This window comes from Microvirga sp. Mcv34, from assembly GCF_024519725.1.
In the GTDB taxonomy this organism is placed as follows: domain Bacteria; phylum Pseudomonadota; class Alphaproteobacteria; order Rhizobiales; family Beijerinckiaceae; genus Microvirga.
In genome coordinates this window covers 158,709-209,313 of the sequence record NZ_JALJRK010000002.1, presented here as the reverse complement: position 1 = coordinate 209,313, position 50,605 = coordinate 158,709, and the positions used below count along the sequence as shown (strand labels likewise).

At 63.7% G+C, this 50,605-nt stretch carries 49 protein-coding genes (1 of these 49 running past the window's edge); 31 read left to right on the top strand and 18 right to left on the bottom strand.

The window, feature by feature from the left end; translation table 11 throughout:
* The 5 genes from ehuD to ald form a co-directional block, all read left to right on the top strand.
* On the top strand, positions 1–579 hold a 579-nt coding region (gene ehuD, locus OC446_RS02375; protein ID WP_262027431.1), incomplete at its 5' end, for an ectoine/hydroxyectoine ABC transporter permease subunit EhuD.
* Entirely contained in the window at positions 576–1,379 is an 804-nt protein-coding gene (gene ehuA / locus OC446_RS02370) for an ectoine/hydroxyectoine ABC transporter ATP-binding protein EhuA (RefSeq protein ID WP_262027430.1), read from the top strand. The genes ehuD and ehuA, both read left to right, overlap by 4 nt.
* A 95-nt stretch (positions 1,380–1,474) precedes the next feature.
* A complete protein-coding gene (locus OC446_RS02365; protein WP_410054993.1) occupies positions 1,475–2,992 on the top strand; it encodes an NAD-dependent succinate-semialdehyde dehydrogenase in 1,518 nt (505 codons plus the stop codon).
* A 13-nt stretch (positions 2,993–3,005) separates the two neighbouring features.
* The gene (locus OC446_RS02360; RefSeq protein WP_262027429.1) at positions 3,006–4,397 is read left to right on the top strand and encodes an aspartate aminotransferase family protein; all 1,392 of its coding nucleotides are present in this window, start codon (positions 3,006–3,008) and stop codon (positions 4,395–4,397) included.
* Between the two features lie 95 nt (positions 4,398–4,492).
* Entirely contained in the window at positions 4,493–5,620 is a 1,128-nt protein-coding gene (gene ald / locus OC446_RS02355; protein WP_262027428.1) for an alanine dehydrogenase, read from the top strand.
* Between the two features lie 80 nt (positions 5,621–5,700).
* On the opposite strand, the gene OC446_RS02350 is transcribed toward ald, so the two are convergent.
* The gene (locus tag OC446_RS02350) at positions 5,701–6,447 is read right to left on the bottom strand and encodes a GntR family transcriptional regulator (RefSeq protein ID WP_262027427.1); all 747 of its coding nucleotides are present in this window, start codon (positions 6,445–6,447) and stop codon (positions 5,701–5,703) included.
* A 156-nt stretch (positions 6,448–6,603) separates the two neighbouring features.
* On the opposite strand from OC446_RS02350, the gene OC446_RS02345 reads away from it, so the two are divergent.
* From OC446_RS02345 to OC446_RS02300, 10 genes are all read left to right on the top strand, one after another.
* A complete protein-coding gene (locus tag OC446_RS02345; protein WP_262027426.1) occupies positions 6,604–7,263 on the top strand; it encodes an aspartate/glutamate racemase family protein in 660 nt (219 codons plus the stop codon).
* Positions 7,260–8,636 (top strand): dihydroorotase, encoded by a 1,377-nt coding sequence (locus OC446_RS02340; protein ID WP_262027425.1) that lies wholly within the window; start codon positions 7,260–7,262, stop codon positions 8,634–8,636. Before OC446_RS02345 ends, OC446_RS02340 begins: the two co-directional genes overlap by 4 nt.
* Positions 8,636–9,034 carry a VOC family protein gene (locus tag OC446_RS02335; RefSeq protein ID WP_262027424.1) on the top strand — a complete coding sequence of 133 codons (399 nt, stop codon included), beginning with the start codon at positions 8,636–8,638 and terminating at the stop codon, positions 9,032–9,034. Before OC446_RS02340 ends, OC446_RS02335 begins: the two co-directional genes overlap by 1 nt.
* A 47-nt stretch (positions 9,035–9,081) precedes the next feature.
* On the top strand, positions 9,082–10,650 hold the full coding sequence (locus OC446_RS02330; protein ID WP_262027423.1) for an ABC transporter substrate-binding protein: 1,569 nt from the start codon (positions 9,082–9,084) through the stop codon (positions 10,648–10,650).
* A gap of 84 nt (positions 10,651–10,734) precedes the next feature.
* Positions 10,735–11,700, top strand: a complete 966-nt coding sequence (locus OC446_RS02325; protein ID WP_262027422.1) for an ABC transporter permease — start codon at positions 10,735–10,737, stop codon at positions 11,698–11,700.
* A 7-nt stretch (positions 11,701–11,707) separates the two neighbouring features.
* Positions 11,708–12,580, top strand: coding sequence for an ABC transporter permease (locus OC446_RS02320; protein WP_262027421.1), 873 nt, complete (start codon positions 11,708–11,710; stop codon positions 12,578–12,580).
* A 20-nt stretch (positions 12,581–12,600) separates the two neighbouring features.
* Complete coding sequence (locus OC446_RS02315; protein WP_262027420.1) at positions 12,601–13,581, top strand: ABC transporter ATP-binding protein; 981 nt, start codon at positions 12,601–12,603, stop codon at positions 13,579–13,581.
* Entirely contained in the window at positions 13,578–14,591 is a 1,014-nt protein-coding gene (locus OC446_RS02310) for an ABC transporter ATP-binding protein (RefSeq protein ID WP_262027419.1), read from the top strand. The genes OC446_RS02315 and OC446_RS02310 overlap by 4 nt, the downstream gene beginning before the upstream one ends.
* Before the next feature lie 11 nt (positions 14,592–14,602).
* Positions 14,603–16,075: an ABC transporter substrate-binding protein gene (locus tag OC446_RS02305; protein ID WP_262027418.1), complete on the top strand. Its 1,473-nt coding sequence runs from the start codon at positions 14,603–14,605 to the stop codon at positions 16,073–16,075.
* A 61-nt stretch (positions 16,076–16,136) separates the two neighbouring features.
* Positions 16,137–17,066 (top strand): dihydrodipicolinate synthase family protein, encoded by a 930-nt coding sequence (locus tag OC446_RS02300; RefSeq protein WP_262027417.1) that lies wholly within the window; start codon positions 16,137–16,139, stop codon positions 17,064–17,066.
* Positions 17,067–17,117: 51 nt separating this feature from the next.
* Here OC446_RS02300 and hydA read toward each other — a convergent pair whose 3' ends face one another.
* The 6 genes from hydA to OC446_RS02270 form a co-directional block, all read right to left on the bottom strand.
* Entirely contained in the window at positions 17,118–18,542 is a 1,425-nt protein-coding gene (gene hydA / locus OC446_RS02295) for a dihydropyrimidinase (RefSeq protein WP_262027416.1), read from the bottom strand.
* Between the two features lie 14 nt (positions 18,543–18,556).
* Positions 18,557–19,771, bottom strand: coding sequence for a cysteine desulfurase-like protein (locus OC446_RS02290; RefSeq protein ID WP_262027415.1), 1,215 nt, complete (start codon positions 19,769–19,771; stop codon positions 18,557–18,559).
* 8 nt (positions 19,772–19,779) lie between these two features.
* Entirely contained in the window at positions 19,780–20,298 is a 519-nt protein-coding gene (locus tag OC446_RS02285) for an ureidoglycolate lyase (protein ID WP_262027414.1), read from the bottom strand.
* Positions 20,299–20,310: 12 nt separating this feature from the next.
* The gene (locus OC446_RS02280) at positions 20,311–21,045 is read right to left on the bottom strand and encodes an amino acid ABC transporter ATP-binding protein (RefSeq protein ID WP_315986474.1); all 735 of its coding nucleotides are present in this window, start codon (positions 21,043–21,045) and stop codon (positions 20,311–20,313) included.
* A complete protein-coding gene (locus OC446_RS02275) occupies positions 21,042–21,713 on the bottom strand; it encodes an amino acid ABC transporter permease (RefSeq protein ID WP_262027413.1) in 672 nt (223 codons plus the stop codon). Before OC446_RS02275 ends, OC446_RS02280 begins: the two co-directional genes overlap by 4 nt.
* A 77-nt stretch (positions 21,714–21,790) precedes the next feature.
* Positions 21,791–22,594, bottom strand: a complete 804-nt coding sequence (locus OC446_RS02270) for a transporter substrate-binding domain-containing protein (RefSeq protein WP_262027412.1) — start codon at positions 22,592–22,594, stop codon at positions 21,791–21,793.
* Positions 22,595–22,844: 250 nt separating this feature from the next.
* Between OC446_RS02270 and OC446_RS02265 the strand changes: the two genes are divergently transcribed.
* Complete coding sequence (locus OC446_RS02265; RefSeq protein WP_262027411.1) at positions 22,845–23,552, top strand: FadR/GntR family transcriptional regulator; 708 nt, start codon at positions 22,845–22,847, stop codon at positions 23,550–23,552.
* Positions 23,553–23,647: 95 nt separating this feature from the next.
* On the opposite strand, the gene OC446_RS02260 is transcribed toward OC446_RS02265, so the two are convergent.
* The gene (locus OC446_RS02260) at positions 23,648–24,454 is read right to left on the bottom strand and encodes a DeoR/GlpR family DNA-binding transcription regulator (protein ID WP_262027410.1); all 807 of its coding nucleotides are present in this window, start codon (positions 24,452–24,454) and stop codon (positions 23,648–23,650) included.
* A gap of 429 nt (positions 24,455–24,883) precedes the next feature.
* On the opposite strand from OC446_RS02260, the gene OC446_RS02255 reads away from it, so the two are divergent.
* The 4 genes from OC446_RS02255 (at position 24,884) to OC446_RS02240 (ending at position 29,028) form a co-directional block, all read left to right on the top strand.
* On the top strand, positions 24,884–25,885 hold the full coding sequence (locus OC446_RS02255; protein WP_262027409.1) for an ABC transporter ATP-binding protein: 1,002 nt from the start codon (positions 24,884–24,886) through the stop codon (positions 25,883–25,885).
* Positions 25,886–25,960: 75 nt separating this feature from the next.
* Positions 25,961–27,241 carry an ABC transporter substrate-binding protein gene (locus OC446_RS02250; RefSeq protein WP_262027408.1) on the top strand — a complete coding sequence of 427 codons (1,281 nt, stop codon included), beginning with the start codon at positions 25,961–25,963 and terminating at the stop codon, positions 27,239–27,241.
* A 63-nt stretch (positions 27,242–27,304) separates the two neighbouring features.
* A complete protein-coding gene (locus OC446_RS02245; RefSeq protein WP_410054992.1) occupies positions 27,305–28,222 on the top strand; it encodes a carbohydrate ABC transporter permease in 918 nt (305 codons plus the stop codon).
* Positions 28,219–29,028 (top strand): carbohydrate ABC transporter permease, encoded by an 810-nt coding sequence (locus OC446_RS02240; RefSeq protein ID WP_262027407.1) that lies wholly within the window; start codon positions 28,219–28,221, stop codon positions 29,026–29,028. Before OC446_RS02245 ends, OC446_RS02240 begins: the two co-directional genes overlap by 4 nt.
* Before the next feature lie 468 nt (positions 29,029–29,496).
* Here the strand turns inward: OC446_RS02240 and OC446_RS02235 are convergent, their stop codons facing one another.
* Positions 29,497–30,489 (bottom strand): ABC transporter substrate-binding protein, encoded by a 993-nt coding sequence (locus tag OC446_RS02235; RefSeq protein ID WP_262027406.1) that lies wholly within the window; start codon positions 30,487–30,489, stop codon positions 29,497–29,499.
* Positions 30,490–30,612: 123 nt separating this feature from the next.
* Here OC446_RS02235 and OC446_RS02230 point away from each other — a divergent pair, with 123 nt between their 5' ends.
* The 6 genes from OC446_RS02230 to OC446_RS02205 all read left to right on the top strand — a co-directional run bounded on the left by OC446_RS02230 (position 30,613) and on the right by OC446_RS02205 (position 35,951).
* A complete protein-coding gene (locus OC446_RS02230; protein ID WP_262027405.1) occupies positions 30,613–31,281 on the top strand; it encodes a TetR/AcrR family transcriptional regulator in 669 nt (222 codons plus the stop codon).
* An 88-nt stretch (positions 31,282–31,369) separates the two neighbouring features.
* Positions 31,370–32,185 (top strand): ABC transporter permease, encoded by an 816-nt coding sequence (locus tag OC446_RS02225; protein ID WP_262027404.1) that lies wholly within the window; start codon positions 31,370–31,372, stop codon positions 32,183–32,185.
* A complete protein-coding gene (locus OC446_RS02220) occupies positions 32,182–33,225 on the top strand; it encodes an NAD-dependent epimerase/dehydratase family protein (protein WP_262027403.1) in 1,044 nt (347 codons plus the stop codon). The genes OC446_RS02225 and OC446_RS02220 overlap by 4 nt, the downstream gene beginning before the upstream one ends.
* Positions 33,226–33,271: 46 nt before the next feature.
* Complete coding sequence (locus tag OC446_RS02215; protein ID WP_262027402.1) at positions 33,272–34,057, top strand: GNAT family N-acetyltransferase; 786 nt, start codon at positions 33,272–33,274, stop codon at positions 34,055–34,057.
* 35 nt (positions 34,058–34,092) lie between these two features.
* The gene (locus OC446_RS02210; RefSeq protein ID WP_315986477.1) at positions 34,093–35,148 is read left to right on the top strand and encodes a dihydrodipicolinate synthase family protein; all 1,056 of its coding nucleotides are present in this window, start codon (positions 34,093–34,095) and stop codon (positions 35,146–35,148) included.
* The gene (locus tag OC446_RS02205) at positions 35,145–35,951 is read left to right on the top strand and encodes an ABC transporter ATP-binding protein (protein WP_262027400.1); all 807 of its coding nucleotides are present in this window, start codon (positions 35,145–35,147) and stop codon (positions 35,949–35,951) included. Before OC446_RS02210 ends, OC446_RS02205 begins: the two co-directional genes overlap by 4 nt.
* Before the next feature lie 234 nt (positions 35,952–36,185).
* Here the strand turns inward: OC446_RS02205 and OC446_RS02200 are convergent, their stop codons facing one another.
* The 5 genes from OC446_RS02200 to OC446_RS02180 all read right to left on the bottom strand — a co-directional run bounded on the left by OC446_RS02200 (position 36,186) and on the right by OC446_RS02180 (position 40,051).
* On the bottom strand, positions 36,186–36,650 hold the full coding sequence (locus OC446_RS02200; protein WP_262027399.1) for a response regulator: 465 nt from the start codon (positions 36,648–36,650) through the stop codon (positions 36,186–36,188).
* Positions 36,651–36,718: 68 nt separating this feature from the next.
* A complete protein-coding gene (locus OC446_RS02195; protein WP_262027398.1) occupies positions 36,719–36,880 on the bottom strand; it encodes a hypothetical protein in 162 nt (53 codons plus the stop codon).
* Between the two features lie 44 nt (positions 36,881–36,924).
* Complete coding sequence (locus OC446_RS02190; RefSeq protein ID WP_262027397.1) at positions 36,925–37,335, bottom strand: hypothetical protein; 411 nt, start codon at positions 37,333–37,335, stop codon at positions 36,925–36,927.
* A 218-nt stretch (positions 37,336–37,553) separates the two neighbouring features.
* Positions 37,554–38,192, bottom strand: a complete 639-nt coding sequence (locus OC446_RS02185) for a response regulator (RefSeq protein ID WP_262027396.1) — start codon at positions 38,190–38,192, stop codon at positions 37,554–37,556.
* A gap of 74 nt (positions 38,193–38,266) precedes the next feature.
* Positions 38,267–40,051, bottom strand: a complete 1,785-nt coding sequence (locus tag OC446_RS02180) for a hybrid sensor histidine kinase/response regulator (RefSeq protein ID WP_262027395.1) — start codon at positions 40,049–40,051, stop codon at positions 38,267–38,269.
* A gap of 342 nt (positions 40,052–40,393) precedes the next feature.
* On the opposite strand from OC446_RS02180, the gene OC446_RS02175 reads away from it, so the two are divergent.
* Complete coding sequence (locus OC446_RS02175; RefSeq protein WP_262027394.1) at positions 40,394–42,754, top strand: putative bifunctional diguanylate cyclase/phosphodiesterase; 2,361 nt, start codon at positions 40,394–40,396, stop codon at positions 42,752–42,754.
* A 261-nt stretch (positions 42,755–43,015) separates the two neighbouring features.
* Positions 43,016–44,473 (top strand): amidohydrolase, encoded by a 1,458-nt coding sequence (locus OC446_RS02170; RefSeq protein ID WP_262027393.1) that lies wholly within the window; start codon positions 43,016–43,018, stop codon positions 44,471–44,473.
* 23 nt (positions 44,474–44,496) lie between these two features.
* Here the strand turns inward: OC446_RS02170 and OC446_RS02165 are convergent, their stop codons facing one another.
* The 3 genes from OC446_RS02165 to OC446_RS02155 all read right to left on the bottom strand — a co-directional run bounded on the left by OC446_RS02165 (position 44,497) and on the right by OC446_RS02155 (position 47,763).
* Positions 44,497–45,366, bottom strand: coding sequence for a nucleotidyltransferase domain-containing protein (locus OC446_RS02165; RefSeq protein ID WP_262027392.1), 870 nt, complete (start codon positions 45,364–45,366; stop codon positions 44,497–44,499).
* A 60-nt stretch (positions 45,367–45,426) separates the two neighbouring features.
* A complete protein-coding gene (locus OC446_RS02160) occupies positions 45,427–46,092 on the bottom strand; it encodes an FABP family protein (protein WP_262027391.1) in 666 nt (221 codons plus the stop codon).
* A 351-nt stretch (positions 46,093–46,443) separates the two neighbouring features.
* Positions 46,444–47,763, bottom strand: a complete 1,320-nt coding sequence (locus OC446_RS02155; protein WP_262027390.1) for a tetratricopeptide repeat protein — start codon at positions 47,761–47,763, stop codon at positions 46,444–46,446.
* A gap of 126 nt (positions 47,764–47,889) precedes the next feature.
* Between OC446_RS02155 and OC446_RS02150 the strand changes: the two genes are divergently transcribed.
* Positions 47,890–48,735 (top strand): AraC family transcriptional regulator, encoded by an 846-nt coding sequence (locus OC446_RS02150; RefSeq protein WP_262027389.1) that lies wholly within the window; start codon positions 47,890–47,892, stop codon positions 48,733–48,735.
* On the opposite strand, the gene OC446_RS02145 is transcribed toward OC446_RS02150, so the two are convergent.
* Positions 48,732–49,616 carry an MBL fold metallo-hydrolase gene (locus OC446_RS02145; protein ID WP_262027388.1) on the bottom strand — a complete coding sequence of 295 codons (885 nt, stop codon included), beginning with the start codon at positions 49,614–49,616 and terminating at the stop codon, positions 48,732–48,734. The genes OC446_RS02150 and OC446_RS02145 overlap by 4 nt on opposite strands.
* Before the next feature lie 100 nt (positions 49,617–49,716).
* On the opposite strand from OC446_RS02145, the gene OC446_RS02140 reads away from it, so the two are divergent.
* Together OC446_RS02140 and OC446_RS02135 are read left to right on the top strand one after the other, a co-directional pair.
* Entirely contained in the window at positions 49,717–50,499 is a 783-nt protein-coding gene (locus OC446_RS02140; RefSeq protein WP_262027387.1) for a sulfite exporter TauE/SafE family protein, read from the top strand.
* Between the two features lie 48 nt (positions 50,500–50,547).
* A protein-coding gene (locus OC446_RS02135; protein ID WP_262027386.1) for a TIGR01244 family sulfur transferase crosses the window boundary here: on the top strand, positions 50,548–50,605 show its start. Its footprint extends 386 nt past the window's final position; the window shows 58 of its 444 coding nt (coding positions 1–58); it begins with the start codon at positions 50,548–50,550; its stop codon lies off the right edge, out of view.

Here is a 50,605-nt window from a genome sequence, read left to right as displayed (position 1 = left end):
CCGATCTCCCTCGTGCTCGGCCTCGTGCTGGCGCTTCTGCGGCGCAGCCGGATCAAGGCGATCTCCTGGACCGTGGCGGGCTTCACCGAGTTCGTCCGGGATACGCCGCTGCTGGTCCAGCTCTTCTTTCTCTATTACGTGCTGCCCGATTTCGGCATCGTCCTTCCCGCCTTCATGACCGGCGCCCTGGCGCTCGGCCTGCAATATTCGGCCTACACGTCCGAGGTCTATCGCGCCGGCATCAATGCGGTGCCGCGCGGGCAGTGGGAGGCCGCAACAGCCCTGAACCTCACGCGTCTTCAGCTCTACCGCGACATCGTCGTGCCGCAGATGATCCCGCGGATCGTGCCCGCCCTCGGCAACTACCTGGTCTCGATGCTCAAGGAGACGCCGGTGCTCTCCGTCGTGACCGTACTCGACATGCTCGGCCTCGCCAACATGATCGGCGAGCGGACCTTCGAGTATCTCGTGCCGCTTTCCATGGTCGGCCTGATCTTCCTTCCCATGACCCTCATCTGCTCGGCTCTCATCTATGCGGTTGAAAGAGCTTTGCCCAAAACTGGGATTCCCCTGCGATGACCCCGATTATCCGCTTCCAGAACGTCACCAAGCGCTTCGGTGCGCTGACCGTGCTCGACAATTTCAACTTCGAGGTCCGCCGCGGCGAGAAGGTGACGCTGATCGGCCCGTCGGGCTCCGGCAAATCGACCGTCCTGCGCATTCTCATGACCCTCGAGCCGTTTCAGGAGGGCACGCTCGACATCGACGGGATCAGCTATCACGAGCCCAACGGCCGCGGCCCCTTCCAGGCGAGCGAGAAGCACCTCCACAGGATCCGCAGCAATGTCGGCATGGTGTTCCAGAGCTTCAACCTGTTCCCGCACATGACCGTCCTGCGCAACGTCGTCGAGGCGCCCGTGGCGGTGCTGAAGATGAAGCGGGACGAGGCGGAGAGCCGCGCCACCGAACTGCTGCGCATGGTCGGTCTCTCCGACAAGCGGGATCATTTTCCGAGCCAGCTCTCCGGCGGCCAGCAGCAGCGCGTCGCCATCGCCCGCGCCCTCGCCATGCGGCCGCGCGTGCTCCTGTTCGACGAGCCGACCTCCGCGCTCGACCCGCAGCTGGTCGGTGAGGTGCTCGGCGTCATCCGCGATCTGGCGCACGAGCACGACCTGACGATGCTCCTCGTGACGCACGAGATGCGCTTCGCCCGCGAAGTATCCGACCGGGTCTGCTTCTTCGACAAGGGGCGCATCGTGGAGGAGGGCGAGCCGGAGCGCTTCTTCACCAACCCGCAGGAGCCCCGGACCCGGGAATTCCTGAGCTCCATCCTGGGCGATCAGGAACCTCCGCGAGAAAGTCTCAGGCGCGCGCAGTAAAAACCGAGACTCTCTCTGCCCGAACGGCCAAGAACCGAGATCGTCTCGCCGCGACCTTCGGTAGTCTCTCCACCACGACGCGAGGAGAGCGACGCATGAACGCAATGACACAGACCACCGCTCCCGTTCTCGTCCCCGCTAACGGGGACACTCACCCGGCCCTCAGCCGCCTGCGCGATCCCCGCCTGCTGCGCGAGATGGCCTATATCGACGGACGCTGGACGGCGGCTCCCGGCGATGCCCGCTTCGCGGTCAACGATCCGTCCTCGGGCCTGACCATCGCCCATGTCTCGCGCCTCGGCGCCGATGCGGCGGGCCGTGCCGTCGATGCGGCCGCCCGCGCCCTGCCGGCCTGGAGATCCCTGCTGCCGCAGGAGCGCTCCGAGCGCCTGCGCGCCTGGCACGCGCTCATCCTCGAGGCGCGGGACGATCTCGCCCTCATCATGACGCTCGAACAGGGCAAGCCCCTCTCCGAGTCGCAGGGCGAGATCGCCTATGCGGCGTCGTTCGTGGAATGGTACGCGGAAGAGGCCAAGCGGCTGAACGTGGAAAGCGTGACGAGCCACCTCCCGGGCGCCGAGATGCTGGTGCGCCGCGAGGCGCTCGGCGTCGCGGCTCTCCTGACCCCGTGGAACTTCCCGTCGGCCATGCTGACGCGCAAGGCCGCCGCCGCCCTGGCGTCAGGCTGCACGATCGTCGCTCATCCGTCCTCCTATACGCCGCTGTCGGCGCTGGCGCTGGCGGAACTCGCGGAACGGGCGGGCCTTCCCCGCGGCGTCCTCAACATCGTGACGGGCGACGCCGAATCCATCGCCAACCGCTTCTGCGACGACGAGCGCGTGCGGGTCGTCAGCTTCACCGGCTCCACGGAGATCGGACGCAAGATCGCTGCCCGCTGCGCCTCCACCATGAAGCGCCTCGTGATGGAGCTGGGCGGTCACGCGCCGCTCATCGTGTTCGACGATGCCGATCTGGACAAAGCTGTCGAGATCGCCATGGCGGCGAAGTTCGCGACCTCCGGCCAGGATTGCCTGGCGGCCAACCGCATCTATGTCCAGCGCGGCATTTACCCGGCCTTCTGCGAGGCCTTCGGCCGGCGCATCGCCGCGCTGAGTGTGGGGCCGGGCCTGGACGCCGACACGGAGATCGGTCCGCTCATGCATGCCAACGCCGTGGAGAAGGCGCGGGCGCAGGTCGCCGATGCCATCGCGCAGGGCGCCCGTCGCCTGACGGCGGACGACGGCGGGCCGGGACCGCTCTTCGTGACGCCGACCCTGCTCGCCGACGTGCCGGACGACGCGCTGATCATGCGCGAGGAAACCTTCGCGCCGATCGCCGCCGTGACGCCGTTCGACACCGAGGACGACGTGGTGGCGCGGGCCAACGCCACCGAATACGGCCTCGTGGCCTATGTGGTGACCGAGAACGGCGCGCGCGCCCTGCGGCTCGGCCGGGCTCTCGAATACGGCATGGTGGCGATCAATCGCGTGAAGATCACCGGCGCCCCGATCCCGTTCGGCGGCACGAAGCAATCGGGCCTCGGGCGGGAGGGATCGCGCCACGGCCTCGAGGCCTTCACGGAGCTCAAATACCTTTGCATCGACATCCAATGATCCGGAGCCAGATATGCTGAACGAAGCGAACAATCTCGACAACGAACTCAACGCCTGGGACCGGGATCACTTTTTCCATCCTTCGACCCACATGGCCCAGCATGCACGCGGAGAAACGCCCAACCGCATCATCACCGGCGGCGAAGGCGTCTATATCGTCGACCGGCAGGGCAAGCGCAGCCTCGACGCCTTCGCGGGCCTCTATTGCGTAAACGTCGGCTACGGTCGAACCAAGATCACGGACGCCATCGCCGCCCAGGCGGCCGCCCTGCCCTATTACCACGCCTATGTGGGCCACGGCTCCGAACCGTCGATCCGTCTCGCGAAGATGATCATCGACCGGGCCCCGAAAGGCATGAGCCGCGTGTTCTTCGGCCTGTCGGGCTCGGATGCCAACGAGACCAACATCAAGCTCGTCTGGTACATGAACAACGTGCTCGGCCGGCCCGAGAAGAAGAAGATCATTTCCCGCTGGCGCGGCTATCACGGCTCGGGCCTCATGAGCGGCAGCCTCACCGGCCTCGCGGCGTTCCACAACCTGTTCGACCTGCCGCGCCCGCCGATCCTGCACACCGAAGCCCCGTATTATTTCCGCCGTCCCGACCGCAGCATGAGCGAGGAGCAGTTCTCGCAATTCTGCGCCGACAAGCTGGAGGAAATGATCCAGGCCGAGGGCCCGGAGACCATCGCGGCCTTCATCGGCGAGCCGGTGCTCGGCACCGGCGGCATCGTGCCCCCGCCCAAGGGCTATTGGGAGAAGATCCAGGCCGTGCTCAAGAAGCACGACATCCTTCTCATCGCCGACGAGGTCATCACCGGCTTCGGGCGTCTCGGCACCATGTTCGGGTCCGATCATTACGGCATGAGGCCGGACCTGATCACGATCGCCAAGGGCCTGACCTCCGCCTACGCGCCTCTCTCGGGCGTGATCGTGTCCGAGAAGATGTGGCGCGTGCTGGAGCAGGGCTCCGACACCTACGGGCCCATCGGCCATGGTTGGACCTACTCGTCCCACCCGCTCTGCGCGGCAGCCGGCGTGGCGAACCTCGAGCTCGTCGACGAACTGGACATCGTGGCCAATGCCCGCGAGGTCGGAGCCTATTTCAACACCGCGCTGCGGGAGGCCGTCGGCTCGAACCGCTTCGTGGGCGAGGTGCGCGGCGAAGGCCTCATGGCGGCCGTCGAGTTCGTGCGCGACCGGGACGACCGCGTGTTCTTCGATCCGTCCGAGAAGGTAGGCCCGCGCATCACTGCGGCCCTGTTGGAGCGGGGCGTCATCGGACGCGCCATGCCGCAGGGCGACATCCTCGGCTTTGCTCCGCCGCTCTGCCTGACGAGGGACGAGGCCGACATCATCGTGTCCGCCGCGAAGGAGGCCGTAGACAGCGTGACGGCCGCTCTCTGATGCTTTAATCCTTAACGGGCAGGTGCGAAAGCCTGCCCGTTATTCGAGCCGTCATCGACGACATGACAAGGCCGGAAACATCTGGGAGACGCTCAATGCTGGTCGGGGTGCCGTCTGAAATCAAGGACAACGAGGCCCGCGTGGGCCTGATACCTTCATCCGTTCACGAACTGGTCCTGCACGGTCACCGGGTCATGGTGCAGTCCGGGGCCGGCCTCGGCTCGGGTTTCACCGACGACGATTACGGATCGGCCGGAGCCGAGATCGTCGATGGCCCCGACGCGATCTTCGCGGATGCCGACATGGTCGTGAAGGTCAAAGAGCCTCTGGCACAGGAGCGCAAGCGCCTGCGGCCGGGACAGATCCTGTTCACCTACCTGCATCTCGCGCCGGATCCGGAGCAGACCCGGGATCTCATGGAATCGAAAGCGATCTGCATCGCATACGAGACGGTGACCTCGCCCTCGGGCGCCCTGCCCCTTCTGACGCCGATGTCCGAGGTGGCGGGACGGCTGGCCCCGCAGGTCGGCGCCCATGTGCTCGAAAAGGCCCAGGGCGGACGCGGCATTCTGCTCGGCGGCGTTCCGGGCGTTCCGGCCGCTTCCGTGGTGATCCTGGGCGGCGGCGTATCGGGCACCCATGCGACCACGATCGCCGTCGGCATGGGCGCGCAGGTCACGGTCGTGGACCGGTCGCCGGAAGCCCTGCGGCGTCTCTCGAGCCAGTTCGGCAATGCGATCTCGACGGTCTATTCCACGCGCGCGGCGATCGCCGAGCTTGCCCGGGAGGCCGATCTCATCATCGGCGCGGTGCTCATCCCTGGGGCCGCCGCCCCGAAGCTGGTGACCCGCGAGGTCCTGCGCACCATGAAGAAGGGCTCCGTCGTCGTGGACGTCGCCATCGACCAGGGCGGCTGCTTCGAGACGTCCCGTCCGACCACCCATTCCGATCCGACCTATGTGGTGGACGACGTCGTTCATTACTGCGTCGCCAACATGCCCGGCGCGGTGGCCCGGACATCCACGCTGGCTCTCAACAACGCAACCCTGCCGTTCGTGCTGGCTCTCGCCGACAAGGGCTGGCGCACGGCCATGCTGCAGGATCCGCACCTGCTTGCCGGCCTGAACGTGTTCGATGGCAAGATCACCTGCCAGCCCGTCGCGGAAGCGCAGGATCTTCCCTATACGCCGGCCCGCACCCTGGTGGAGAACCACGGCGCGTAGGACGTCCTGTCTCAAGCGCGCCGATCCCGTGTCCGTTTCATCGCGGAGAGATCAGGCGCTGGAGCGGTGTTTCCCTTGCATCATAGGGTCAGCGCCGACGTGTCGCTGGAGATCAGCGCCTTGAGAATGCCCTGCTGCGTATGTTCGCTGTGTTCCACCATCGCGGCCCGCGCCTGCTCGGGATCGCGCAGGCGCAGAACACCCACGATGCGACGGTGGTCGTCGCTGGTTTCGGGATTCACGTCGCGGCTGAGAGCGCCGAGATAGAAGAGACGGGTGCATTCGTCCAGATAGGCCGCGACCATCGCCAACAGGCGCGGATTGTTGGCGCCTTCCGCAATGGCCATATGGAAATTGCGATTGGCTTTCACGAAGGATTGCACGCTCTCGCCCTGCGACGGGTCGTAGCGTGCTTCCGCCAGCGCCTCGAGCCGGTCGAGATCGGACGATGTCAGGTTCAGCGCCGCCATCGCGGCTGCCGTTCCCTCCGTCATGGCGCGAATGGCAAAGAGGTCGTTGATGTCCTTCACGGTCACCGGCGTGACCCTGTAGCCGCGACGCGGAAAGGCCTCGATCAGGCCCTCGGCGACCAGGCGGCCGAGCGCCTCGCGCACCGGCGTCTTGCTCATCGAGAGCTGCTCGGCCAGCTCCGCCTCCGAGAACTCGGCGCTGGGCCTCAGCTCCCCTGACAGCACCCGAGCCCGCAGGGCCAGATAGGCGGTCTCGGTCAGCGACAGCTTCTTGCCGCGAGCACCTTTTCCCTCGCCGGTGGAAACGAGCGTCTGCAATATCGTCGTGCTCCCCATTTCGAGCCAGGCGGATTGCATTCCTTGCGTCCGCCGCTCCAGCCCGTTCAGCCGAACTCGCCTTTCTCCCCCTTATTCGGGCCTTGTGCAAGCAAGCAGGACTCGACATGACATATTTCGTAGTATATTACCAGGAATATTACCAAACCGGACCTTGAAGTTCGGCCGGAGGGGCCCTTGGCAGAGATACTGGTGATCAACCCCAACAGTTCGACGGCCGTGACCCGGTCGATGGAACGATGCCTCGGGCCATTCGATGGAAACGGCCATCGAATCCGTTGCGTCGAGCTCGGGGATGCGCCGCCGGGCATCGAGACCGACGAGCACGTATCCCAAGTGATCCCTCTCCTTCTCGACACCGTCGGGAGCGCCCGCGCCGATGCGATCGTGATCAGCTGCTTCTCCGACCCGGGCATCGACCGGATCCGCGCCGCAACGCCGTTGCCGGTCACGGGCATCGCCGAGGCGGCCTACCTGGCGGCGCTCGGCCTCGGAAAGCGCTTCGGGATCGTGTCCCTCGGACCGTCGTCGATCGTGCGGCACCGCCGCTATCTCGAAGCTCTGAAGCTCGAACGCAGGCTTGTCGGCGACCGCTCGCTCGACATGACGATCGTCGAGCTGGTCGCCTCGAACGTGGTCGAACGGGTAGCGCACATCGGAGCCGCGCTGCGCGACGAGGACGGGGCGGATGTCGTCATCCTGGGCTGTGCCGGGCTGGGCACCTATCGTGCAGCCCTGCAGGCGGAGCTCGGCCTGCCGGTGATCGATCCGGTCCAGGCCGGCGTGGCCTTGGCCTGCACCCATGCCGAGCTGCGCTATGTGGGGAGGGGCCGGTGAGCGTCGATCTCGTGATCAAGGGAACGGTCGTCACCCCGCAGGCCACGCTGACCAACGGATGGGTGGCCGTCGAGCGGAGCATGATCCATGCGGTCGGCACCGGAGAGGCGCCGGAGGCCAGGGAGACGCACGACGCCGGCGGCGCCTATATCCTGCCGGGCATCGTCGATGGCCAGACCCATGCCGGCAGCTATCTCGGACTTCCCGGCATCGAGCCGACGACCCGCTCGGCGATCGCCGGCGGCGTCACGACGCTCGTCGACATGCCCTACGACAATCCGGAACCATTGAGCTCCGGCGCGCATCTCGCCGCCAAGGTCGACGCGATCCATCGCTACGCGCACGCGGATGTCGCGCTTTACGGCACCGTCATGCCGGGCCAGCCGCTGGACGACGTCACGCGACTGGCGGAAGGCGGCGTCGTCGCCTTCAAGATCTCGGCCTTCGAGAGCAGTCCGACCCGGTTTCCCCGCATCGACGCCGCCATGACGCTCGACCTGCTCGAGGCGCTCGCCGCGACCGACCTGCCCCTCGGCCTTCACAACGAGGATCAGGAAATCGTCCGCGCCCGAATGGCGGCCGCCCGTGCCGCCGGACACAAGGGAATTGCCGCTCACTCGCCGAGTCGGCCGCCGGCCGCCGAACTGGCCTCGACGGCCCATTTCCTCGAACTCGCCGCAAGCGCCGGCGCCCACGCTCACATCGTGCATATCAGCCTGCCGCGGGGCTTCCAGCTCGTCGACCATTACGTCCGTGACGGATATCGGGCGACGGGCGAGCTCTGCGTCCATTATCTCTGGTTCGATCCGGAACGCGACGGCGACGAACTCGGCGCGCGCATGAAGGTCAATCCGCCGATCCGCCCCGGCCAGATCGACGCTCTCTGGCAGGAGCTGGTCGAAGGCCGCATCGCCTTCGTCAGCTCCGACCATTCGAGCTGGCCGATCGACAACAAGCTCACCGACATCATCTTCGACGCGGGCGCAGGCGTGCCCGGCATGGAGACGCTCCTGCCGGCCTTCTTCACCGCGGCCAAGGCGCGAGGCGCCGACGCCGCCCGAATGACCGCCGAACACCTGTCGGAACGGCCGGCACGGTTCTTCGGCCTCTATCCGCGCAAAGGCGCGCTGCAAGCCGGCGCCGACGCCGACATCGCCGTCTTCGAGGAGGCGGACACGGTCTGGGATTCCTCGCGCGCTGAGGACGGACTGCGCTGGAGCCCCTATGACGGGCGCCTCTTCGCGGGACGCGTGGCCCGCACCTATCTCGGCGGCGCGCTTGCCTATGACGGAACATCCGTCGTCAACACGCCCGGTTCCGGCCGCTTCGTCACCCGCGGCGCTTCCAAATGGTTTCAGGAGAACACGCCCTAATGAGCGACCCCGCCCTCACTCCACCTGATAACGGCATCGTCGAAAAGGCGATCACGTTCCTCTACTACATCGACCTGCCCAGGGCCTTCGCATTCTATACCGAAGTGATGGGCTTTCCGCTCGAGATCGACCAGGGCTGGTCGAAGATCCTGCGCATCGCGGATCATGCCTATATCGGCCTCGTCGACGAAACCCGCGGTATGCACCGCGCCCATCCCGTCAAGCCCGTCCAGGTCTGCATCCGCGTGCCGGATGTCGACGCCTGGCACCGCTATCTCGCCGCGCGCAAGGTCGCGGGCCTGACCGAACCGAAAGACAGCGCTTCACTCGGGATCCGCGCCTTCGTGCTCGAGGATCCGGAGGGCTACCAGATCGAGGTGCAGACCGCACTCCGATAAGACTGACTGCGGGCAAAAGAACGGCAGATGAAAAGAAGGGAACTCCAATGTTGAAATTACGCATGCTCAATGGCCGGAACGCTCTCGTCGCCACGGCCGTCTTTCTCGCCTCTACGGCACTGACCGGCACCGTCGACGCCAAGGCCCTCAAGATCGGCCTGACATCGGATGCCGTGAATCTCGACCCGCAGGCCGGCGAGGAGCTGTCCAGCAACATCCTCTTCTATCATATCTACGATCCGCTGGTCCGCCGGAACGCCGACCTCTCCTTCGGCCCGGGCCTCGCCGAGAGCTGGGAGCTCACCGACGCGACGACGTGGGTGTTCAAGCTTCGCAAGGGCGTAAAATTCCACAACGGAACGGACTTCAAGGCATCGGATGTTGTGTTCACGCTCGACCGGCTGAAGAAGTCCCTGATGGCGAACCTGGGCGCCAACATCTCGGCCTTCCGGGCCATCGACGACTACACGGTCGAGATCAAGACGCCGCGTCCCTATGCGGTGCTGCCGAACGATCTCGCCGCCGTGCTCATCCTCAGCGAAGCCTACGCGAAGGAGGTCGGCAACGAGAAGCTCGACCTGAAGCCGATCGGGACGGGCCCCTACAAGCTTGTCGAATGGATCAAGGAAGATCATATCAGCCTCCAGGCCAACAAGGATTATTTCGCCGGCGCGCCCAAGATCGACACGGTCACCTTCCGCCCGATCACCAACGGCGCCACCCGCACGGCCGCTCTCCTCACCGGAGAGGTCGATGTCATCCAGGATCTCAGCGTGCGCGACGTGGGCCGCGTCAGATCCGACGAGCGCTACCAGGTCCTGACCCAGCCGAGCCTTCTGAACCTGGTCATGTCGATCGACCAGCGCGACAAGAGCCCGACGATCGCGCTCGACAAGAACCCCATGAAGGACCGGCGCGTCCGCGAGGCCATGGTGCGCGCCATCGACGTCACCGCGATCAACAAGATCATCATGAACGGCCTGTCGACTCCGTCCGAGCAATACGTGCCCGCCTCGCATACCGGCTACGTCGACGGCGCGAGCTTCCGCACGATTTACCCGTTCGACGTCAAGAAGGCGGGCGAGCTGATGGCGGAAGCGGGCTACGCCGACGGCTTCACGGTCACGCTCGACACCACCAACAACCGCTACGTGAACGATCAGCAGATCGCCCAGGCGCTCGCCTCGATGCTCGGTAAGATCAAGATCGACCTCAAGCTCAACCTGATGCCGAAGTCGAACTTCTTCGGCTACATCCGCGTCCCGAGCAACCAGTCGAGCCTGATCATGAGTGGCTGGGACGTCCCGTCGGGCGATGGCGGCTCGATGTACAGCGTGATGTTCTACTCGCGCGGCAAGAAGGAGGGCTACGGCCAGGTCAACCGAGGCTCCTACTCGAACCCTGAGGTCGATGCGCTCATCGACAAGGCCGACGCGACTCCCAAGCTCGAGGAGCGCGATGCCCATCTTCAGGCCGTCACCAAGATCCTGATGCAGGACATCCCGATGATCCCGATCCATTACGAGCAGGATCTCTACGCGGCCAAGAAGAGCATCCAGATGAAGCCGCGCGCCGACAAGTTCCTCTGGGCCTACGAAATCGACATCAAGGAGTAAGGCTCGGGCTTCCAGCTGAGAGACGCCGGCCGCATCGCCGGCGTCTCCATGCCATTTCACTTGTCAAACGATGGAACCACCGCCTTGCTCGGTTACACCATAAAGCGGCTCTTACAGATGATGCTGGTGCTGTTCGCGGTATCCGTCATCGTCTTCCTGATGATGAGCTTTACCGGCGATCCCGTCTTCATGGTGATCCCGATCGATTCCACGACGGCCGAGATCGAGCAGGCCCGCCGCCTGCTCGGCCTGGACCGGTCGCTGCTGAGCCAGTACTGGATCTTCCTGACAAATCTCCTCCAGGGCGATTTCGGTCGCTCCTATGTCTTCCGGCAGCCCGCGATGGATCTCATCCTCGAGCGCCTGCCCGCCACCATCGAGATGGTGCTCGTCGCGATCACGCTGGCCACGGTGGTGGCGGTTCCGCTCGGCGTCTTCGCCGGCGCGAATCCGAACCGGCCCGTCTCCCGCGGCATCATGGCGGGATCCCTGCTCGGCATCTCCCTGCCCGGCTTCTGGGTCGGCATGATGCTGATCTTCTTCTTCTCGGTCCGATATCAGTTCCTGCCGTCATCGGGACGCGGCGAGACCATGGAGGTGATGGGCCTGCGCCTCTCCGTTCTGACTCGCGACGGGTGGTCCCACATCATCCTGCCCGCCGTGACTCTGGCCCTGGCCACGCTGGCCATCATCCTGCGCATCACACGCGCCGGCATGATGGAAGTGATGCGGCAAGACTACATCCGCTTCGCCCGCGCCAAGGGAGCGTCCCGCCGGCATATCCTGTTCGCCCACGGCCTCAAGAACGCACTCATTCCCGTCGTGACGATCTTCGGCCTGCAGCTCGGCGACCTGATCGCGTTCGCCACCATCACCGAGACCATCTTCGCCTGGCCCGGGACCGGCAAGCTTCTGATCGACTCGATCTATCGCGGCGACCGTCCTGTCATCGTGGTCTATCTGATGCTGACCGCCTTCATCTTCGTCGCCATCAATTTCATCGTCGACATCGTCTACACGCTGATCGACCCACGCATCACCGTGAAATGAGCGCGATATGACCCGGCTCCTCTCCTCGGAATTCTTCTACAATTATCGCAGGAACCTGCCAGCCATGCTCGGCAGCATGCTGCTGCTCTTCTTTGCCCTCATGGCGCTGCTCGGCCCGTCCATCGTGGCTCAGAACCCCTACGACGTGTCGAAGCTCGAATTGATGGACAGCTTCAAGCCGCCGATCTGGCTGGAAGGCGGAGACAGCCGCTACCTTCTCGGGACAGACGGTCAGGGCCGGGATGTTCTGGCCTCGATCGTCTACGGAGCCCGCATCTCGGCGTTCATCGGCCTCACCGCAATGGCCTTTTCCTGCCTGATCGGCACGACGCTGGGGCTTCTGTCGGGCTATTACGGCGGCACGGTCGACAACGTCATCATGCGTGTCGCCGACATCCAGCTCTCGTTTCCCTCGATGCTGATCGCCCTGTTCCTCATGTCGGCCTTCGGCACCGGCATCGTCATGGTCCTCATCGCCCTGACGGCGGTCGGATGGGTGGTCTATGCCCGTACGGTCCGCGGCTCGACCTTGAGCGAGATCCAGAAGGAATACATCCAGGCGGCCCGGGTCGCCGGCCTCGGAAACCTGCAGATCATCGTGCGTCACGTCCTGCCGAACGTGCTGACGCCCCTGATCGTCGTCTCCACCATCCAGGTGGGCACCTTCATCCTCATCGAAGCCTCGCTGAGCTTCCTCGGTGTCGGCGTTCCCATCACCGAGCCCTCCCTGGGCCTCCTGGTGAAGGAGGGATTCGACGTGCTGTTCTCCGGGATCTGGTGGACCTCGGCCTTTCCTGGATTGTTCATCATGTTCCTCGTCTTCGGCATCAACCTGTTCGGGGATTTCCTGCGCGACGAACTCAATCCTCGTTTGCGTTGAGCGTTGAAGAGAGAAGCACGATGAGTGAGACGTTGCTCGATATCCGTGGCTTGAAGACGCATTTTCACACGTTTGGCGGCTTGGTCAAAGCCGTCGACGGCGTCAGCTTCCAGGTCGACAAAGGCGAAGTCGTTGGCCTTGTCGGCGAGTCAGGCGGAGGCAAGTCGGTGATCGGCTTCTCGATCCTGCGCCTGATCGATCCCCCCGGCCGGATCGAAGCCGGCGAGATCATTTTTGACGGCGAGGATCTCACCAAGAAGAGCGAGGAGGAGTTGCGCACGGTGCGCGGCGGCGAGATCGCCATGGTCTTCCAGGACCCGATGACGTCACTCAATCCTGTTTACACCATCGGCCGCCAGATGGACGAGATGCTCCAGCTCCATACGGATCTCGACGCGTCCGCGCGGCGCAAACGCTGTATCCGCATGCTGGAGGATGTCGGCATCTCCGAGGCGGAGAGCCGTCTCGACGCGTATCCGCACCAGTTCTCCGGCGGCATGCGCCAAAGGGTGGTGATCGCCATCGCCCTGCTGGCCGGGTCGCGTCTGATCATTGCCGACGAGCCGACGACGGCGCTCGACGTGACCGTACAGTCCCAGATCCTCAAGCTGATGCGCCGCCAGATCGCCGAGCGCGGCGCCGCGATGATCCTGGTCACGCACGATCTCGCAATCGTGTCCGAGATGGCCGACAGGGTCGTCGTCCTCTATTGCGGCAAGGTCGTCGAGCGTGGACGCACCGAGGACGTCATCTCCCATCCGGCCCATCCTTATACACGCGGCCTTCTCGACAGCATTCCCCGCATCGCGGACCGCCAGCGCCGGCTCCAGCAGATCCCCGGCATGGTGCCCGACATCCGCAAGCTCGGCGAGGGCTGCAGCTTCCGGGACCGATGCAGCCGCGCGCAGCCGCTTTGCGCCGAGAAAACGCCGGAGCTTCTTCCGGTCCGACACTCGCTGGACGCCGCCTGCCACTACCCGCTCAACGAGGCCGAGGCATGACGACACCTGTTCTGGAGGTTCGCAACCTCGTCAAGACGTTCCACGTGGGAGGTGGCCTGTTCGAAAGGCTGCGTTTCGAGAAGGGGCGATTCTCCGCCCCGCAGAAGATCCTGCGTGCGGTCAACGGCGTCAGCCTGTCGATCGCCCCCGGAGAGGTGATGGCGCTGGTGGGCGAATCCGGCTGCGGAAAATCGACCGTCGCCAAGACCATCGCACGGATCTATGAACCGACCTCCGGCGAGATCCGCATCGACGGCGAGGATGTTTCGCATCTGGCATCCCGGCAGATGCGCCCGGTCCGGCGAAAGCTGCAGATGATCTTCCAGGATCCCTACGCATCCCTCGATCCGCGCCAGCGGGTGAAGGACATCGTGATCGAGCCCCGGCGCGCCCAGGCCGGACGGGCGATGAGCCGCAAGTCCCTGGAAGACGAGGCCGTAGCCCTGCTGGCCCGGGTCGGACTCAATGCCGAGCAGGCCAACCGCTATCCCCACCAGTTCTCCGGCGGCCAGCGCCAGCGCATCGGCATTGCCCGCGCTCTCTCCGTCCGTCCGAAGCTCATCATTGCCGATGAGCCGGTATCGGCGCTCGACGTGTCGATTCAGGCTCAGATCCTCAACCTGATGATGGATCTGCGCGACGAATTCGGCCTGTCCTACCTGTTCGTCTCCCATGACCTCTCGGTCGTCCACCACATCGCCGATCGAATCGGCGTGATGTATCTCGGCTTCATGGTCGAGACCGCCAGCCGAGACCAGCTGTTCAGCCGGCCGAAGCATCCCTATACGAAGGCGCTCCTGTCGGCCGCGCCGACCATCGACAAGGCACTGCGCAAGCCCGAGATCGAGATCGCCGGCGAGGTGCCGAGCGCCCTGCGCCTGCCCCAGGGCTGCTGCTTCCGCACGCGCTGCCCGTTCGCTTTCGACCGCTGCGCCGTCGAACGCCCTGCCTTGCGGCAACAGCCCGATGGCAGCTCCGTCGCCTGCCATCTTTCCGAGTCAACGGCCTGAGCCGGGAGCCCATGATGAATTCTGCTGTCACGATCGTCCAGCCACGCCTCCGGTTGGAGGATCCCCACGACTGTACCGACGCGAACGACATCCTCGCCGTCTTCGACGCGATTTACGACGGGCTCGTCCGCTACGGCCGCGATGGCGGATTCGTTCCCGGATTGGCGGCCGAATGGCGAGCCGATCCGGAGGCGCGGCACTGGACGTTCACGCTCCGTGACGGGCTGACCTTTCATGACGGCAGCCCCTGCGATGCCGAAGCCGTGTGTCTTTCCCTGCGCCGCATGGCCCGCCCGGATAAGGGTTATACGCTCGGCGCCCCCGGCGTGTGGAACCAGTATCTCGGCGATGCGATGATCGAAGCCGCAGACCGTCTGACGCTCGACATCCGCCTGTCTCGTCCCATCGCGGACCTGCTCGATATCCTGGTCTACGGATATGTGGTCGCCCCCTCGGCGCTTGCGCGCTATGAATCGGGCGACACGAAGATGCCCGTCGGAACCGGACCCTACCGGGTGACGGAGGTGATCGACGGCCAGGAGATTCGACTGGAGCGGTTCGAGAACTGGCATGGGGAGCGCCCAGCCAACGCGGCGATCCGTTTCAGGCTCGAACCGGATGCCCAGAAGCGGCTGACCCTGCTGCAATCGGGTGAGGCGCAGGTGGCAAACAGCCTGGACTTTCGCGCCTCGAAGGAATTGGAGGCGCGGGGCGATTGCACGCGGGTCGTGTTCCTTGCCCCGGTGTCCATCATCTATCTCTTCAACGCGGCAAGTGGACCGCTGTCCGATCCGCGCATCCGGCGGGCGCTCAATCTGGCCGTCGACCGGAAGGCGTTGATCGAGCAAATCGTGCATGGCGCCGCGCGGCCGCTGACGGGCTTCGTGGGTCCAGCGCATTTCGGAAGCGATCCGACCACGGATGAAGGCCCTGACCTCGACGAGGCGCGCCGCCTTCTGGCGGAAGCCGGATATTCCGACGGACTGGTGCTGGAGGTCGATTGCCCGACACGCTTGCCCGATGAGGCTCAAGCCCTGACGAAGGCGGTCGCAGATCAGGTTTCCGCCATCGGCGTGTCGCTGAACATCCATCTCCACGAGGACCGTGAGGCCTATGCTCACGGCGTCCGTCTGAAGAAGGTGCGTGACATGTGCGTGTTCGATTCGAGCCCCTTGAGCACGTTCCGCGTGCTGGCCGAGAAGATCGACGCGCGCGTCGCGGGCTCCTGGTGGCTGGGCTATCACAACGAGGCCGTCGAACAGCTGCTCGATGTGGCTCGGCAGACCTCCGACGATGCCGCGCGGGAATCCATCTATCGTCAGGCGTACCGGCACCTTCAGGACGATCCGGCCTGGCTTTACCTCTACAATCCGCTGCGGGTCACGGGCCTCGCGGGCTCTCATCCCGACTGGCGGATGCGGCGCGACGGTGTGCTCGACGTGGCGGCCTTGCCGGCCCTCGCATATGCGGAGCGGTCGATTTGATCGGCCAGGCAGAAATGATTGTTGAACGCAGCCGCCAAGCGGCATGACCATCGAGGCAGGAATGACGAGACTGAATGAAGACGCGAAGGGCGTCTATGTGATCGCGCTCACACCGTTCACCGAGAACGGAGCGCTCGATCTCGAAAGCACCGACCGCATGGTCGATTTCTATCTGGATCGTGGAGCGACCGGACTGACGGTGCTGGGCATGATGGGCGAGGCCCAGAAGCTCACCACGGAGGAATCCCAGACCTATGTCCGGCGCATCCTGAAGCGTGTGGGTGATCGCGTCCCGGTCGTGGCGGGCGTGTCGGCCCCTGGCTTCGCCCAGATGAAGGCGCTGACCGACATGGTGATGAGCGATGGGGCGGCAGGCGTCATGATCGCGCCCCCGTCCTCCCTGCGCAACGATCAGCAGATCGTGACCTATTACAAGCAGGCTGCCGACCAACTTGGTGACGTCCCCTTCGTGCTGCAGGATTTCCCGCTGGCGACCAGCGTCACCATTCCGGTGTCGGTCATTCAGGCCATCATCGATCAGATCCCGACTTGCGTCTGTCTCAAGCATGAGGATTGGCCGGGCCTTGCGAAGATCACCGCCCTGCGGACGATGGCGGAGCAATCCGGCGGGCGGCGCATCTCTATTCTCTGCGGCAACGGCGGCATGTTCCTGCCGGAAGAGATGGCGCGCGGCGCAGACGGCGCCATGACGGGGTTTGCCTATCCGGAGATGATGCGCGACGTCGTGCATCATTGCAACGCGGGCGACCCGGAACGTGCCCAGGACCTGTTCGAGGCCTATCTGCCCCTCGCCCGCTATGAGCAGCAGCCCGGCCTTGGACTGGCGATCCGCAAATACATCATGGCGAAGCGCGGAGCGATCGCGTCACCGGCCCTGCGCAAGCCGGGCGGGGAGCTCTCCCGTGACGATATCGCCGAGGTCGAGCGGCTCATCGCCCGCCAGACCCGGCGACTGGCGGATCTCGCCTGAACGTCGAGGGATGCCCATTGCGGTCTTCGCGCGATGGGCATCGAGACCGCCTCAGCTGTTGTGCGGCGCGGGCCGGGCATAGGCCGACAGCTCACGCGCCAGGATTTCACCCCGGCCCTTCTCGCCGACGATGGCGCCGGAGTTTGAGACGACCTTTCCTCGCAGCAGCGTCATGACGGGCCAGCCCGTCACCTCGAAACCCTCCCAGGGTGTGTAGTCGGATCCGTGGTGAAGAATATCCTGGCGAATGGTCTCCTTCCGCTCCGGATCCCACAGGACGATATCGGCATCGAAGCCGATGCCGATGGAGCCTTTCCTGGGATAGAGGCCATAGAGCTTCGCATGATTGGTGGACGTCAGCTCCACGAAGCGGTTGAGGGAAATGCGGCCTTTCACGACGCCTTCCGAGAACAGGATCGGAAGGCGCGTCTCCACGCCCGGGATGCCGTTCGGAACCCACCGGAACGACGTTCTGGATTTCGGGTTCAGCTTGCCCGCCGGACTGTTGAACAGAAACGGGCAGTGGTCGGATGAGAAGGTCTGGAAGATCCCGTTGCGCAGACCCTCCCAGATCGCCTCCTGGCTCTCCGCATCGCGCGGTGGCGGAGAGCAGACGTATTTTGCGCCGCTCATGTCCATGTTGAGGTCGCGCAGGTCATCGGCCGTGAGGGTGATGTATTGCGGGCAGGTCTCGGCATAGACCTTCAATCCACGCGTCTGCGCCCATCGGATCTGCTCCATGGCCTCGCGGCCTGACACGTGGACGATCATGACCGGAACGTCCACGAGCTCCGCATGGCTGATCGCCCGATGCGTCGCCTCCCGCTCGACGATCTCGGGCCGGGAGACGGCGTGATAATAGGACGACGTCTTGCCCTCGCGCTCCAGCCGCTCGGTCATGTACCGAATGGCGTCGTAACCCTCGGCATGGACCATGACGAGAGCGCCCTCCCGGCGCGCGACATCGAAGACGTCGAGGATCTCCCGGTCCCGCAGAACCAGGTCGTCATAGGTCATGAAGATCTTGAAGGAGGTATACCCGTCCTTGATGAGGGCGGGCAGCTCCTGACCCAGCACCTCCGGCGTCGGGTCCGAGATGATGAGGTGGAAGGCCGTGTCGACATAGCACTCGCCCTCGGCCTTGCGCCTGTATTCCTCGACGGCGGCGCGCAGGGAGGTGCCCCGTTCCTGGAGGGCGAACGGCAGAACCATCGTGTTGCCGCCGGCGGCGGCGGATGCCGTCGCCGACGCGAAGTCGTCCGCCATCGTCACCTCGGGCCCGGAGGGCTGAGCGATATGCACGTGGCTGTCGATCCCGCCGGGCATGACCAGAAGGCCCGACGCATCGATCACCCGTTTCGCCTTGAGCTCCCTGCCCAGCGTGACGATCTTGTCGCCGAGGATGCCCACGTCGCACGGGATGGTATCGGATGCGGTCACGACCGTGCCGCCGACGATTGCGAGATCGAGTTCCATGGCTTGGCTTCTCCTCAGGCCAGTGCGCGATCCAGGCTGGCGATCAGACGGCTGACCTCTTCGACCGTATTGTAATGGACCATCGACACGCGCACGACACCATTGCGGTCCGCGAGACCGAGGGCCTCGATCAGCCGGCGCGAGTGGAAGTCGCCGTGGCGGATCCCGATCCGGTCGGCGTCGACCGCCTTCACGATCTCGGCCGAATCGCGACCGTCGACCTTGAACGCGATGGTCGGCACGCGACCGTCCGGGGTGCCATGGCGCCGACCGATAATCCGGACGTCGTTGCGATCCCGGAGATACGCGAGGAGCTGCTCGCCGATCAGGGTTTCGTGCGCGGTGATCTTTTCGAAGGCCGCGTCGATGGCGGCACGGTCACCGGACTCGCCTCCGAGGCGATCGAGGTAATCGACGATCCCGGCGGAGCCCCAAGCCAGCTCGTAGTTGGTATTGCCCGGCTCGAGCTTCATCGGCACCTTCTCGCGCCCGTAGAAGTAATGGTAGAGCCCGTCGAGTTCGAGCAGATTGTCGTACTTACCGTACATCACGGCGAAGTGGGGCCCGTAGGTCTTGTAGAAGCTGAAGATGTAATAATCCACGTCGAGATCGACCACATTCACCGCCCGGTGGGGAGCATAGGCAACGGCGTCGACGACGATCTGGGCACCCCGCTCGTGCACGCGGCGCGCGATCTCCTTCACCGGATTGATGGTGCCCAGGATGTTCGAGGCGTGCGTTACGGCGACGAGCCGGGTCCGCTCGGTCATCAGCCGGTCGAGCTGATCCAGGTCGATCTCGTAGCTGTCCCGGTCGATGGTCCATTCCTTGATGACGATGCCCCGCTTCTCCAGGGACCGCCAGGGACCGATATTCGATTCATGATCGAAGTTCGTGACGACGATCTCGTCACCGGGCTTGAGCCGGCCTTCCATGGCGCGCGACAGGAATTGAGCGAGGACGGTGGTCGAAGGTCCGAGAACGATTTCCTCCGGCCGAGCCGCGCCCAGGAGCCGTGCGATCTTCGCGCGCGATTCCATGAGGCGGTTCGTGGCTCGCTGCGAATGCTCGTAGCTGGCGCCGGTCTGCACGCTCGTGGTCAGGAGATAGTCGGAAATTCGCTCGGCGACATTGCGCAGGACGAGGGAGCCACCCGCATTATCGAAATAGGCGAAACCGTCCGCCAGTGCGGGAAACTGGGAGCGAACGAAGGCGAGGTCGAGAGACATGGAGACACCTATGCTGCGGAGGGTTGGATCGAGCCGACGCCAAGCGGCTCATGAAGGTGATGGAGAATGCAATCCTCGGGGGAGCCGCGCTCCCACATGAACATGAGAAAGTCGCCGTCATCACCAATGGCCGCGATGGGCGCGTGCCAAAGGTTGCGGGCGTAGTTGACACCCTCCCCCCGATGGCCGACGAAGGCCTCCGCACGGGCCAGATCCGGCAACCCCGCCCGGTCTTGCGGCGCGACGACGATCAGGAAGCGCTCTGCCGAGAGGGCAACGAAAGTCTGTGACGAGAGGGGATGGCGTTCGAAGGTCATCAGCCGCATCGGCAGCGGCCCGCCCTGGGCCCGGTAGACGGCGAGCACGGGTTCGCCGTCGGGAGACGTGTAATCGAAGCGGGCTTCGGTGTCGACGCGCAAGGCCCGCCCGTCGTTCACGAGGCGGCTGCGGTCCTGGTCGAAGAACAGCATTTCGCCGAACGGGCTGAAGGCGGATGGCGTCAAGCGCTTGGGCGAAAGTGTCTGCACGGATGCAAAGGCCTAATGTGACAGGACAGCCTGAAGGAAGCTTCTGAGGCGCGGATCGCGCGGCGCGTTGAAGATCTCGTCAGGCGTCCCCTCCTCGACGATGCGTCCGCCGTCCATGAACACAACCCGATCGGCAACCTTGCGCGCGAACCCCATCTCGTGAGTCACCACGACCATGGTGACTCCGGTCTTGGCGAGCTGCTGCATCACGTCCAGCACCTCGCCCACCATCTCCGGATCCAACGCGGAGGTCGGCTCGTCGAAGAGCAGGACCTTCGGCTCCATGGCGAGCGCCCTGGCGATACCGACTCGCTGTTGTTGTCCGCCGGAGAGTTGCGCAGGATATTTCGCCGCCTGATCCGCGAGCCCGACCCGGGCCAGGAGACGCCGCGCGCGCTCCTCCGCATCCGCCCAGGACAGGCCGCGGACGCGGACGGGGCCAAGCGCAACGTTGCGGAGCACGGTCATGTGCGGGAAGAGGTTGAAGCTCTGGAACACCATGCCCACCTCGATAAGCGTGGCGCGCTTGCGGCCGCGCCCGACCTCCGCCCCATCGACGACGATCGCTCCGGCATTGTGCTCCTCGAGCTGGTTGATGCAGCGGATGAGCGTGGACTTGCCTGAACCGGAGGGGCCGATGATCACGACGATCTCACCCTCCTTGACGCTAAGGTCGATGCCGTGCAGGGCCTGGAACATCCCGAAGGTCTTAACGACGTTGTTCATCTCGATAATCGGGCGCGTCATCGTCCCCTCACTGCAAGTCGCTTTTCAAGGATCCCGACGAGGCGCACGAGCGGCAGCAGGATCAGGATGTAGATGACGGCCGCGCTGATGAGGGGCGTGGGATTTGCCGCCAGCGCCTGGGCCTGGGTGGCCTGCTTGAGCAGGTCCGGCATGGCCACGACGGATGCGAGAGCCGTGTCCTTCATCACGTTGATGGAGTTCGACGTGATCGGCGGGATCACGATCCGCAGCGCCTGCGGCAGCACGACGTCGCCCATGAGCCGCCACGGGCTCAGGCCCAAGGCGTGGGCGGCCTCGAATTGCCCCTTCGGCACCGCCTCGATTCCGGCCCGGAAGATCTCCGCGGAATAGGCGGCGGATACGAGGCTCAGCGCCGAGGTAGCTGCGGCGAAGGGCGACAGTCGCAGCCCGACGAAGGGCAGCGCGTAATAGATGACGACCAGCAGGACCAGGATCGGGATCGAACGGAAAACATCGATATAGGCGATGGCCACCTGCCGCAGGGGCGATTTCGCATAGAGACGGACCAGCGCGAGGACCAGACCGCCGATGAACCCGAGGATGATGGCCGTGACGCCCAGGGCCAGCGTTGTGGTCAGGCCCGACAGGAGCAGCGGAAGAGTTTGGACGAAGACCTTCCAGTTCAGGAAGGTGTCGAAGATTGACATTATGGAAAGCGCCTCAGCATTCGTGACGAAGCCGAGCGCCCGACAGATCGTGCCGGACGCTCGAGCAGAATTGCAGATCAGAGCTTCGGCATATCCATGACCTTCACGGTCGTCGAATTCGGCTCCGCCTTGGCGCCGAACCATTTCTCGTGGATCTTCGCCAGGGTTCCATCCTGCTTCATCTTGGTGATTTCGGCGTTGACCTTTTCCCTCAGCGGGCTGTTTTTCGCGAACATCATCGAATACTGCTCGCCAGTCGGGATGCGCTCCACCACCTGATACATCGGCTTGTCCTTGATGTAGTACTGGACGGCCGGAATATCGCTGATATAGCCGTCGATCCGGCCCGCCGCGAGGTCGAGCATCGCGGGCGACAAGCCCTCATAGCGGCGGATATCGGAAAACTTGTACTTCTGCTGGTTCTGCGTCGACCACATGTCGCCGGTCGAACCTGTATCGACCGCGGACACCTTCCCGGCCATTCCCTCCAGGTTCTTGATTCCCGAATTCGCCCGCACCGCCAGGGACTGGTCGCTGTCGTAGTAGGGCTGCGCGAAGGACACCGATTCCAGGCGCTTCTTCGTGATCGTGATCGAGGAGATGGCCGCATCGACCTGACCCGATTGAACGGCCGCGAACAATCCGTTGAACGGGATGTTCACGAACGACACGTTGATGTTCAGGCGCTTGCCGACTTCCTTGGCGAGGTCGACCTCGAAGCCGACGATCTCGCCCTTCTCATCCTGGAACTCCCAGGGAACATTGCCGACATTCGCCCCGACCTTCATGTCGGCCGCGGAGGCCATGGACCCTGCCGATATGGCCAGCAGAGCGGTTAAGGTGACGGCGAATGCACTGCGCCGAGTAGGTTTGACTGACATCTCGTCCTCCAACTTGCACGCCGGACCCATGGCCGACGTTCGATTCCCTGCTGGTGCTCGGCGCCCTTGAAAACCACGTGGGCGCCCGTCATATTGGCCAAACTGGTCTTACCAATCTGACCAGTTGATCGTGCAGCGATCCTGACGCATGGTCAAGGCTAAATGTGCAGCCCGGCTACAATCGTGGTTGTCTGCAGGGGTGCGGCTCGATGCCCAAACGCTTTCGCCGTGTGAACCGGGGGGATGAACGATGACGGGTGATCTGGTGAACCTTTCGGGATTGGAGCTCGCGGATCGCACTCCCGTTCCTCGCGGCATCGTCGAACAGATCCAGCGCCTGATCCTGAAGGGCGGCCTCAAGGCCGGCCAACGTCTTCCCTCCCAACGGGAGCTGGCGGAGCAGCTTGGGGTCAGCCGGCCGTCCGTACGGGAGGCCTTGACCGTGCTCGAAACGATGGGGCTCCTGACGGTGCGGGCGGGCAGCGGGGTGTTCGTCGCAAACTCCAATGCGCGCAGTCCGCTCTGGCGCTACTCGGACCGGTGCACGCCCGCGGATGTTTACGAGGCGCGGCTGGGACTGGAGGGTTACGCCGCCAGGCTCGCAGCCACGCGCATCGATGAAACCGCAAAGGAGCGCCTTAAACGCTGCACAGACGCCATGCATGAGGCGCTCAAGGCAGGCGACGTGATCGGCCTCGCCATCAAGGACACGGAATTCCACGACATGATCTTCGAGCTCTCCGGCAATCCGGTTCTCGCCGCGATGTACCGGCCCGTCCGTGAAATGCTCGTCGAGAGCCAGCGGCTGCCCATGACGCAGTTCGATCGCCTCAACGAAACCGTGCGGGAGCATGACGCGATCCTTGAGGGCATCGCGTCCCAAAATCCCGAGACGGCGGAGAACGCCATGCAGAACCATATCCGCTCGGCTGCCGGTCGATACGGGATCTTGCTCTGAGGCAAGAGACGATTCCACAAGGATGGAAACAGCTCTCTTCAGTGTTTCAACGAACTTTTTGACGGTGAACCGTATCCACGTCACCGAAAAAATCTCTAGATGGCCGCGGGAACCAATGGCTTGCCCTCGGTCGCGAGATGCAGGGACAGGTTGTTGGCGGCGATGCCATCAGCCAATGGTCCATCGGGCGCGCGGTCCGTGACGATGTCCGACAACGTGCTCATGGGACAGACGAGTTCCAGGTGGCGTCGGTTGAACTTTGCGGAATCGAGAAGGAGCACTCCGCGTTCCGCACGGCCGAGCATGGTTCTCTTCACCCAGCACGCCTGGGTTTCCACATCATTCGGCCCTTCGAGGGTCAGACCGCTCGCGCCGATGAAGGCGAGGTCCGCGTTGAAACGCTGAAGGAAGGCGCAGGTTTCCGAACCGTAGACGCCTCGCTCATGCGCCGAGAAATCGCCAGGACAGAAGATCACCCTGATGCTGCCCCGCGGCACGAGAGCATTGGCGACCGCGAAGCTGTTCGTAATCACCGTGATCCGCTCGGCGCCTTCGGCCAGCACATGCGCGAAGCGCGCCGTGGTCGAGCCCGAATCGATCATGACCACGTCCCCTGCCTTCACCAGTTTGACGGCAGCCCGGGCTATGGCTTCCCGCTCCTCGACGGCAAGCGTGTCCCGGTCATGGAATTCTGGCTGGAGACCCAGTTGCCGCCCTGCCGCGCCGCCATAGGTGCGGCTCACCAGCCCGCGCTGGGTCAACTCTTCGATGTCGCGCCGAACCGTCTCTGCGGAAACGCCGAGTCGGCGCGCGAGATCCGACGTCCGCACCGCGGGACTCAGACCCAGTTCAGCGACGATCATCCGCTGGCGTACTGCTTTCTTGCCTTCGGGAAAGGACACGCTTCAAGCCTCCATGCACGGCTAGAAACAGCGTAACCCATCAAAAACTTTGGAACATCCCACAGAAGTATGATTGAACCTCCAACTTCTGTCATCTAGGTTTCACATAAGGCGCCGCTGAGTGCCACAGCAGGAAACGCCGCCCGATGAACGCAACCCCTTTGCAATTCTGCTGCCTCGGACTCGCGGGAGCGGCAGCATGATCCCCTTTCTCAGCTTCCGCCGAGAGAAGCGCGTTCCGTCCGTGCCGAGGTCGACGGCAGGATCAAGACGAAAGGGACACCTCTCGTCACGCCATTGAGCACCGGCTGAAACAAGCCGGCCACATGGCTAAGGAGCATTCGGAGACGGCTTCGCCGGACCGGTGCGTCTTCTCATCCCGGCCAAAGGCCAACGCACTTTCCAATCAGGGTCTCAAGGATCACGCCGATGTCCGAGATTGTCGTCAACGCAGTATCGAAAACATGGGGTGGCGTCGGCGGCGTCGATCGCATCAGCTTCAAGGCCGATGCGGGAACGCTGCTGGTCCTGCTCGGCCCATCCGGCTGCGGCAAGTCCACGACCCTGCGCCTGATTGCAGGCTTGGAGGAGGTCGATTCCGGCACCATCACCATCGGCGGGCGCGACGTCACGCATCTCTCCCCGGCGCAGCGCAACATCTCAATGGTGTTCCAGTCCTACGCACTCTTCCCGCATCTGAACGTGGCCGAGAACATCATCTTCGGCCTGCGCGTGCGTGGCGTCGGTCGCGCGGAGCGCGATACGCGCCTCAAGAAGGTGGCGGATATCGTGGGCCTCAGCAACCTGCTCGAGCGCAAGCCGTCACAGCTTTCGGGCGGGCAGCGTCAGCGCGTTGCGCTGGGGCGCGCCATCATTGCGGAAGCGCCCGTCTGCCTGATGGACGAGCCGTTGTCGAACCTCGACGCCAAGCTGCGCCACGAGATGCGCACCGAGATCCGCAGCCTTCAGCAGCGGCTCGGCATGACCATGGTCTATGTGACGCATGATCAAACCGAGGCCATGACCATGGCCGACCGCGTGATCCTGATGCGCGACGGCCATATCGAGCAGAACGGCGCGCCGCACGAACTCTACAACGAACCTGCGAGCGATTTCACGGCGCGCTTCATCGGCACGCCTCCCATGAACATCATCTCCTGGCAGGACGACGCGGTTCTCGGTGTCCGGCCGGAACATGTCGCACTCGTGGAGAGCGATGGCATTCCCGCGACCGTGAAGGCGGTCGAATATCTCGGTGCGGACAGCATCGTCCTCTGCGACGTGAAGGGCGAAACCGTCTCGGTCCGCCAGAGCGGCTATTGCGCGCTGCCCACCGGCTCGCAAGTCGCGCTCGGATGGCAGAACCGTCACATACATCTGTTTGACAGGAACAGTGGAAAGCGTCGTGCGGACAGCGCCCTGAACCGCTGAGGCTTTCTTCTGCAAGAGCGCAGGCGGCTGTCACATCCGTCGGCGCATGGCTTCCAATACTGGAAGGGGAGGACAATGAAGTTCAAGACGAAAGCCCTGCTCACGGCAGGCCTCATGACGGCGGTTAGCCTGAGCGCCAGCATCGCTCACGCGGTCGACCTTACCATGTATTATCCCGTCGCCGTCGGCGGACCGGTCACGAAGGTGATCGACGACATGGTCCAGAAGTTCCAGAAGGAGAATCCGGACATCAAGGTCGAGGCTGTCTATGCCGGCAACTACACCGACACAATGACCAAGGCCATGACGGCCATGAAGGGCGGCCAGCCACCGCAGCTCTCGGTTCTGTTCTCCACCGATCTCTTCACGCTCATGGACGAGAAGGCGATCGTGCCGATCGACGAGATCCCCGGCGCCGACAAGGAATGGCTCAACGGCTTCTACCCGGCCTTCATGGAAAACGGCCGCGTCGAGGGCAAGACCTGGAGCGTTCCGTTCCAGCGCTCCACGATCGTTCTCTACTACAACAAGGAAGCCTTCAAGGACGCAGGCCTCGATCCCGAGAAGCCCCCGACAACCTGGGCCGAAATGGCCGAGATGTCGAAGAAGCTCGTAAAGAAGGACGCTTCCGGCAACGTGAGCCGCTGGGGTGTGGAAATCCCCTCGACCGGCTACGGCTACTGGATGCTTCAGGCGCTCGCCATCGAGAACGGCCAGAAACTCATGAACGAGGCCGGCAATCAGGTTTCCTTCAATGCGCCCAAGACCGTCGAGTCCCTGCAGTACTGGGTCGACCTGTCGGCGAAGGAAGGCGTGATGCCGAAGGGTGCCGTGGAATGGGGCACCCTTCGAACCGACTTCCTGGAAGGCAAGACGGCCATGATGTGGCACACGACCGGCAACCTGACGGCCGTGAAGGATGCTGCGAAGTTCGACTTCGGCGTCGCCATGCTGCCCGCCAAGGAGCGCCGCGGCTCGCCGACCGGCGGCGGCAACTTCTATGTGTTCAAGAGCGCGTCGCCCGAGCAGCAGCAGGCTGCCGTGAAGTTCATCCGCTGGATGACCGCTCCCGAGCGCGCGGCTGATTGGAGCATCAAGACGGGCTATGTAGCCGTGACGCCCGCCGCCTACCAGACCGACGTCATGAAGACCTATGTCAAGGACTTCCCCCAGGCCACCGTGGCGCGTGATCAGCTGGAGCATGCCGTCGCCGAACTGTCGGTGCATGACAACGGCCGCATCTACAAGATCCTCAACGATGCCGTGCAGGCGGCCGTGACCGGCACGCAGACGCCGAAGGATGCTCTCGACAGCGCTCAGAAGCAGTCCGAACGCGTGCTGAACCGCTACAAGTAACCCAGCCTCGTGCTGCGGCGGCAGGACCGCCGCAGCACATTTTCGACTCCGCAGGAGGAAGCGATGGTATCCGCCGTCATGAGTGCCGCCGAGCCCAAGGCCGCCAGGCGAAGAGACTGGCTGACGAACGTCAATGCCTGGCTTCTCCTGCTGCCCGCCATCGTTCTCCTGGCGGCCTTCACTCACTACCCGATCCTGTCGACGCTCTATCACAGCTTCTTCTCACTGAGCCGTGGCGGCGAGGCCGATTTCGTGGGGTTGGAGAACTACACATACATGCTGGAGGATGACGTCTTCTGGCAGGTGCTGCGCAACAACATCGTGTTCGCTCTGGCCACTGTTCCCACCAGCATCGCGCTGGCGCTGCTCATGGCCGTGTGGGTCGACAAGAAAATTGCCGGTCGCTCCTTCCTGCGACTTGCCTTCTTCACCCCGACCGTCCTGCCGATGATCGCGGTGGCGAATATCTGGCTGTTCTTCTACACACCCGATTATGGACTGCTCGACCAGTTCCTGAAGGGTCTCGGCTTCTCCGGGCATAACTGGCTTGGCGACCCGTCGACCGTCATGAGCTGCCTCGCCGTGATGGTGGTCTGGAAGGAGGCGGGCTTCTTCATGATCTTCTACCTCGCGGCCCTGCAGACCATCCCGCCCGAGCTGAAGGAGGCCGCGGAGGTCGAAGGTGCTGGCCGATGGTACTTCTTTCGGCGCGTGACGCTGCCGCTTCTGATGCCCACCACCCTGTTCATCTCGATCAACGCACTCATCAACTCGTTCAAGCTCGTCGACCAGCTCGTCATCATGACGAAGGGCGGGCCGAACAACGCGAGCTCGCTCCTGCTCTACTACATCTACGAAGTCGCATTTACGTTTCAGGATACCGCCTTCGCGGCGACGCTGACGGTGACGCTGATCACCATCCTGGCCGGCGTCGCCCTGACCAAGTTCGTGTACCTCGACCGCAGGATCCACTACCAATGAGACAGCAAAGCCACTCGGTCGAAACCTTTGCCGCCTGGGCGCTCGCGCTCCTGTGGCTCCTGCCGCTGGCCTACAGCCTGTGGAGCGCGTTCCATCCGTCCGAATATGCAACGCGCTTCGATCTCACGGCGCCTCTGACGCTCGACAATTTCGTGCGAGCCTGGAACCAGGCCCCCTTCGCGCGCTACTACCTGAACACGCTGATGCTCGTGTCGCTGGTCCTCGCAGGTCAGCTGGTCGTTTCGACGCTCGCGGCTTATGCGTTCGCGCGCTTCCGCTTCTTCGGCCGGGAGGTTCTCTTCGCCCTGGTGCTGGTACAGCTCATGATCATGCCGGACGTGCTGATCGTGGAGAATTACCGCGTGATCAGCGCGCTCAACCTTCTGGACACGATCCCGGCCATCGCCCTGCCCTACATCGCCTCGGCCTTCGGCATCTTCCTGCTGCGCCAGACCTTCAAGGGCGTTCCGAACGAACTCGTGGATGCCGCGCGCGTGGAAGGCGCTTCGTCCTTCGGCGTGCTTTGGCGGGTCTTCGTGCCGCTCGGCAAGACCACCTACATCGCCTTCGGCCTCGTCTCCGTGAGCTATCACTGGAACAATTTCCTGTGGCCGTTGATCGTCACCAACTCGGTTGAGAGCCGCCCTCTCACAGTGGGCCTTGCCGTTTTCGGAGCCCCCGAAACCGGCGTCGACTGGTCAGTCATCACGGCCGCCACCGTCATGACGATGGCTCCGCTTCTCCTGGCCTTCCTTCTGTTCCAGCGTCAGTTCGTTCAGTCCTTCATGCGCGCAGGGATCCGCTGATGAAATGCCTGATTGGGACCACCTAGGCCACCGTCCGATCGAAGAGCTGACGACGGAGCGCCGCGCCAGCCCTGTCAATCAGTAGTACCCTTTATGCTCATCGCGTCTGTCCGGCTTGCAGAAGCTCGAACAAGGGCCCGGAGGTGATCATCGGCAGAAGTTCATCCGTTGAAGCGGTGGCGGTCATTTTTCCCCTTGGAGGGTGGGCTCCGCCTCGTTGTTCTGCCCTCAGCGACCCACATAGGCGATCGGCGGATGTCGGTCGGGCGACCTGTTTCGGGTATGGGCCCGGCACCACACCATGAGGCGGTGCCGGGGTTTCGTCTCGGCGCGATCACTGCTCGTGGCGCCCCATCCGCTGACTGCCCCGCAAGCTAACGAGGTTGGTCAGGAACGACCGGGGCCATCGAGGTCAGTACCACCGCAGCGATGCGACTGATCTTATCGGATGATGGTCCTGACGAGCACCTATTTCGGCGCCATCTTGATCGATTTGTCGAGGAACTCGTTGGTGTAAGCCGTGGAGGCTTCGAAGGGCTGCTCGAGGCCGAAATAGGTCTTCACCATCTCGAAGTCGTTCTTCACTCGCTGGTCGTCGAAGGCTCCGAGGGCAGTCGAAGCCGTCGTCGGATCGCGCATCAGTTCCTTGATCCGATTCCACTGATCGCGCTGGTTGGCCTCGTCGAGACCACTGACGCTGGCCATCAGCGCCTTGAGGCAAGGCGCGACGTCCTGCACGCAGGCCGCGAACGCCTTCTGGCTCACCTGAGTGAAGGCCTTCACCACGTCGCGCTTCTTCTCAAGATAGTCGGCATTGACGATGATGGAATTGCCGTAAGGATTGATGCCGATGTCGCGCCAGGCGAGGAAGCTGAGATCGTCGCCGAACTCGCGTACCTTGAGATCGTGCTCGTTGTAGAAATCGCTCGTGATGTCGATGGCGCGGCTCTTGAGGGACGGCACCTTGGCCTGCGGGCTCACATTGACGAAGCTGACCGAGCCGGGGTCGATTCCGACCTGCTTGGCGAAGGCCGGCCACATGATGCGGGACGCGTCACCGGGCGGGTTCCCGATCTTCTTGCCGGGAAAATCCTTCGGACCGCCGATGCCGCTGCTCTTGAGCCAGTAGAAGCCTTGAGGGGAATTGGCATAGACGGCCATGACCGCCACGAGCTTGGCCCCTTTGCCGCGGGCGAGGAGCGATGTTGCGAGATCCGAGATGCCGATTTCGGAAGTTCCGGCGCCGACACGCTGGGCCGACACGCCGGATCCCTTTCCGGTTTCGATCGTCAGATCGATATTGGCCTCGTCGTACCATCCCTGCGATTTCGCATAATAGTATGGGGCATGGTCGGCGGTCGGCACCCAGTTGAGAACCAGGTTGACCTTCTCTTTTCCCAAGGCGCCGACCGGAGCCAGAAGCGCAGCGGCGGCAAGGGCGGCGGACGCAAGTTTGATCATGATTGTTGTCCCTCTAGGTCTCCGGCCTGTCCTGGTGCCGGAGCTCGAAAAAGACTAGCCTTTCAAGCCAACCTAGATCAACTATCAATTAACTGGTTGGTTGATACTTGCGTAGAGGGCCCCATGGCTGATCTCACCCCTTACACCGAAGACAATCCGGCACGTACCGGTAAGCGCGATCCTCAGGCCTCCCGTCAGGCCCTGCTCACCGCGGCCATTGCCGAGTTTGCCGCCAAAGGTCCTGCGGGAGCCCGTGTCGACGAGATCGCGCGCCGCGCCGGCGTCAACAAGCAGATGGTGTATCATTATTTCGGCAACAAGGATGATCTTTTCCGGGCCGCCCTCGAAGAGGTCTATGGCCGGATCCGTGCGCGTGAGCGCGCCCTGAACCTTTCCGATCTTCCTCCTGTGAGGGCCATGGAGAGCCTCGTCGGCTTCTCGTTCGATTACCTTGCAGAACATCCAGAATTCATTGCGCTCCTCAATGACGAGAACCGCTATGGCGCCATGCACCTGGACGGTCTCCGGGAGGTGCAGAGCATGCATCTGCCGCTCGTCGAGCTCATCCGGGACACCCTGCAGCGAGGCGTTCGGGAAGGGCTGTTCCGGGACGACATCGACCCGATCAACCTCTACATTTCCATCGCGGGGCTGTCGTATTTCTTCTTCTCCAACAACCGCACCCTGTCGGCCATCTTCGGCACGAATCTCGGCGAGACGAAAGCCGTCGCAGTCCGCCGCCGCCACGTCATCGAGTTCGCCCTCGGGGCGCTCCGCCCTCTCCAACCATAGTCGCACTTTATCAACCAACCAGATAGTTGATTAGCGGCCTAGGGTGAGCTAGCCTTCCTTCACCTGACGGAAACGGGAGAAGCTTCTCATGACGAGCAGCGTCCAGACTGCCACGGTCCGTGTTGAACCTGCTCCCGGCAAGTTCGTGTCCGCTACCGGCAGGAGGTGGCTCACCATCGCGGCCGTGCACATTGGGATCATCGTCCTCTGGCAGGTGATCGTCACCATTTTCCTGGTCCCCTCCTTCATCCTGCCTGCCCCGACGGCGATCCTCGCCTCCTTGGCCAAGCCCAATTACAGCTGGGTCGAGAACACGCTGGTGACCGCAGCCGAGATATTCGGCGGCTACGCCCTGTCCGTGGTGCTCGGCGTCGTTCTCGCGCTCCTGTTCTCCTGGTCGCGGATCCTGACGCTGCTGGTATTCCCCCTGCTGGTGACGCTCAACATGATCCCGAAGGTGGCCCTTGGTCCCCTGGTGATCGTCTGGTTCAGCTACGGCATCAGCACGAACATCCTGATCACGTTCACGCTCTGCTTCTTCCCGATCCTTCTCACGACGGTGCGCGGCCTGAACGAAGTGGAGCCGGACATTCTCGACCTTGTGCGCTCCCTCAAGGGCTCGCGCTGGCAGGCCTTCCGCTACATCCAGCTTCCGGGCTCCCTGCCCTACATCTTTTCCGGCATGAAGGTCGCGGCCATCCTGGCCGTTGCCGGCGCAGTCGTCGGCGAGTTCATCGCCTCCGAGCGCGGCCTCGGCTACCTGATGATCCAGGTCCAGGCCTCGCTCGACACGCCCGCCATGTTCATGGCCGTCGTTCTGCTCACGCTCCTCGGCATCGCGCTGTACCTCATCGTCATGGTGATGGAGCACCTGTGGGTTCCCAAAGACGCGAGGATGAAATGACTACTTGGCTCGAAGACGGCTCCTGGCCCATGGGGTTCGATACCCCTGAAGACGTGGATGCCTTCATGGCAGTACCGACGCGCGCGCTGGCAAGGGATCTGGCGGCCATCGACGGTGACATCATGATCCTGGGCGTCGGCGGCAAGATGGGCCCGACCCTTGCGCGCCTCGCCCGCAACGCGGCACCCGACAAGCGGGTGATCGGCGTGGCCCGCTTCAGCGAACCGGGCCTGCGCGACAGCCTCGAGGCCCATGGCATCGAGACGATCTCCTGCGATCTCACGGATCGCGCGGCCGTCGAAAGCCTGCCGAAGACGCGCAATGTGATCTTCATGGCCGGGCGCAAGTTCGGCGCTCAGGGCAATCAGGCCCTCACCTGGGCCATGAACGTCCATGTGCCCGGGCTCGTGGCCGAAGCTTTCCGCGAGTCCCGGATCGTCGCGTTTTCGACGGCCTGCGTGTACCCGTTCGTCGGCATCGGCAGCCAGGGCGCGACGGAGGACAGCGTCCTGAACCCGCCGGGCGAGTATGCATTCTCCTGCATCGGCCGCGAGCGGATCTTCGAGCACTTCTCCCAGATCTACAAAACACCCGGCCGGCTGTTCCGGTTGAGCTACGCCATCGATCTTCGCTACGGCGTTCTGTTCGACGTGGCCCAGAAGGTTCGCGACAACGAGCCGGTGGACGTCACTATGGGCCATGTCAACGTCATCTGGCAGGGTGATGCGAATGCCCAGGCCCTGCGGTGCCTGCGCCATGCGACGGACCCGACCAGCCCGATCAACGTGTCTGGTCCCGAAACCACGTCCATCCGCTGGCTTGCGAAGGCTTTCGGCGAGCGCCTCGGAAAAGCGCCTCAGATCGTCGGGCAGGAGGCGCCAACCGCTTGGCTCGTGAACACGGCGCAGGCTTCCGGGCTGTTCGGCTATCCCTCCGTTCCGCTCAATCGCATGATCGACTGGGTCGCCGAGTGGGTCGCCCGCGATCGCCCGAGCCTCGGCAAGCCGACGCATTTCGAGACCCGCGATGGCGCCTATTGAGCACCTCCGTCCACAACCGATCGATGAAGGCCTGATCGAAGGCTGCATGGCCCTGTCAGGGGAAGCCGGCTGGAACCAGCTTCCGGATGATTGGTCCTTCTTCATCGGGCACGGCAAGGTCTTCGCCCTGCTGGGCGATGGCGGGCAGCCCGTCGCCACGGGGGCGACCCTCCCTTATCCGGGCGGGTTCGCGTGGATCGGCATGGTCCTGGTCGCCGCCTCGCACCGGCGGCAGGGGCTCGGCACACGCATCCTCCAAGCCTGCATGCAGGAGGTGCGGAGCAAAGGCCTTGTGCCGGTTCTGGACGCGACACCTGCCGGAGAAACCGTCTATCGCCCCCTGGGGTTCGAGCCTCACTTCGATCTGTCGCGCTGGCAGGGACAAGGCGGCAACACGGGCAGGATGCGTCCGGGAATGAGGCTGCTGCGCGAAAGCGACGTGGCGGCTCTCGTCGCATCCGATGCCGTGGCCTTCGGAGCCGAGCGCCCTGCCCTGCTGACGTCTCTGCTTCGAAGAGCGCCACGGCTCGCTCTCGCGACGGACGACGGGTCAGGCTGCGTGCTGGCCCGGCCCGGAAGGCTGGCGACGCAGTTGGGACCCGTCATCGCCCGGACCGAGACACAGGCTGGGGAGCTTCTCGAGGCCGCGCTCGATCTGGTCGAAGGCCCGGTCTTCATCGACGTGATCGATGCTCACCCGGAGCTCGCGCGTGTGTTGAAGGACAGAGGGTTCTCGATCCAACGGCCATTCCTGCGCATGGCGCAGAACCGTTCGACACCGTTCGGTGATCCCCGCCGGCTCTTTGCCGCCGTCGGACCCGAATTCGGCTAATCATTCCGCCTGCTGAGAGGACGACCCGCATGGCCCTGCACCACTCCCAACTTCCACCGGAGATTCTCGGCATGATCCGCAGGGGCGTCGCCATCCCGGCGCATCCCCTGGCTCTTGATGCTGAACGTCGGTTTGACCGCCGACGGCAGCGTGCGCTGACCCGCTACTACGTCGATTCAGGTGTCGGAGGCCTTGCGGTGGGCGTGCACACGACGCAGTTCGCCATCCGAGAAATCGGCCTCTATGAGCCGGTTCTCGCCGCCGCCATGGAAGACAGCAAGGCATGGGCGGACCGCCCTCTCGTGATGGTGGCCGGCATCTGCGGCAAGACAGAGCAGGCCGTCGCAGAGGCGCAGACCGCCGTCCGTCTCGGCTACCACGCAGGCCTGCTGAGCCTCTCCGCCCTCAAGGGGGCAAGCACCGACGAGATCATCGCCCATTGCCGCCGCGTCGCCGAAGAAATCCCCCTCGTTGGCTTCTACCTGCAGCCTGCCGTGGGCGGCATGTCGTTGGATGCAGTCTTCTGGGAACAGTTCGCCGCGATCGAGAACGTCATTGCGATCAAGGTAGCGCCCTTCAACCGCTATCGGACCCTGGACGTGGTGCGCGGTGTGGTGGCGGCGCGTGCCGAGGAGCGCGTGACGCTTTACACGGGGAACGACGATCACATCGTGCTCGATCTGGTGACGCCGTTTACCGTCATGCGTGACCGGAAGCCGGTGATCGTCCGCTTCAAGGGCGGATTGCTCGGCCATTGGTCCGTCTGGACGCGCAACGCCGTCCGGATGCTGGATCAGCTTCAAAAGGCCGTCGAAGCGGGCCCCCTTGCGCCGGAGATCCTCGCGCTCGATTCCAGAGTGACCGATTGCAACTCGGCCTTCTTCGACGTCGCCCATGACTTTCATGGCTGCATCGCCGGCTGCCACGAGATCCTGCGCCGCCAGGGCCTGCTCGAAGGCATCTGGTGCATCGATCCGCATGAGAGTCTGAGCCCCGGACAAGTGGAGGAAATCGACCGGGTGAGCCGCGACCATGCCGACCTGTCGGACGATTCCTTCGTTGCTGAGAACCTGCACAGGTGGCTGGCATGATGAGCGCTCTTGCCCCGGACCCGACGCGGATCGGGAACGAAACCGATCCGATGATCCGCCTCCGCAATGTGCGCAAAGTCTACCGCACAGGAGGGCACGAATTCGTCGCTGTGTCCGATGTGACGATGGACATCGCGGAAGGAGACATGGTGTCCCTTGTCGGCCCCAGCGGGTGCGGCAAGAGTACCCTCCTTAGAATCCTCGCCGGTCTTCACGATGCCGATGACGGGGAGGTAAGGATCGGGACGAGCGCCTCCACCTTCACGCCGGGGCGCGACGTGGGCATGGTCTTCCAGCAGGCGCTTCTGCTGAAGTGGAGAACCATCCTGGAGAACGTGATCCTGCCGGCGGAAATCCTCGGACTTCCCAATCGGGAAGCGAAGGAGCGCGCTCGCGACCTGCTCAACATGGTCGGTCTGCAGGGTTTCGAGAGCAAGTATCCGTACGAACTGTCGGGCGGCATGCAGCAGCGCGCTTCTATCGCGCGGGCTCTGGTGCACGACCCCAAGCTCATCTTGATGGATGAGCCCTTTGGTGCGCTCGATGCCTTGACTCGTGAGAAGATGAATCTTGAGATGCTGCGGATCTGGCAGCAAAGCTCGAAGACGATCGTCTTCGTGACCCATTCTATTCAGGAAGCCGTATTCCTTGGATCACGCTGCGCGGTGCTAACGGCAGGGCCCGCGCGCATGGCAGACTACTTCGACATCGCGCTGCCTTCGCCGCGCACGCTCGACGTGAAAACAACGGAGCCGTTTGGCGCCTATACCAAGCGTATTTATCATCTTCTCGGGATGGACTGATCGTTTAGCAAACCACTCCCCCCTTTGATTGCGTTGACGTCACGCCCTTGCGTGGTCCGCTCCCGATTTCGCAGTGGCACATGTGAGTTCTCGGCCCGGTGATTCATGCCGATCCAACTGCACGCCGCCCTCTCATACCTGACTTAATGTGACATCGTGCACCGGTCTGTCTGATGCTGCGACAGGCCGTCAACGACATCGCGATCCATAACCGGCTCTTACGTCCTACAAGCGTTACTTGTCGGGACTCTGTGGATCTACCCATTGCTCCTCGAAGTGCGGAGCAAGGGACAGGCTCAACGGCGGCACAGCTTTCGGTGGAGGGCTACGGACCGCGCTGACGAGGTAGTGCAGGGCCGCCCTGAGGCCCGCATTCGTGTAGGGCTTCGCGATGACGCCGATCGCGCCGGAGAAGTCCTCCGGGATGCGCTTCACATTGGCGGTCATGAACACCACGGCCGTGCCGGTGTTCTGCGTGATGTAGCGCCCCAGCTCGACGCCGACCGGCCCGTCGGTGAGATGGATATCGACGAGCGCGAGGTCGGCATGGACTTCCTTGGACACGTCCGCGGCCTCACGATACGATGTGGCCGTGCCCACGACTTGATGTCCCTCGCTTTCCAGGAACATTTCCAGTTCCATAAGGAGCAAGGCTTCGTCTTCGACGATCATGATGCGCAGGGGGCGATCAATGCTCATTCTGACTCAACACACTGTCTAACTGCGGAGGAAGAGAGGCGAGACATGCATGACCCGCCTTGTGTGAGCTACTTCGGCTTATCATGCTGGTCTGGCTTCTTCAGGTTCGGCGGGTTCGCGGGAGATTGGCCCTTGAACAAGACATGCTGCCGAGCTTGCAGAATGCTTTCGGCTCTCGTCACGACATCATCCACACGCTTGGCAAATCCATGCATCGGAAGCTTCAACATCGCGCTGCTCCTGTTTGAAGATTGTTCGCCCCCTTGGAAACCGGTCAGTGATCGACCCGAATGCGCTCGCCCGCCCTGGCAATCAGCTCCACGGCTGCGGCGATCTCGCTCTCGTCGAACGCAGAGCACCCACGACTTGCGACAACGGAGCCGCTGGCGTGAGAATAGATTTCCAGCCAGAACGACGGCATCCCGAAAGGCCAGGCTTCCGACGCCACCTCGGTCAGCCGCGCCTCCATCGCCCCGACCCGGATCACGGTCATGGTTCGCGAACCCTGCCGTTCATTCGACGTGCAGGCAAGCCGGACATACGCGCGGATGATCCCTTGCTCAATTTCCTCGGGATCCGTCCTGGTCCAGCGTATCGTCACCGGCACCGGATGCAGCTGGTCTCTGGGCCGGTCTTTCGTGCGATGGAGTTCTGGTGCCCGCAGGGCTTTCAGTTTTTGTCGCATCCTTCGCCGCCTCATTGAGGATCGCTTGGTCGATCCGTGCCGACGCCGTTCGCCAGGCATGAAACACGCGACGGCAGATCCGACTCAAACCCATTCCTCCCACTGCCGTCCTGTCATTCCGTCTGCGCGTTGGTTCAGCAAACAGCGTCCTGCGCAGAATTGAAATCGGGTGATGACCCGAGGGAGGGTCAGGATTGACCGGAGCACCCAAAGGACGATCAGGGCTCGATGAGCTTGTTCCGCACGGCATAGAGGGCAAGCTCGACGCCCGAGCGCAGGTTCAGCTTGCGCATCGCGGCGGTTCTGTGGGTCTCGACCGTCTTGACACTCACGGCCCAGCGATCCGCAATGGCCTTGTTGGTCTGTCCCTCGGCCACGAGTTGGATCACCTCGCGCTCGCGTGGGCTGAGCGTGTCAGATGCCGTGACCTTGCCGCAACTGAGGAAATCGTCGAGCAGGGTCTCGGCGACCTGCGGCGAGAAGTAAGGCTTCTTGCGCAGCAGCGCCTTGACCGCATTGACGACCTCGCCGTCGTCCTCGGTCTTCAGCACGTATCCCCTCGCGCCCGCCTTCAGGACATCTCTGATGACATCCTCGTTGTTGTGCATCGTGTAGACGAGAACCTCGGTACTCGGGCTCGCCACGCGGATATGCCGGGTGGCCTCGAGTCCGTTGAGCACCGGCAGGGAAAAATCGAGAATGGCCACGTCCGGCTGCTGCTCGATGGCAAGATCGACCGCTCTCTGGCCGGTGTCGGCCCCGCCGCAGACCTCCCAGCCGGGCTGCGCCTGCACCAGCGCCTGCAAACCGCGGCGCACGATCGCATGATCGTCGGCGATGAGGATTCTGATGGTCATGGGCGCTCCCGGGTCACGGATGATCATACTTGGCTGGGATACCTTGAGGATCAGGTCTGGACCTGAGGCGTCAATCAGGTTTTACCTGATCCATGCACCGGGTCTGAGCCTGGCGGGCGATCCGTTGCGGCCTCCTCGCCGACGTGGGTAAGCCCTGTGGGTCTGGTCTCATCCCGATCAACGGGGATCGTCGGGAACACGAGACGGATTCTCGTTCCACATCCCTCTTTGCTCTCCAGTCGCACCTCGCCGGCACTCTGCTGCACGAAGCCCAGCACTTGGCTGAGGCCGAGGCCGCTGCCCTGTCCTGGTCCCTTGGTGGTGAAGAACGGATCGAAGGCCTGCTCCAGCACCGTGTGGGACATTCCGATGCCCGAATCGACCACGGCGATTTGAACCCAGGGCCGCTCCGTATGGAAAGACCGGCGGAGGCCCGCCCGTGATCGGGGCGACGCAATCATGGCGGTCTCAACCACGATCGTCCCGCCATAGGGCATCGCGTCCCGGGCATTGAGAACGAGATTCAGAAGGGCCGCTTCGAACTGCACCGGATCGAGGAGGCAGACCGCGCCGTCGGCGTTCAACTTGAGCTCCACCGCCGCACGCGGGCCCGAGGCCTGATTCAGGATCGATACGAAGCCCGCGATCCGCTCGTCGATTCTCGTCGCACGCGCCTTGAGCTCCTGGCGGCGCGCGAAGGCCAGGAGCCGCTCGGTCATGTCTTTTGCGCCCTTGAGAAAGCGCTCCGTGTCGCTGATCAAGGAGCGGGCGTCGGGATCATCCTTCACAGAAGGCTTGAGGAGCGCGCAGGTGGATTGAACGATGCGGATGGTGTTGCCGAAATCGTGAGCAATGCCGCCCGCGATGTGCCCGAGAGCCTCCAGACGCTGGGCGCGTCCGAGGCGCTCCTGCTCGGCCCGCTCACGCTCGCGGCCCCTCCTCACGAGCAGTGATAGGACACCTACCAGTCCCAGGAGCACCGCCACCGTGGCGACGACCACGGTGGCATATTCATACCAGGAGCGATAGACAGAGGCGCTGGCCAATCCGACGAGAACGACCGCCGGAACGCCGCCGAGAGCCTTGTACCCGACCACCCGCGAGATGCCGTCAACGGGACTGACGGACCAATAGACGCCATGGGGGCGCTCGGGCAGGTAGCGGAAGGTCGCGGACGCGATTATGAACGACTTGCCCATCGCCTGCTCGGACGCGGGGCTGCGGGCCAGCATCGTGCCGTCGCGGAGCAGAAGGGCAATGAACCCGTCGCGCCCGACCGCCAAGCCGCGATAGAAGCTTTCGAACTGGAAGGGATCGACGACGGCCACCACCACGCCGCCGAAGCTTCCGTCCGGCCGGTCGATCCGGCGGCTGATGCTGATGACCCACGAACCGTCCACTCGGCTCTGGATGGGATGTCCGATGTCGAGGCCCAGGTTGGGTTCGTCCTGATGGATCTTGAAGTAATCCCGGTCGGCGACGCTCACCCGGGGCGTCCTGGGATAGCCCGTATCGTGGGTAAGGAATCCATCCGGCCCGACCACGATCAAGCCGCGAACGTACGGCAAAGCCTTCACGCGCTCCTTCAGCTCGGCCTGGAAGCGGGGATCGTTGGGCGGGAGATCGGGCTTGGCTTCCAGGGTGTCGCGGATGCCCTCCAGCGTAAAATCGATCGCCTGGAAGGTCCGTTGCGACTGTTCTGCGAGAACGTGGACGAGATTGCCCGCGATTTCCTCACCTCGCCGGGTCGTATCCTGGTAGCCGCGCCACAGCGCGAGGGCACTCAGGATCACGATCCCCGCGACGAGAACGAGAGCCGGAGCCAGTGAGGTGATGAAACGGGACGGTTTGAGCCTCACACGAACAGGCCTCCCATTCTGGAAACGGAGGGTACGCCCTCTTGATATAGATCCGGGAGCACGATCATCTACATGACAATGAGGTGTATCAGGGATCATCCCTCCGCTTCTGGGCTGTCCCGCACCTGGACGAAGTGCCGCAGGACGACCTGCTTCCACTCGTGTCGCCTTCTTCAATCAGATGGGACGTCCACGGCTCCGGCGCCTTCAGGAAGCCTAAAGTTCTGAGATCATCCGGGCTGGATTCTGTTCGTCAGTCACGCACAAGCGTTAAGGTTCATGCTCCCATCATTCGGATGGACGGGCTCCTGCGGATCCGGCCCTGCGTATTGAAGTTATTCCATGACCCTCGACGCTCGTACCCTGGCACTCATCTACATTCTGCTCTCGGCCCTGCTGAGCGTCCTGCTTCTCTTCGCCTGGGCTCACAATCGGCGGATCCGGGCGCTGGCGTGGTGGAGTGCCTCGTTCGGCATGGTTCCCATCGGCATCGGCATGGCCAATCTCGGTCAAGCCCCACCGAGCCCCCTCATCCTGCTGATCGCCAATGTCCTGGTCGCCGGCGCTTATGCGGCCTTGTATGCGGGATGCCGCGCCTTCAACGGCCGGGCCTGCGAGCTCCCGGTCCTTCTGGCAGGCCCCGCACTTTGGACCGCCGCTTTCCCGTTCCTCACCGACAGCCCCGGTGTGAGACTGGCCCTTCTGTCGCTGATTTCGGGCGTCTATGCCGCGTTGGCGGCCTGGGAGTTGTGGAAACATTCCGTGCTGCGTCTGACGGCGCAGCGCGCCGCGATCACCTTGCTGCTGGTGCTCGCGGGCTTCAACTTGGTTCGACTGTCCCTGGGCCTGTCGCTGAGATTGATCTTCTGGGCCGATGCCTTCGCCAGCCGGTGGTCGGGCGAAATGGCGCTGTTCCTGGCGATCTATACCCCCACTCTGGCCTTCGTGCTGCTCGCCATGGCCAAGGAGCGGACCGAGTTGGACCTGCGGGAAAGCGAGGAGCATTACCGGTATTCCGTCGAGCTCAGCCCGCAGATTCCCTGGATTGCCGATCCTCAGGGGAGCATCCTCGATGTTCCGCCGCGCTGGGAGGCCCTCACTGGATTGTCGTTGAAACAGACACGGGGAACCGGATGGATGCAAGCCATGCATCCTGACGATCTGCCGCTGATCGGCGATCGGTGGTCGCACTCCGTGTCGACCGGAGAGCCCTTCAATGCCGAGTTCAGGGTGCGCCTGGCCGATGGCAGCTACCGCTGGTGTCGCGGAAGGGCCGCCGCCCGTCGGACGGCGAACGGAACCATCGTCCGATGGTACGGCAACATCGAAGACATCCACGATCGGAGGCTCGCGCAGGAGCAGCTGCGTTGGGCGGCCTACCACGATGATCTTACCGGACTCCCCAACCGACGGCGCTTCCACCAGAGGCTCCAGGAGGCCATCGACCGGACCGCCGACAATTCCTCCATGGTTAGCCTGCTGGTCATAGACCTCGACAATCTGAAGCTCGTCAACGATCGCTTCGGCCACGCCGCAGGCGATGCCATGTTGAAGGAGTTCGCCAAGCGCCTGCGCAGTCTTGCCGGCAATCAGGAGAACATCGCCCGCTTGGGCGGCGACGAGTTCGCCCTGATCTTGCCGGCCGTATCGAGCGAGGCCGAGGCCGTGGAGGTGGCCAGGACCGTGCTCTCTCGCATGCAGCACCCTGCCCCTGACGACGACGCGGATTTCGACTGCCGGAGCAGCATCGGCATCGCGCTTGCAATCGACCCTGGCATCAAGGCGGAAGCCTTACAGAAGCAAGCCGATCTGGCGCTCTACCGGGCCAAGGCGAGCGGTCGCGGAGCCTGCCGGCTGTTCGAGCCCTCGATGCGGGATGAAGCGGAGAAGACGGCCTTCGGCCTGGAGCTCGCCGGAATCGCTTTGGCCGAGGACTGGATCGTGCCCTTCTATCAGCCCAAGGTTGCCCTGGGGTCGAGCGGACGAGGCGGCTTCGAGGCGCTGCTGCGCTGGTATCATCCTCGACTCGGCCTTCAGACGCCCGACACGATCTGGCCTGCCTTCGACGACACGGAACTCGGGAGCGCCATCGGAGCGCGCATGCGCCAGCGCGTCTTTTGCGACATGCGCGTCTGGCTCGATGAGGGTCTTCCCCTCGGCCGCATCGCAATCAACATCTCGGCGGCCGAGTTCCGCCATGACGATTACGCCGAGCGGATCCTGGCAGAGCTGAACCATTCCGGCGTGCCCGCCCATTGCCTAGAAGTGGAGGTGACGGAGACCGTGTTCCTGGGTCGCCACGCCGACAACGTGGAGCGGGCGCTGCGGATCTTGAGCGCGGCCGGCGTGACGATCGCGCTCGACGACTTCGGCACCGGCTATGCCTCGCTGACGCACCTCAAGCGATTCCCCGTCGATGTCATCAAGATCGACCGCTCGTTCATTCGCGACATCGACACGGATTCCGGAGACGCGGCGATCGTGCGGGCCCTGCTGAGCCTGGGCCGGAGTCTCAACATCGCGGTTGTGGCCGAAGGCGTCGAAACAGCCGCACAGGTGGCCTTTCTGGAGGCCCATGGCTGCGACCTGGCGCAGGGCCACTTCTTTGGTCGGCCGATACCGGCAGAGCAAGTGCCGGCAGCGATGGCGGCAGGGTTCGATCGGCGCGAAACGTCGCTCGATTCGAGCCAGGCGAGTGAATGAGGACGGCCCGACCGTGCAATACCGTCACGAAGCCACGTTCGATGAACGTCTGTTGCATCATTCGGGTTTGATCGTTCCAAGACACGGCACGCTTATGGCGCGTGGATCTTGAAGCGCAGCGGAATAACGGGACACTTCCCAAAGGGTGGCGATTCACAACGGAATCATCTCATGACGGGATGCTCTGATTCCGCAGACTTGATCGTGCTTTATTCGTCGGGCCTCACGCGCCATACTCCACTGCGATGACAGGAGAACCAGATGCTGACAGGAAGCCTACGAACGATCGCCTTGTCCCTGCTGCTTGCCGCTGCCCCGCAGGCGTTCGCCGAACCACTGACGGCCGAACAGCGCGATCAGGTCGTTCGCACCTTGAGCAACTACACGCCCCGCATGAACGATGTGGCTGATGCCATTTGGAAGAAGCCCGAGCTGGGCTACCTGGAAACCGCGACCGCCGACTTGCTGATCAAGGAGTTGGAGGCTCATGGATTCACGGTTGAGCGAAATGTCGCCGGAATCCCCACGGCTTTCGTCGCACGCTACGGCACCGACACTGGCCCCGTCATAGGACTTCTGGCGGAAATGGACGCGCTGCCGGGCTTCTCGCAAGCCGCTGCACCGCAACAGCAGGCCGTGGAAGGAATCGCAAGCGGTCATGCCTGCGGACATCATCTCTTCGGAGCCGGCTCTGTCGCAGCCGCCATCGCGGTCGCCCAGTGGCTAAAGGACAATCGTGTCGAGGGCCAGATCCGCCTGTATGGAACCCCCGCTGAGGAAGGCGGCTCGGGCAAGGTTTACATGGTGCGTGGAGGATTGTTCAACGATGTCGATGTCGCGCTGCACTGGCATCCCGCAGACTCCAACTCGACCGAGCAAGGGCGCTCGCTTGCCAATGTGAGCGCGAAGATCCGCTTCAAGGGTGAATCCGCTCATGCCGCCATGCAGCCCGAACGCGGACGTTCGGCTCTCGATGGTCTCGAGGCCATGCATCACATGATCAACCTGATGCGCGAGCACGTCCCGCAGGAAACGCGGATTCACTATGTGACCACGAACGGCGGATCGGCTCCGAACGTCGTGCCGGATTTCGCCGAGAGCTACCTCTACGTCCGTCACCCGGATCCCAAAGTGGTCGGCGAAGTTTTCGAGTGGATCACGAAGGCCGCCGAAGGTGCGGCGCTGGGGACCGGAACGAAGGCCTCGATCGAGCGCCTCGGAGGTGTGTATTCGGTGCTCCCCAATGACGTGCTTGGAAAGGCTATGGATCGCAATCTGCGCGCCGCGGAAGCGATTCGTTGGACGCCGGAAGAAACTGCGTTTGCCACTGAACTTCAAAAAACCCTGCGGACGAAGCCTCGTCTTTCAGCGGTATCGGAGGTTGAGGATTATTCATTCGGGAAGCAGGGCTTCTATTCGACGGATGTCGGCGACGTGAGCTGGGTTGTGCCGACGGTCGGCCTCGGCACAGCCACCTGGGTTCCGGGCACAGCGACGCATAGCTGGCAAGCGGTCGCGGCCGGGGGCATGTCGATCGGCCACAAGGGGACGCGGTTCGCAGCCGAGACGCTTGCCACGACAGCCGTCGAGCTCTTCCTGTCGCCGAAGCTGATCGCCGACGCCAGGGCGGAATTCGACAAGTCCCGCGGCGGATCCTTCTCCTACACGGCCCTGATCGGCGACCGGAGCCCACCCTTGGACTACCGGGTGAAGAATTAGAATTCGGTCATCCTCTTGGATCTTCAAACGCAGCCGTCCTGATCAAGGCGGCTGCCTAGTGCAATCCGGACAAGGCCCCGCAACTCTTCGTCGAGTGCTCTCAAGATGTCCAAGGCGGGCATGAACTCGGACGTCCCAAGCGCGCCCCAAACGGCATCGACCCGCTCCGCCAATCCTTCGATGGTGTCGGGAAACCCGGCAGCTTCGATGAGTGCTCCCTTCTCGTTGATCAGGTAGCGTCGATTAAGCGCGAACAGGACCTGCCCAATGCAGCCCAGGGCCCGATAGAAGCACCCGGCGATATGAGCCCTGTCGCGCCGCGGAATCGCGAGTTGCGCGTTGTCGATGCTGAACGGCACTTCCCACAGGAAGGTCCGGATCAGGGCCGAGCGGAGCGCATCGGGATAAGCCAAGGTGGCGGCCTTCAGCGCGGCGATTGTGCCTTGCGGATCATGGAGCGGGCGGCACAGGGCAACCTCGCCCATCCAGATGGCCGAGCAGAAGCCGTGGGGATGACCAGGCTGGTACGCCATCGAGATCCGCCCCTCGCAACATTCAGCGATGACGGCCCGGACATCGTCGACGCTACGATACAGAAGGTCGACCTTGCGCCCTTGAATTCGCAGCCATCCGCCGCCGACGATCCTCGGTCCCCATTCCCCGACAGCCGTGACGGCAGCCGCATCCGGATCGTCGACGAGGTCCCTGACCGTGGCGAGCAAATGCTCCGTGTCCAGTGCCTCGTCGCGACAATAGTAGAGCCCGATATCGTAGTCGGACATCTCGATTGCCGTTCCTCTTGCCCGGGACCCGCCCAGCACGATCCCGGCTACGCCCGACACCTCGGCCAGGTGGGGAACGAGCCTCGTCAGGAAGGGGGCGAGGTCGGACATTCCTGAAACTCCCTCATGCGGAACATGTCTTGCCGCTCGGGTCAGGCCGCAACATTCCGCTCACCCAGACTTTCGCTTGGCCAAAATCACCGCCAGGGGATTGGGCTTCGCTTCTCCCACCCGGTGAAGCGTGTTCCGGTCCTGATGAGCGAAGGGCGTGTCGCGGCCATGCACCAGCAACTCCGTGTCGGTCACGTAGCTCCAGCTGCCGTCGGGATGGAAGGTGATCGTGATCTTGTAGCTGTCCGTGCGAAACGCCTGCTCCAGAAAGGTCGTCGAGCAGATACCGTATTCGGTCGGCCCGCGGGTTGCCGTCACGACGATCTCGCCCGCATCGGGAGACGCCTGTCCCGCCGCGAGGACGACCTGCCCGCGCGGGATGGCGATGGTCTGCATGACGAGGCCGGTGGCCGGCTCCCATAGCCAATATCCGACCTGATCGTGGAAGGTGATGTCCTCTTCCTCGGTGGTGATGTGGATGTGGTAGCGCAGACCGTACAGCAGTTGCGGCCCGTTCGCCTGCGGGTCGATCGCCTGGAAGTCGATGTTCTCGATGAAAACACGCCGCTCCGGGCCTTCCGCCTTGGGATTGAGGTCCACGCCCTTGCGTGCCCGCCAGCGTCCCGCCAGTTGCCGAAGCGGGCCCAGATTGTTGAGCGTTTCCGGATCGACATTGCCGGGTTCGGTGAAGACGTCCGCGAGGGCGTACATCGGCGAAGGCGTCATGGATCAACCTTTCCGTTTCCAGGTCAAGGGACAAGCGTACACTGACAAGGATTGTTTGCTAAGACTGCGGCGATGCAATTGGCCGTTGCCGCCGCGGCCATAGAGCCAACCACCCTTGTCCGTGGCATGAGGCGTCCATGCACATGACCGAAACTCCGCAGGCTGAACTTCATCGACGTTTGCAAGTGCCTAGCCATTAGGATGAGCCGGGCCGTACGCGGGAGAACGGCTGATGCGCTAGCTTCGGAATGAGCAGCTGGATCGGCGCTTTTCGAAACAGGCGCGTGCCATCCGTGGGCATGGCACACGCGCAGTCATCGCATTCGCCTCAACTCAGGACATGAGGAATCCTCAGGCGGCCAGCAGGCTCTGCCAGCGTGTGTCGCGGGACGACGGGCGGCGGTGTAGGCGACGGTCGAGCAGCGCATGCGCCTTCACGGCCTCGCCGCTGCGCATCAGGGCGAGCAGCAGCATATCCTCGATCATCTCACGCTGGGCTCCGCTGCCGCCGATGCGCACGACTTCAGCGGCGACCGGCTCCAGTACGCGCGCGCAAGTCGGGTAATCCTCTTCCGCGAAAGCCAGGGCGGCACGGCAGATCGCCGGCACCACCGGGCCGGCCGCGAGTGCTCCCGCGTCCACCAATGCCATCAGATCCTGCACCCGCTGCTCGACCGCAGCCCGATCGCCCGTTGCGGCCGCGATGAGGGCCATGTGGACATCGGCGAAGGCGAAGCCGGCCTTCTGGAAGTATCCTCCGGAATAGGCTCCCGCCGCCTCCCACAGCCCCGTCGGCACCTTATGGCCGTAAGCCTTGAGCCGCCACAGGAAGGAGGCGGTGTCGCTGACCACGTTGACCGGCATGCCCTTCGTTACCGATGGCTGGATGAAGTCGTCATAGATCGCCAGTGCCTGGTCGGGATCGCCCCGCTCCAGGGCACCGAGGGCCGAGTGCCAGGCGATGTGTCCATGAAGAATTCCGGCGCGGTCGTAGCCCGGCAGCCAATCGGCGATCAGCCTCTCCGCCTCGTCATGCGCGCCGCCCTCATACATGGCGTGCGAGAGCGCGTGCGCCGCGTTGGCGTTGCGGGGCCGCAGGTCGAAGCCCCGCTGCGTGAGGGCTCTGCCATGCGCAACATTGCCGTTCTCGGCATGGGCCCAGCCCCGATAGGTGAGAAACCACCAATCGTCGGCATCGAAATGCCGGGCATGGCGCTCGCAGAGATCGACCCGTGCCTGATCGTGGTCCGCCATTCCGGAGAAGGCGAAAAGCCCAAAGGCTCCGAGCGGCAGCGACAGGATCAGCACGTCCCGCGGCCAGGCATCGGCATGGGTGAGCGCCCGCTCCAGCGCTTTGGCCGATTGGCCGTTGATGGCCAGCGACAGGATCGCCACATGGCTCCGCTCCCGCTCGGTCCCGCGCCGGCCGACGATCTCCTCCGCCGCCGCGATCAGCACCTTGGCCTTGGCAGCCTCATTGCGGATGGCGTGCAGGCGGGCGCGGGCGGCTTGGGCGAGAGCGAAATTCGGATCGGCCGCGATGGCGTCCTCCAGAATTTCCGCTGCGCTGGGCCAAGCCGAGAGGAGCAGGTCGATTCCGTGCCGATAGCGTTCGGCTGCAAGATCGGAGGTCGTCGAGAGAGGCAGACCCCGACTGTCGAAGCGGGTCATGGCAGGTTCCTAGTTTTGGAGCAGGCACCTATCGGCGCATTTCAGCCATCTATACGTAAAGATGTCCTGTCAGTATTTTGACAATCCGTCAAATCATGTCGACAAACGGCCAAACAGGAGGCAAGTATGGCTTGGGAGACCATTCAGGCGCCATCCGGCTTGGCGCCGCCGCAACCGGTCACCGTACGGGCGCAGTCGATCCCGGCGCGCCATTCCTTCCCTGAACATGCACACCGCTGGAACCAGATGGTCTATGCGATCTCCGGCGTGCTCACGGTCGCGAGCGAGGGGCACTCCTTTGCGATCTCGCCGGAGCAGGCCGTCTGGCTGCCGACCGGCGCGCGACATCGGGTCGGCTCCCTGCTCGGGGCGGACTTCCGCTCTCTCTGGGTCGCCGACGAGGCCGGACATGGCTTGCCGGCGGCTCCGACTGTCTTCGCCGTCACGCCCCTGCTGAAGGCCCTGATCGCCGAGGCTGCCGAGATCGCAGGAGCGGAGGATCGTGACGGCTATGCGAGACGGGTCACGGACCTGATCCTCGATCAGCTCCGGCGGGCGCACCCCCTCCCGGGAGCGCTTCCCTGGCCTCGCGGAGGCTCGTCTCTCACGGCCCTGTGTGAAGCCCTCTATGCGAACCCATCCGATCCGCGCGGGCCGGAAGCCTGGGGCCGGGAACTCGGCATGTCGGAGCGGACCCTGGCCCGCCGCTTCGAAGCCGAGCTGGGCATGAGCCTCCGTTCCTGGCGTCGGCGCCTGAGGCTGTTCAAGGCGGTGGAGCTCATGGGAGGCGGCCTGGACGTCACCAGGACGGCCCTAGAACTCGGCTACGGCTCGACGTCAGCCTTCGTCTACGCATTCCGGACCGAGATGGGGTGCAGCCCCCAGGCCTACATGCGCGGACGCGCAGCAGCCTCGTCCGTGCCCCTGGGGGAGAAGCACCGGCCCAGCGAGCCGGTTGCTCGATCCACTTAGACAACCTCCGCGGCGCCGCCTTTCAGCTTCACCGGGATCATGAGGTAGCGCACGCCGTTGGCCTCGGCGGGCGGGAACTTGCCGGCCCGGATATTGGTCTGAATCGAGGGCAGCAGCAGCCGGGGCGCCGCGAGCTTGGCGTCACGCGTCTGGCGCATGGACACGAATTCATCCTCCGTGACACCGTCCTTCAGATGCACGTTGTTCCGCTCCTCGGCGACCGTGGTCTCCCAAGCATAAGTGTCACGCCCCGGCGCCTTGTAGTCATGACACATGAACAGGCGCGTCTCGCGCGGCAGCGCGAGCAGGCGCTGGATCGAGCGATATAGCTTGCGCGCATCGCCGCCTGGGAAATCAGCCCGCGCCGTGCCGTAATCCGGCATGAACATCGTGTCGCCGACAAACACCGCGTCCTCGATCTTGTAGGAGATGTCGGCCGGCGTGTGGCCGGGCGTGTGCAGCACCTCCACGTCGAGCTCTCCGATGCGGAAGTGTTCACGGTCTTTGAACAGATGGTCGAAGTCGCGGCCGCTGGTGTCCAGGTCAGTGGCGTTGAAGATCGGCCGGAAGATGCGCTGCACTTCGGTGATGTGCTCGCCGATGCCGATTTTCGCCCCGGTCTTGGCCTTGATGTAGGGCGCACCCGACAGGTGGTCGGCATGGGCGTGGGTCTCGAGCGCCCATTCGATCGTGTAGCCCGCTTCCTCGGCAGCTTTGAGCATCGCCTCGACGGAGCGCGTATCGACCGTGCCGGAAGGATGATCGTAGTCAAAGACCGGGTCGATGATCGCTGCTTTTCTGGTTGCCGGATCGGCCACGAGATAGCTCACCGTATAGGTGGGCTCGTCGAAGAACGCCCGGATGATGGGATGGCCTGACATGATCTGAAACTCCTCGAGGGCTCGCATTGATATTGACAATATATAAGGAATATCTAAATAAGCAATATCTAATCTAAGGGATGGCGGTCCAGGAGAACCCATGACGCTCTCGCTTCTTCAAAGCGCACTCGGACTCGCCTCGGGCTCCCTCGTGGGCTTCACGCTCGGCCTCGTGGGTGGAGGCGGCTCGATCCTGGCCGTACCACTGCTGGTCTATCTGGTGGGGGTCACGAACCCGCATGTGGCGATCGGCACGAGCGCCGTGGCCGTGGCGGCCAATGCGGCCGTCAATCTGGGCACCCATGCCCGCGCGAGAAACGTGAAATGGCGCTGCGCCCTAGTCTTCACGGTTGCCGGCATCATCGGTGCCTTCGGTGGCTCGACCATTGGTAAGATGGTCGACGGCCAGAAGCTTCTCGCCCTCTTCGCCGTGCTGATGATGGTGGTCGGCGCCCTGATGCTGCGCAAGCGTTCGGGCGAGGGCGACGAGAGCGTTCGGCTCGGCCGGGAGAACTTTTTCAAGCTGGTCGGCATCGGCCTCGCGACCGGCGCCCTTTCAGGCTTCTTCGGCATCGGCGGCGGGTTCCTGATCGTGCCGGGGCTGATCCTGGCGACGGGCATGCCGATTCTCTACGCGGTCGGCTCCTCTCTCGTGGCGGTGACCGGCTTCGGCCTGACCACGGCGACGAACTATGCCTTCTCGGGTCTGGTCGACTGGACCCTGGCCGGGCTGTTCATCGGAGGCGGGATTCTGGGTGGGCTGCTCGGCGCGAGCCTCGCATCGAAGCTCGCCGCCAGGAAAGGGTTGCTCAACACAGTCTTCGCCGGCCTGATCTTCGCCGTCGCCATCTACATGCTGGTCAAAAGCCTGAACCTGCTGTGACGCTAAGAGAGCGTCAGCGGCCATTGTCTAAACCCTAGGAGACGATCCATGCCATTCGCCAAGCTCACGGACAACCTCTCGGTCGCGCCCCAGCTACGTCTCGACG

What these genes read in the sequence shown, in the direction of transcription:
- OC446_RS02215 (WP_262027402.1), top strand. Translation starts at nt 33,272, where the DNA reads ATGGCCCTGTCAGGGGAAGCCGGCTGGAACCAGCTTCCGGATGATTGG.
- OC446_RS02335 (WP_262027424.1), top strand. Translation starts at nt 8,636, where the DNA reads ATGAGCGACCCCGCCCTCACTCCACCTGATAACGGCATCGTCGAAAAG.
- OC446_RS02140 (WP_262027387.1), top strand. Translation starts at nt 49,717, where the DNA reads ATGACGCTCTCGCTTCTTCAAAGCGCACTCGGACTCGCCTCGGGCTCC.
- OC446_RS02150 (WP_262027389.1), top strand. Translation starts at nt 47,890, where the DNA reads ATGGCTTGGGAGACCATTCAGGCGCCATCCGGCTTGGCGCCGCCGCAA.
- ehuA (WP_262027430.1), top strand. Translation starts at nt 576, where the DNA reads ATGACCCCGATTATCCGCTTCCAGAACGTCACCAAGCGCTTCGGTGCG.
- OC446_RS02200 (WP_262027399.1), bottom strand. Translation starts at nt 36,650, where the DNA reads ATGAGCATTGATCGCCCCCTGCGCATCATGATCGTCGAAGACGAAGCC.
- OC446_RS02190 (WP_262027397.1), bottom strand. Translation starts at nt 37,335, where the DNA reads ATGCGACAAAAACTGAAAGCCCTGCGGGCACCAGAACTCCATCGCACG.
- OC446_RS02230 (WP_262027405.1), top strand. Translation starts at nt 30,613, where the DNA reads ATGGCTGATCTCACCCCTTACACCGAAGACAATCCGGCACGTACCGGT.
- OC446_RS02175 (WP_262027394.1), top strand. Translation starts at nt 40,394, where the DNA reads ATGACCCTCGACGCTCGTACCCTGGCACTCATCTACATTCTGCTCTCG.
- OC446_RS02270 (WP_262027412.1), bottom strand. Translation starts at nt 22,594, where the DNA reads ATGTCAGTCAAACCTACTCGGCGCAGTGCATTCGCCGTCACCTTAACC.
- OC446_RS02160 (WP_262027391.1), bottom strand. Translation starts at nt 46,092, where the DNA reads ATGACGCCTTCGCCGATGTACGCCCTCGCGGACGTCTTCACCGAACCC.
- OC446_RS02330 (WP_262027423.1), top strand. Translation starts at nt 9,082, where the DNA reads ATGTTGAAATTACGCATGCTCAATGGCCGGAACGCTCTCGTCGCCACG.
- OC446_RS02350 (WP_262027427.1), bottom strand. Translation starts at nt 6,447, where the DNA reads ATGCAATCCGCCTGGCTCGAAATGGGGAGCACGACGATATTGCAGACG.
- OC446_RS02265 (WP_262027411.1), top strand. Translation starts at nt 22,845, where the DNA reads ATGACGGGTGATCTGGTGAACCTTTCGGGATTGGAGCTCGCGGATCGC.
- OC446_RS02280 (WP_315986474.1), bottom strand. Translation starts at nt 21,045, where the DNA reads ATGACGCGCCCGATTATCGAGATGAACAACGTCGTTAAGACCTTCGGG.
- OC446_RS02240 (WP_262027407.1), top strand. Translation starts at nt 28,219, where the DNA reads ATGAGACAGCAAAGCCACTCGGTCGAAACCTTTGCCGCCTGGGCGCTC.
- OC446_RS02165 (WP_262027392.1), bottom strand. Translation starts at nt 45,366, where the DNA reads ATGTCCGACCTCGCCCCCTTCCTGACGAGGCTCGTTCCCCACCTGGCC.
- OC446_RS02205 (WP_262027400.1), top strand. Translation starts at nt 35,145, where the DNA reads ATGATGAGCGCTCTTGCCCCGGACCCGACGCGGATCGGGAACGAAACC.
- OC446_RS02255 (WP_262027409.1), top strand. Translation starts at nt 24,884, where the DNA reads ATGTCCGAGATTGTCGTCAACGCAGTATCGAAAACATGGGGTGGCGTC.
- OC446_RS02275 (WP_262027413.1), bottom strand. Translation starts at nt 21,713, where the DNA reads ATGTCAATCTTCGACACCTTCCTGAACTGGAAGGTCTTCGTCCAAACT.
- hydA (WP_262027416.1), bottom strand. Translation starts at nt 18,542, where the DNA reads ATGGAACTCGATCTCGCAATCGTCGGCGGCACGGTCGTGACCGCATCC.
- OC446_RS02300 (WP_262027417.1), top strand. Translation starts at nt 16,137, where the DNA reads ATGACGAGACTGAATGAAGACGCGAAGGGCGTCTATGTGATCGCGCTC.
- OC446_RS02185 (WP_262027396.1), bottom strand. Translation starts at nt 38,192, where the DNA reads ATGACCATCAGAATCCTCATCGCCGACGATCATGCGATCGTGCGCCGC.
- OC446_RS02145 (WP_262027388.1), bottom strand. Translation starts at nt 49,616, where the DNA reads ATGTCAGGCCATCCCATCATCCGGGCGTTCTTCGACGAGCCCACCTAT.
- OC446_RS02220 (WP_262027403.1), top strand. Translation starts at nt 32,182, where the DNA reads ATGACTACTTGGCTCGAAGACGGCTCCTGGCCCATGGGGTTCGATACC.
- OC446_RS02235 (WP_262027406.1), bottom strand. Translation starts at nt 30,489, where the DNA reads ATGATCAAACTTGCGTCCGCCGCCCTTGCCGCCGCTGCGCTTCTGGCT.
- OC446_RS02195 (WP_262027398.1), bottom strand. Translation starts at nt 36,880, where the DNA reads ATGTTGAAGCTTCCGATGCATGGATTTGCCAAGCGTGTGGATGATGTC.
- ald (WP_262027428.1), top strand. Translation starts at nt 4,493, where the DNA reads ATGCTGGTCGGGGTGCCGTCTGAAATCAAGGACAACGAGGCCCGCGTG.
- OC446_RS02225 (WP_262027404.1), top strand. Translation starts at nt 31,370, where the DNA reads ATGACGAGCAGCGTCCAGACTGCCACGGTCCGTGTTGAACCTGCTCCC.
- OC446_RS02360 (WP_262027429.1), top strand. Translation starts at nt 3,006, where the DNA reads ATGCTGAACGAAGCGAACAATCTCGACAACGAACTCAACGCCTGGGAC.
- OC446_RS02245 (WP_410054992.1), top strand. Translation starts at nt 27,305, where the DNA reads ATGGTATCCGCCGTCATGAGTGCCGCCGAGCCCAAGGCCGCCAGGCGA.
- OC446_RS02170 (WP_262027393.1), top strand. Translation starts at nt 43,016, where the DNA reads ATGCTGACAGGAAGCCTACGAACGATCGCCTTGTCCCTGCTGCTTGCC.
- OC446_RS02155 (WP_262027390.1), bottom strand. Translation starts at nt 47,763, where the DNA reads ATGACCCGCTTCGACAGTCGGGGTCTGCCTCTCTCGACGACCTCCGAT.
- OC446_RS02365 (WP_410054993.1), top strand. Translation starts at nt 1,475, where the DNA reads ATGAACGCAATGACACAGACCACCGCTCCCGTTCTCGTCCCCGCTAAC.
- OC446_RS02315 (WP_262027420.1), top strand. Translation starts at nt 12,601, where the DNA reads ATGAGTGAGACGTTGCTCGATATCCGTGGCTTGAAGACGCATTTTCAC.
- OC446_RS02290 (WP_262027415.1), bottom strand. Translation starts at nt 19,771, where the DNA reads ATGTCTCTCGACCTCGCCTTCGTTCGCTCCCAGTTTCCCGCACTGGCG.
- OC446_RS02305 (WP_262027418.1), top strand. Translation starts at nt 14,603, where the DNA reads ATGATGAATTCTGCTGTCACGATCGTCCAGCCACGCCTCCGGTTGGAG.
- OC446_RS02250 (WP_262027408.1), top strand. Translation starts at nt 25,961, where the DNA reads ATGAAGTTCAAGACGAAAGCCCTGCTCACGGCAGGCCTCATGACGGCG.
- OC446_RS02320 (WP_262027421.1), top strand. Translation starts at nt 11,708, where the DNA reads ATGACCCGGCTCCTCTCCTCGGAATTCTTCTACAATTATCGCAGGAAC.
- OC446_RS02310 (WP_262027419.1), top strand. Translation starts at nt 13,578, where the DNA reads ATGACGACACCTGTTCTGGAGGTTCGCAACCTCGTCAAGACGTTCCAC.